57 protein-coding genes and 1 tRNA gene (1 of these 58 cut by a window edge) are annotated in these 57,253 nt (G+C 39.2%); 25 read left to right on the top strand and 33 right to left on the bottom strand.

Features of this window, described 5'->3' with window-relative positions; all coding sequences use genetic code 11:
- Both secF and AAEY62_RS05000 read left to right on the top strand, forming a co-directional pair.
- A protein-coding gene (secF, locus tag AAEY62_RS05005) for a protein translocase subunit SecF (RefSeq protein WP_024590595.1) crosses the window boundary here: on the top strand, positions 1-824 show its 3' portion. It extends 124 nt beyond the left edge of the window; 824 of the gene's 948 nt are visible here — the last part of the coding sequence; the start codon falls outside the window, past its left edge; it ends in the stop codon at positions 822-824.
- Between the two features lie 314 nt (positions 825-1,138).
- A complete protein-coding gene (locus tag AAEY62_RS05000) occupies positions 1,139-1,948 on the top strand; it encodes a substrate-binding periplasmic protein (RefSeq protein WP_024590596.1) in 810 nt (269 codons plus the stop codon).
- Between the two features lie 53 nt (positions 1,949-2,001).
- On the opposite strand, the gene suhB is transcribed toward AAEY62_RS05000, so the two are convergent.
- Complete coding sequence (gene suhB / locus AAEY62_RS04995) at positions 2,002-2,805, bottom strand: inositol-1-monophosphatase (RefSeq protein WP_002957826.1); 804 nt, start codon at positions 2,803-2,805, stop codon at positions 2,002-2,004.
- Positions 2,806-3,081: 276 nt separating this feature from the next.
- Between suhB and AAEY62_RS04990 the strand changes: the two genes are divergently transcribed.
- Complete coding sequence (locus AAEY62_RS04990; protein WP_101164315.1) at positions 3,082-3,498, top strand: VOC family protein; 417 nt, start codon at positions 3,082-3,084, stop codon at positions 3,496-3,498.
- Positions 3,499-3,542: 44 nt separating this feature from the next.
- Here the strand turns inward: AAEY62_RS04990 and AAEY62_RS04985 are convergent, their stop codons facing one another.
- Positions 3,543-4,205: a LiaF domain-containing protein gene (locus AAEY62_RS04985; protein WP_101164314.1), complete on the bottom strand. Its 663-nt coding sequence runs from the start codon at positions 4,203-4,205 to the stop codon at positions 3,543-3,545.
- 328 nt (positions 4,206-4,533) lie between these two features.
- Here AAEY62_RS04985 and AAEY62_RS04980 point away from each other — a divergent pair, with 328 nt between their 5' ends.
- The 4 genes from AAEY62_RS04980 (at position 4,534) to AAEY62_RS04965 (ending at position 6,541) form a co-directional block, all read left to right on the top strand.
- Positions 4,534-5,100 (top strand): BON domain-containing protein, encoded by a 567-nt coding sequence (locus AAEY62_RS04980; protein WP_101162740.1) that lies wholly within the window; start codon positions 4,534-4,536, stop codon positions 5,098-5,100.
- Positions 5,101-5,172: 72 nt separating this feature from the next.
- Positions 5,173-5,331, top strand: a complete 159-nt coding sequence (locus AAEY62_RS04975) for a YqaE/Pmp3 family membrane protein (RefSeq protein ID WP_002957822.1) — start codon at positions 5,173-5,175, stop codon at positions 5,329-5,331.
- A 379-nt stretch (positions 5,332-5,710) separates the two neighbouring features.
- Positions 5,711-6,217 carry a hypothetical protein gene (locus AAEY62_RS04970; RefSeq protein ID WP_101162741.1) on the top strand — a complete coding sequence of 169 codons (507 nt, stop codon included), beginning with the start codon at positions 5,711-5,713 and terminating at the stop codon, positions 6,215-6,217.
- Positions 6,218-6,464: 247 nt separating this feature from the next.
- Positions 6,465-6,541, top strand: a tRNA-Ile gene (locus AAEY62_RS04965).
- A 321-nt stretch (positions 6,542-6,862) separates the two neighbouring features.
- On the opposite strand, the gene AAEY62_RS04960 is transcribed toward AAEY62_RS04965, so the two are convergent.
- Positions 6,863-7,192 carry a 5-carboxymethyl-2-hydroxymuconate Delta-isomerase gene (locus AAEY62_RS04960; protein ID WP_024590599.1) on the bottom strand — a complete coding sequence of 110 codons (330 nt, stop codon included), beginning with the start codon at positions 7,190-7,192 and terminating at the stop codon, positions 6,863-6,865.
- Positions 7,193-7,399: 207 nt separating this feature from the next.
- On the opposite strand from AAEY62_RS04960, the gene AAEY62_RS04955 reads away from it, so the two are divergent.
- From AAEY62_RS04955 to AAEY62_RS04930, 6 genes are all read left to right on the top strand, one after another.
- Complete coding sequence (locus AAEY62_RS04955) at positions 7,400-7,885, top strand: CreA family protein (RefSeq protein WP_024590600.1); 486 nt, start codon at positions 7,400-7,402, stop codon at positions 7,883-7,885.
- A 29-nt stretch (positions 7,886-7,914) separates the two neighbouring features.
- Positions 7,915-8,688 (top strand): hypothetical protein, encoded by a 774-nt coding sequence (locus AAEY62_RS04950; protein WP_024590601.1) that lies wholly within the window; start codon positions 7,915-7,917, stop codon positions 8,686-8,688.
- 11 nt (positions 8,689-8,699) lie between these two features.
- Positions 8,700-9,338, top strand: coding sequence for a LysE family translocator (locus tag AAEY62_RS04945; RefSeq protein WP_024590602.1), 639 nt, complete (start codon positions 8,700-8,702; stop codon positions 9,336-9,338).
- Positions 9,339-9,364: 26 nt separating this feature from the next.
- Complete coding sequence (locus tag AAEY62_RS04940) at positions 9,365-9,859, top strand: gamma-glutamylcyclotransferase family protein (protein ID WP_007586500.1); 495 nt, start codon at positions 9,365-9,367, stop codon at positions 9,857-9,859.
- Positions 9,860-9,874: 15 nt separating this feature from the next.
- On the top strand, positions 9,875-11,416 hold the full coding sequence (locus AAEY62_RS04935) for a serine hydrolase (protein WP_024590603.1): 1,542 nt from the start codon (positions 9,875-9,877) through the stop codon (positions 11,414-11,416).
- A gap of 122 nt (positions 11,417-11,538) precedes the next feature.
- Positions 11,539-12,456, top strand: a complete 918-nt coding sequence (locus AAEY62_RS04930) for a histone deacetylase family protein (protein WP_024590604.1) — start codon at positions 11,539-11,541, stop codon at positions 12,454-12,456.
- Between the two features lie 13 nt (positions 12,457-12,469).
- On the opposite strand, the gene AAEY62_RS04925 is transcribed toward AAEY62_RS04930, so the two are convergent.
- From AAEY62_RS04925 to rsmD, 14 genes are all read right to left on the bottom strand, one after another.
- The gene (locus tag AAEY62_RS04925) at positions 12,470-12,763 is read right to left on the bottom strand and encodes a DUF4144 family protein (RefSeq protein ID WP_024590605.1); all 294 of its coding nucleotides are present in this window, start codon (positions 12,761-12,763) and stop codon (positions 12,470-12,472) included.
- Between the two features lie 6 nt (positions 12,764-12,769).
- Positions 12,770-13,579 carry a DUF2797 domain-containing protein gene (locus AAEY62_RS04920; RefSeq protein ID WP_010553372.1) on the bottom strand — a complete coding sequence of 270 codons (810 nt, stop codon included), beginning with the start codon at positions 13,577-13,579 and terminating at the stop codon, positions 12,770-12,772.
- Positions 13,580-13,601: 22 nt separating this feature from the next.
- Positions 13,602-16,142, bottom strand: coding sequence for an EAL domain-containing protein (locus AAEY62_RS04915; protein ID WP_350634676.1), 2,541 nt, complete (start codon positions 16,140-16,142; stop codon positions 13,602-13,604).
- A gap of 112 nt (positions 16,143-16,254) precedes the next feature.
- Positions 16,255-17,538, bottom strand: coding sequence for a phosphoribosylamine--glycine ligase (gene purD / locus AAEY62_RS04910; protein WP_024590607.1), 1,284 nt, complete (start codon positions 17,536-17,538; stop codon positions 16,255-16,257).
- A gap of 15 nt (positions 17,539-17,553) precedes the next feature.
- Entirely contained in the window at positions 17,554-18,375 is an 822-nt protein-coding gene (locus tag AAEY62_RS04905) for a class I SAM-dependent methyltransferase (protein ID WP_024590608.1), read from the bottom strand.
- Between the two features lie 106 nt (positions 18,376-18,481).
- Complete coding sequence (purH, locus tag AAEY62_RS04900) at positions 18,482-20,068, bottom strand: bifunctional phosphoribosylaminoimidazolecarboxamide formyltransferase/IMP cyclohydrolase (RefSeq protein WP_007586526.1); 1,587 nt, start codon at positions 20,066-20,068, stop codon at positions 18,482-18,484.
- Between the two features lie 191 nt (positions 20,069-20,259).
- Positions 20,260-20,550, bottom strand: a complete 291-nt coding sequence (gene fis / locus AAEY62_RS04895) for a DNA-binding transcriptional regulator Fis (protein ID WP_002957804.1) — start codon at positions 20,548-20,550, stop codon at positions 20,260-20,262.
- 19 nt (positions 20,551-20,569) lie between these two features.
- Positions 20,570-21,541 (bottom strand): tRNA dihydrouridine synthase DusB, encoded by a 972-nt coding sequence (gene dusB / locus AAEY62_RS04890; protein ID WP_010553368.1) that lies wholly within the window; start codon positions 21,539-21,541, stop codon positions 20,570-20,572.
- Positions 21,542-21,822: 281 nt separating this feature from the next.
- On the bottom strand, positions 21,823-22,704 hold the full coding sequence (gene prmA / locus AAEY62_RS04885) for a 50S ribosomal protein L11 methyltransferase (RefSeq protein ID WP_024590609.1): 882 nt from the start codon (positions 22,702-22,704) through the stop codon (positions 21,823-21,825).
- Positions 22,705-22,771: 67 nt separating this feature from the next.
- Positions 22,772-24,619, bottom strand: coding sequence for an RNA polymerase sigma factor RpoD (gene rpoD, locus AAEY62_RS04880; RefSeq protein ID WP_007586533.1), 1,848 nt, complete (start codon positions 24,617-24,619; stop codon positions 22,772-22,774).
- 124 nt (positions 24,620-24,743) lie between these two features.
- Positions 24,744-26,495, bottom strand: a complete 1,752-nt coding sequence (gene dnaG / locus AAEY62_RS04875; RefSeq protein WP_007586534.1) for a DNA primase — start codon at positions 26,493-26,495, stop codon at positions 24,744-24,746.
- 244 nt (positions 26,496-26,739) lie between these two features.
- Positions 26,740-27,186 (bottom strand): GatB/YqeY domain-containing protein, encoded by a 447-nt coding sequence (locus tag AAEY62_RS04870; protein ID WP_024590610.1) that lies wholly within the window; start codon positions 27,184-27,186, stop codon positions 26,740-26,742.
- A gap of 19 nt (positions 27,187-27,205) precedes the next feature.
- A complete protein-coding gene (rpsU, locus tag AAEY62_RS04865) occupies positions 27,206-27,421 on the bottom strand; it encodes a 30S ribosomal protein S21 (protein WP_002957797.1) in 216 nt (71 codons plus the stop codon).
- A 145-nt stretch (positions 27,422-27,566) separates the two neighbouring features.
- Complete coding sequence (gene rsmD, locus AAEY62_RS04860; RefSeq protein ID WP_007586536.1) at positions 27,567-28,172, bottom strand: 16S rRNA (guanine(966)-N(2))-methyltransferase RsmD; 606 nt, start codon at positions 28,170-28,172, stop codon at positions 27,567-27,569.
- A gap of 228 nt (positions 28,173-28,400) precedes the next feature.
- Between rsmD and ftsY the strand changes: the two genes are divergently transcribed.
- From ftsY to rpoH, 4 genes are all read left to right on the top strand, one after another.
- Entirely contained in the window at positions 28,401-30,755 is a 2,355-nt protein-coding gene (gene ftsY / locus AAEY62_RS04855; RefSeq protein WP_442960168.1) for a signal recognition particle-docking protein FtsY, read from the top strand.
- An 87-nt stretch (positions 30,756-30,842) separates the two neighbouring features.
- Positions 30,843-31,520: a cell division ATP-binding protein FtsE gene (ftsE, locus tag AAEY62_RS04850; protein ID WP_007582842.1), complete on the top strand. Its 678-nt coding sequence runs from the start codon at positions 30,843-30,845 to the stop codon at positions 31,518-31,520.
- Complete coding sequence (ftsX, locus tag AAEY62_RS04845; RefSeq protein ID WP_007582840.1) at positions 31,517-32,503, top strand: permease-like cell division protein FtsX; 987 nt, start codon at positions 31,517-31,519, stop codon at positions 32,501-32,503. The genes ftsE and ftsX overlap by 4 nt, the downstream gene beginning before the upstream one ends.
- Before the next feature lie 314 nt (positions 32,504-32,817).
- The gene (rpoH, locus tag AAEY62_RS04840; RefSeq protein WP_007582838.1) at positions 32,818-33,681 is read left to right on the top strand and encodes an RNA polymerase sigma factor RpoH; all 864 of its coding nucleotides are present in this window, start codon (positions 32,818-32,820) and stop codon (positions 33,679-33,681) included.
- A gap of 182 nt (positions 33,682-33,863) precedes the next feature.
- Here rpoH and AAEY62_RS04835 read toward each other — a convergent pair whose 3' ends face one another.
- Genes AAEY62_RS04835 through gpmM form a run of 4 tightly spaced genes read right to left on the bottom strand, consistent with a single transcriptional unit; the run spans position 33,864 to position 38,662 of the window.
- Positions 33,864-34,625: a divergent polysaccharide deacetylase family protein gene (locus AAEY62_RS04835; protein ID WP_101163301.1), complete on the bottom strand. Its 762-nt coding sequence runs from the start codon at positions 34,623-34,625 to the stop codon at positions 33,864-33,866.
- Positions 34,626-34,674: 49 nt separating this feature from the next.
- Positions 34,675-35,940 carry a S41 family peptidase gene (locus tag AAEY62_RS04830; protein ID WP_101163290.1) on the bottom strand — a complete coding sequence of 422 codons (1,266 nt, stop codon included), beginning with the start codon at positions 35,938-35,940 and terminating at the stop codon, positions 34,675-34,677.
- 34 nt (positions 35,941-35,974) lie between these two features.
- Positions 35,975-37,114, bottom strand: coding sequence for a murein hydrolase activator EnvC family protein (locus tag AAEY62_RS04825; protein WP_024606965.1), 1,140 nt, complete (start codon positions 37,112-37,114; stop codon positions 35,975-35,977).
- 3 nt (positions 37,115-37,117) lie between these two features.
- Positions 37,118-38,662, bottom strand: a complete 1,545-nt coding sequence (gpmM, locus tag AAEY62_RS04820) for a 2,3-bisphosphoglycerate-independent phosphoglycerate mutase (RefSeq protein WP_101163289.1) — start codon at positions 38,660-38,662, stop codon at positions 37,118-37,120.
- A gap of 603 nt (positions 38,663-39,265) precedes the next feature.
- Here gpmM and AAEY62_RS04815 point away from each other — a divergent pair.
- From AAEY62_RS04815 to gpsA, 4 genes are read left to right on the top strand one after another with little or no spacing between them, the layout of a single operon-like run.
- The gene (locus AAEY62_RS04815; protein WP_002957784.1) at positions 39,266-39,697 is read left to right on the top strand and encodes a rhodanese-like domain-containing protein; all 432 of its coding nucleotides are present in this window, start codon (positions 39,266-39,268) and stop codon (positions 39,695-39,697) included.
- A 31-nt stretch (positions 39,698-39,728) separates the two neighbouring features.
- A complete protein-coding gene (grxC, locus tag AAEY62_RS04810) occupies positions 39,729-39,986 on the top strand; it encodes a glutaredoxin 3 (protein WP_002957783.1) in 258 nt (85 codons plus the stop codon).
- 34 nt (positions 39,987-40,020) lie between these two features.
- Positions 40,021-40,506 (top strand): protein-export chaperone SecB, encoded by a 486-nt coding sequence (gene secB, locus AAEY62_RS04805; protein WP_007582825.1) that lies wholly within the window; start codon positions 40,021-40,023, stop codon positions 40,504-40,506.
- A 3-nt stretch (positions 40,507-40,509) separates the two neighbouring features.
- Positions 40,510-41,517 (top strand): NAD(P)H-dependent glycerol-3-phosphate dehydrogenase, encoded by a 1,008-nt coding sequence (gpsA, locus tag AAEY62_RS04800; protein WP_007582822.1) that lies wholly within the window; start codon positions 40,510-40,512, stop codon positions 41,515-41,517.
- Between the two features lie 69 nt (positions 41,518-41,586).
- Here the strand turns inward: gpsA and trmL are convergent, their stop codons facing one another.
- The gene (gene trmL / locus AAEY62_RS04795) at positions 41,587-42,051 is read right to left on the bottom strand and encodes a tRNA (uridine(34)/cytosine(34)/5-carboxymethylaminomethyluridine(34)-2'-O)-methyltransferase TrmL (protein WP_007582820.1); all 465 of its coding nucleotides are present in this window, start codon (positions 42,049-42,051) and stop codon (positions 41,587-41,589) included.
- A gap of 110 nt (positions 42,052-42,161) precedes the next feature.
- On the opposite strand from trmL, the gene AAEY62_RS04790 reads away from it, so the two are divergent.
- Positions 42,162-43,079, top strand: a complete 918-nt coding sequence (locus AAEY62_RS04790) for a cation diffusion facilitator family transporter (protein WP_480342925.1) — start codon at positions 42,162-42,164, stop codon at positions 43,077-43,079.
- Here the strand turns inward: AAEY62_RS04790 and AAEY62_RS04785 are convergent.
- Genes AAEY62_RS04785 through AAEY62_RS04775 form a run of 3 tightly spaced genes read right to left on the bottom strand, consistent with a single transcriptional unit; the run spans position 43,039 to position 46,072 of the window.
- The gene (locus AAEY62_RS04785) at positions 43,039-43,986 is read right to left on the bottom strand and encodes an alpha/beta fold hydrolase (RefSeq protein WP_350602905.1); all 948 of its coding nucleotides are present in this window, start codon (positions 43,984-43,986) and stop codon (positions 43,039-43,041) included. The two genes, AAEY62_RS04790 and AAEY62_RS04785, sit on opposite strands and share 41 nt — an antisense overlap.
- Positions 43,987-43,989: 3 nt before the next feature.
- On the bottom strand, positions 43,990-45,405 hold the full coding sequence (locus tag AAEY62_RS04780) for an ATP-binding protein (RefSeq protein WP_010553357.1): 1,416 nt from the start codon (positions 45,403-45,405) through the stop codon (positions 43,990-43,992).
- On the bottom strand, positions 45,383-46,072 hold the full coding sequence (locus tag AAEY62_RS04775) for a response regulator (protein WP_007586150.1): 690 nt from the start codon (positions 46,070-46,072) through the stop codon (positions 45,383-45,385). The genes AAEY62_RS04780 and AAEY62_RS04775 overlap by 23 nt, the downstream gene beginning before the upstream one ends.
- Positions 46,073-46,237: 165 nt before the next feature.
- On the opposite strand from AAEY62_RS04775, the gene AAEY62_RS04770 reads away from it, so the two are divergent.
- Positions 46,238-46,726 (top strand): Spy/CpxP family protein refolding chaperone, encoded by a 489-nt coding sequence (locus tag AAEY62_RS04770; protein WP_350634674.1) that lies wholly within the window; start codon positions 46,238-46,240, stop codon positions 46,724-46,726.
- 71 nt (positions 46,727-46,797) lie between these two features.
- On the opposite strand, the gene yacG is transcribed toward AAEY62_RS04770, so the two are convergent.
- The 8 genes from yacG to nadC form a co-directional block, all read right to left on the bottom strand.
- Positions 46,798-47,028, bottom strand: coding sequence for a DNA gyrase inhibitor YacG (gene yacG / locus AAEY62_RS04765; RefSeq protein WP_007586146.1), 231 nt, complete (start codon positions 47,026-47,028; stop codon positions 46,798-46,800).
- Between the two features lie 114 nt (positions 47,029-47,142).
- Positions 47,143-48,819 (bottom strand): type IV-A pilus assembly ATPase PilB, encoded by a 1,677-nt coding sequence (gene pilB, locus AAEY62_RS04760; protein WP_101217071.1) that lies wholly within the window; start codon positions 48,817-48,819, stop codon positions 47,143-47,145.
- Between the two features lie 126 nt (positions 48,820-48,945).
- Positions 48,946-49,587 (bottom strand): dephospho-CoA kinase, encoded by a 642-nt coding sequence (coaE, locus tag AAEY62_RS04755; protein ID WP_350634673.1) that lies wholly within the window; start codon positions 49,585-49,587, stop codon positions 48,946-48,948.
- Position 49,588: 1 nt separating this feature from the next.
- Positions 49,589-50,482: a prepilin peptidase gene (locus AAEY62_RS04750; RefSeq protein WP_350634672.1), complete on the bottom strand. Its 894-nt coding sequence runs from the start codon at positions 50,480-50,482 to the stop codon at positions 49,589-49,591.
- Between the two features lie 39 nt (positions 50,483-50,521).
- A complete protein-coding gene (locus AAEY62_RS04745; RefSeq protein WP_350634671.1) occupies positions 50,522-51,751 on the bottom strand; it encodes a type II secretion system F family protein in 1,230 nt (409 codons plus the stop codon).
- On the bottom strand, positions 51,751-53,676 hold the full coding sequence (locus AAEY62_RS04740; RefSeq protein WP_350634670.1) for a sulfatase-like hydrolase/transferase: 1,926 nt from the start codon (positions 53,674-53,676) through the stop codon (positions 51,751-51,753). The genes AAEY62_RS04745 and AAEY62_RS04740 overlap by 1 nt, the downstream gene beginning before the upstream one ends.
- Before the next feature lie 45 nt (positions 53,677-53,721).
- Positions 53,722-54,159, bottom strand: a complete 438-nt coding sequence (locus AAEY62_RS04735; protein ID WP_277344629.1) for a pilin — start codon at positions 54,157-54,159, stop codon at positions 53,722-53,724.
- Between the two features lie 484 nt (positions 54,160-54,643).
- The gene (gene nadC / locus AAEY62_RS04730; RefSeq protein ID WP_350634669.1) at positions 54,644-55,495 is read right to left on the bottom strand and encodes a carboxylating nicotinate-nucleotide diphosphorylase; all 852 of its coding nucleotides are present in this window, start codon (positions 55,493-55,495) and stop codon (positions 54,644-54,646) included.
- A gap of 237 nt (positions 55,496-55,732) precedes the next feature.
- On the opposite strand from nadC, the gene ampD reads away from it, so the two are divergent.
- The gene (ampD, locus tag AAEY62_RS04725; RefSeq protein ID WP_350634667.1) at positions 55,733-56,287 is read left to right on the top strand and encodes a 1,6-anhydro-N-acetylmuramyl-L-alanine amidase AmpD; all 555 of its coding nucleotides are present in this window, start codon (positions 55,733-55,735) and stop codon (positions 56,285-56,287) included.
- 13 nt (positions 56,288-56,300) lie between these two features.
- Positions 56,301-57,152, top strand: coding sequence for a beta-lactamase regulator AmpE (ampE, locus tag AAEY62_RS04720; protein WP_007586130.1), 852 nt, complete (start codon positions 56,301-56,303; stop codon positions 57,150-57,152).
- Positions 57,153-57,253 lie beyond the last annotated feature (101 nt).

Here is a 57,253-nt window from a genome sequence, read left to right as displayed (position 1 = left end):
TTGGTTTAGATTTTACCGGCGGTACGGCGGTAGAAGTGGGTTTTTCACAACCGGCTGATCTTAAAAAAGTACGTGATGCACTAGCTGATAATGGTTTTGCTGATGCATCAGTGCAGCTATTTGGTTCAAGCCAAGAGATTTTAGTTCGCTTAGCACCACGCGGTAGCGATGTAAAAGCTGAAGTGATTGGTAACCAAGTAATTGATGCGCTTAAAAAAGCAGACGACAGCGTAGTAATGCGCCGTATTGAGTTTGTGGGCCCAAGTGTAGGTGAAGACTTAAAAGAGCAGGGTGGCCTTGCCATGTTAACTGCACTTATTTGTATCTTAATCTACGTTGCATTTCGTTTTGAATGGCGCTTTGCTGTGGGTGCGGTAGGTGCACTACTACACGATGTTATTATTACTGTGGGTTTATTTTCGATATTAGGTTTAGAGTTTGATTTAACTATATTAGCGGCAATTCTTGCGGTAATAGGTTATTCACTTAACGATACGATTGTTGTATCTGACCGTATACGTGAAAACTTCCGCAAAGTGCGCATTGACGATACTGTAGAAATTATTGATATTTCACTTACGCAAACACTTAATCGTACACTTGTAACATCAATCACGACTATTTTAGTATTGATTGCTTTGTTTGCATGGGGCGGACAAACCATTCATGGCTTTGCAACTGCATTGCTATTTGGTGTGTTTATTGGTACTTATTCTTCGATTTATGTTGCGAGCTCTGTTGCTATAGCAATGGGCGTAAGCAAAGAAGACTTAATACCAGAAGTAATTGAAAAAGAAGGTGCAGACCTAGACGCAATGCCGTAATGGTTTTGTAACTACTTTAAAAAACCGCTCATTGAGCGGTTTTTTATTGCCTGTAATATATTTATGCTCACGATTGTTTTAGCTTTACTGTGCAAGTATGAATAAACAGTGCTAACTTTGTAGAGCACGCCATGAGTGTAACGTCGTACTATGTATTTAAAATAAGTATTAATAGCGCGGTTATTAATAAGTACAGTTACATAATATCGTCATCTTATATTTAGGCGCTGGAAGCTATTTAGCTTAAATAACGCGATAATTTAAACTATCAATAATAACTGTTAAAACTACCGATAATAACTAAGGTGATAATTATGTTGCCATTAAAGTATTTGATTAACGTAGTAAGTTTGTTTGTATGCAGCGCTTTAGCGAGTGAGGTAAATATCGTAAATGTAGCCCAGGAGCAGCGTGTGCAATATGCTCGTGACGACTACCTTAACGAGCTATTAGAAAAAGCATTGGTTAGCGCACAATACCCTGCAGAGATTAACCCCGTTTTAATTCATCCCCATCAACAACGTACTTTAATAGCACTAGATACAAAAAATTTAGATTTATACTGGAGTATGAGCAGTCCCGAAAGAGAGTCTTTAGCTATTGCGATTAAAATCCCATTATTTAAAGGCTACATAGGTAAAAGGGCACTATTAACAAGTAAGAACAGCATTGCTAGATTTAAAGGTATTACTAGCTTAGGGCAGTTAGGTAAGCTTTCTGCGGTGCAAGGTCATGATTGGCCAGATACAAAAATAATGGCATTTAATGGCTTGCATATAAGACCGTTTGCAAATTATCAGGCTATGTTTGCCTTAACAAGTGCAGGGCGTATTGATTACTTTCCACGTTCATTCATCGAGGTTAATTCAGAGCTAGCGGCAAATAAAGAAAGCAACCTAGTGATAGTACCTAACTTATATATAAGTTACCCAACAGGATTTTATTATTTTGTATCAAATAGTAAGCCAGAGCTTGCAGTGGCAATTGAAAAAGGGCTTAAAATAATGCAAAAAAATGGTGAGTTTGATACGTTGTTTGATGAATACTTTGCGAAGGATTTAAATACATTACCTTACGAAAAAGGTAAAACAGTAGAACTCAAGCTAGATAATCCTTATTTTTAGACACAAAAAAAGGAGCCTGAGCTCCTTTTTAGCATGCTATTAATAGCATCAAATTAGCGAAGTAACGACTCAGTTAGTACTGGACGAATTTCACGAATAATTGCTTGAGTCAATTTTGGTGAACCACAGATAATATTGCCGCTGTGGTTATAGTTATTACCACCAGCGAAATCTACAACCATACCGCCCGCTTCTTTAACCATAAGTTCGCCTGCAGCAGAGTTCCAAGGTTTTAAACCAATTTCAAAAAATCCATCAACACGACCAGCTGCAACGTATGCCATATCTAAAGCAGAACAACCTGCGCGGCGAATGTCTGCAGTGTGTACAAACAATGCTTTAAACGCTTCAGTGTATGCGTCCATGTGGTTTTTGTTTTTGAAAGGGAAGCCAGTAGCAAGTACAGTGCCTGCAAGGACCGTCGTTTTGCTAACACGTAGACGTTTGCTGTTTAACTGAGTGCCTTGTCCGCGAGACGCAGTGAAAAGCTCGCCACGAATTGGATCATAAATAACAGCTTGGTCTAAACGACCTTTAACTTTAAGTGCGATAGAAACCGCGTAATGAGGGATACCTTTGATGAAGTTAGTTGTTCCATCGATAGGATCTACAATCCATTGGTAATCATCATCCTTGCCTTTATGCTCACCTAATTCCTCACCAACAATAGAGTGAGTAGGGTAAGACTGTAAGATAGTGTCACGAATTACGGCTTCGGCTTCTTTATCAATGTTAGTTACTAAGTCGTTAGCGCCTTTTTGTTGCACTTCAACTTTTGATAAATCTTCACTTGCGCGAAGTAAAATTTTGCCTGCGTTGCGCGCAGCGCGAACCGCAATGTTTAACATTGGATGCATGGTATTACCTTTGGGTTGTAAAAGAACGTTTATATATTTCAGCCGGCGTATTTTAGCGACTTTTGACATAAAGTAAACAATAAACCCCAAATACTTATGTTTGTTTTTTATACAAGATTGAAATGTGTATATATTTTTAAAAAATAATAATGAGCAATTAATAAGTCATTATGTTCCTTTATGTGTTTATTAAATCGAATTAATTTTAAATAACGCTTTACCTAAAGTTAGCTTGAGGTTTTATCGTGCTCCTAACTTAATTGATAGGACAACATTATGCATTTAGAGCACGTAAACTTAGTCGCGAGTGATATAGGTAGCATGCTTAAATTTTATCGCGCTGTATTTCCACATTGGTCGATTAGAAGTGAGGGCAGAGGCGATTGGCATGGAAAACCAAGACGCTGGGTACACTTTGGAGATGACACGCATTACATTGCGATAAGCGATCATGGTGAGGGTGAAAACAGAAACTTATCGGGCCATCAAATTGGTTTTGCACACTTTGCTTATGTAACTAATAATTTAAGCGCAGTAGTAATGCGCTTAAATAAAGTGGGTTTTACTCTAAGCAAGCAAGGTAGCGAGAATCCTTTCAGAAAGAATGTCTACTTTATTGATCCCGCCGGGTTTGAGGTGGAATTTGTAGAGTATTTAAGTGACATACCAAGCGAGCGAAATAACGATTTATAATAAAATACCAAGCAGCACGCTAAAGTGCTGCTACTCAATTATAGTTAGCGGCTATTATTACCCGTGCCAAACTGGGTTTTTAGCTCATTTGCAAAGCTCATAAATTTTTCTTTAATTGTGCGCTTTATTTTTACTTCAACCGATCCCATAACTGCCTTTCCTTCAATATGAATAGTAGGACCTTGGCGTTTGTTAAGCGACACAGATTTATTTTCAAGACTACTTAAAATACAAAACATTTTAGACACTACATTTACATGCTCTGGTACGTAAATCTCATCGCTACCAAAAATACAGTTAACGTGAATAGTTACATTTTGATGCGCAAAAATGGCATCGGTAAAATCTAGCACCACCGATCCCATAAAGTTACTCAAATATATATTCTTTGGCACGACCCACTGACCGCTTCGCTCGTTAGAGCCTAAAATGCTGCGTAATGTAAAATCATCATCACTGTTTTGTTGTGCACTATAATGTGGTGTAAATTGCGATTGTTTTTCTGCTTTATATTGCTGATCAGTATTAAGTGTTAAATCTTCTACTAAGGCTAAAAGAGCTTCGTTATTAGGTGCATCCATCGCGTTATCTAAGCGTCTCTCAAATGCATCAACAGAAATAACCCCATGACTGTAATTATAAATTAATTGATCAATTACTTGTTCGCGTACTTGCTCTATTGGGCGGTCTTCGACTTTTACAGACATGGGGCATTCCTTATTATATTTACTATTAATACAGCTCTTGATGTTTATATGCAAAGCACGCACCAAATATAATAACCTTAATTATCAATGATTTAATTTTAAATGATGTTTTATGTTTTGTTATATTAACGATAGATTAACCAAAAATGCAATTATCTAGTTATTTTCACTATTTGAGAAAGTTTTACCGAGTAGCCTGTAAATAGTTACACAGCTATAGATAGTGCCTTATCCCAAAGTTACATCAAGTTATTGAAATATATATATAAATAAAGTTGGCCTAAAGCTCGCATTAGTTAAAGTGTCTTTAATCAAAAGGAGAAAGATTATGAAAACATTTAACAAATCTATTATCGCGGCTTTAGTTCTTGGTACTACGGCTATGGGTGCCCAAGCAAACAGCTGGGAAAACGAAAGTAAAGATGCTTGGATTGATGGTAAGGCAGAAACAGTTCTACTTATGAACACTAATCTAAACAACTTTGACATTAACACTGATGTAAAAAATGGCAAGGTAGTACTTACAGGTAAAGTTAATAGCGAGCTTGATAAAGAGCTAGCAGAAGAACTTGTACTTAGCCTAGATGGCGTATCTGATGTTGAAAACAGCCTTACCGTTGTTAAAAGCATGGACACAAAAGATAGAAGCAAAGACATGATGGACGATGATGATAACGACTTAACGGACGCTAAAATCACCACTGTAATCACAACTCGCTTCCTGTTTGATTCAGAAGTTGGTGGTACAGACATCGATGTTGATACCGACAATGGTATTGTAACTCTGAACGGTTCAGTAGAGTCTGAAGCTGAAAAACAACTAGCAGTTAAAATTGCTAAAAATGCTGAAGATGTTCGTGACGTAGTTGATAAACTAGCTATTGTTGCTGAATAATACAGTATAGTTAAGGCCCACTAACACTGGGCTTTACGTCTTTTTAATGCTTAATTTAAATGGAGTTTAGTCATGGATATTATTCGTATAATACTTTCGGTTTTATTACCGCCATTAGGTGTGTTTTTGCAAGTTGGCTTAGGTATGCATTTTTGGTTAAATATTTTATTAACACTGCTAGGTTATTTCCCAGGGTTAATACATGCAATCTACATTATTGCGAAAAAATAATGACAGATTATATATTGTGTAAGCCGACTACTGAGGTTTAGCTAAATAAAAACTTCAGTACTGATCGGCTCACAATATCAGTTTTTAAAGTAAATATTTTTTATCAAAATCTAATTTTTAATTGACTCAAACTAAGTGATTTATTTCTTGTAACTCACTCCCAACATTCCCTCAGCCACACCTATCGTTTACTTCAATTAAGCTTTCTAACTAACAGCAGTGTTCTGATTCTGTATTGATGCCATTTAGGAAGTCTTTAACATTAGTTTGTTTATATATCTACAATACGCGATTAATTACTCTATTATTAAGTGGCAATATTACCATCACTTCTAGTGTTATCATTAAACCAAGTTTTTACGCATATTGAGGTAGCTAATTGAATATTCGACTTATACTGTCAGGCGTTGTGTCATTCGTTTTTTATTTTAGTTGGGCCTACTGGGCAAATAGTTCGGCAGATATTGCTAAATCTGTCACGTTTCAAGCTGCATTAGTACAAGGTTTGTATAGTGGATTTGTAACGCTGTTTTTTACTTTTATTTTAGAAAAGGTCGTCAACAAGTATAAGTCTAGTTATGTAACGCTTGCGTTTGTAACTCCAATTATTTGTATGTTTCATTCTAAAACACCACAAAACGTAGCAATACGACAAAGCTTCAATAATGCAATTAACTCTAGCGCCTCGTATTTAGGTAACAAAAAAATAGCAGGTGTACTTTTTGCGCCTATTATTCCGATTACTGTTCAATCGAGCTTAGTGATTATGGTGAATGTAATTAATCAGACACCTAATTTGGCACTTACAGTAGCCCCAAGCATATTTTTTACAGCCTTGTATGCCTACACATATATGTTAGCTTTACTTAAAAAAGTAGAGCGTTAAATATAAAAGACTACATGTGGGGGGAAGGTTTTTATAATTTAATGCAGAAAATATCATGGGAAATATCTTACATTTTATGCTTATACCCACCTAAAAGATTACTATTTAAGCAGTTAGCTTACTGATTGTTAAAATAAAGGTGTTTGGTAGTGACAAGCACCTAAAAAGTTTTTATACTGCAACCCGCTTTAGTCGCTCTGTGACTGAACGCTTCAAAAATTAACTGCCTAGCAGTTATATAAAAGTTGGCCCCTTAGCTCAGTTGGTTAGAGCACACGACTCATAATCGTTAGGTCCCCAGTTCGAGTCTGGGAGGGGCCACCACTTTTACAAACTTTCCAAAAAAATACCTACTCAAATTATTTAATGCTACATGAATTTAATATCGTGTAATTTATTATTCTTTATTTACCCCTAATAATAAATATAATTTAAATAAAGTTAATCCATAGATTAAGCTAAGCTTTCTTAAATTTGAAAGAGTGCGAATGCACTATTAAATTCCAGCGTTAGATCGGACGCTATTCATGCTCTGTCTTGTAAATAATAATGAGCTGCATCTGATTTCAGAATACAAAAAAAGCCCCTATTGGGGCTTTTTACTTGCTAGTGTTTACTTCTATTGCTCAAAACTACAAGAGTTAACTAATTTTTACGGTATATCTCATGCTCAATATCGTAAATATTTACGCTTAGGCTGTCTGATGCTCTGCAGTATGTTTTTAAGCATGAAAGTAGCAGTTCGCTTAACATTTGTTTTTGCTCAATTGAGCGCCCAGCCAATATATGTACCGCGATATGTATAAACCCTGATTTTCCTGCGCCAAGTTGATATTGCTGATAAGCAATAGCGCGCGTTTTTATGGTTTCTAACTCAAATAAATCGCTTTCAAAGGCGGTATTGTGAATTTTTTCTACGAGAACTTGTGGTAATACAGGGAGGTCTTCTGAGTGTTCAATAATAATGTGCGGCATTTAGGCGTTTCCTATTATGAGTTACTGCATGAGCGAGAGTTAATTGTATCAAATACAACAGGGTTCGCTAAACCCTGAGCTATCTAAAATCTTTACTTTAAACTAATTTAGTCGTATTTATTTTTGATGTTAGTATAAAAACATACAGGTGAACCTTCGCTTAGTAACGTAGGTGCTAAGTTACTTATATATTAATTAAGGATAAGTATGAAATTACCACAAAAATTTAAACGTTTAGTTTTACTTGCAGGTGCTGTTGTTACATTAAGTGCTTGCTCTGATGATGTTGCGTCGGTAAGTCTTGGGTTATTTACAACTAAAGATGTTGTAGTTAATTCGCAGCAAGATCCAATCCTTGAAGGCGTTACTTGTCATATTAGTCATATAGAGGCTAATTTGGATTTTTCTGATCCCTCTGATATGTCTATAGCGTGTCGTCAAACGGGGCCTATTACAGCGCAGCAGCTACAAAAAATAGACCGCAGTAAATCAGGTGAAGTGATATTCAAATCATCTAAAAGTATATTATTTAAATCACTAAAAGTGCGCCGTATTTACGATGCTGAGAATCGTACTTTATTGTACTTATCGTACTCAACTAAAGAATCCAGTGGTAGCCACCACCATGCGCTATCAACAGTGCCGCTATACAATACTCAAGCGTGGGATTGGGCGCTTACACAGAAAGACTAAACTAGCACTAAAACTTATAAGAGCACCTTATGTTAGCTTTATTTAAATCGGCACCTTTATTGGAAGATCAAGAGCAGCAATGGCTTATTGATACATTTATTTGGGCTGTAGAAAATTTTGATGCTGAGTTTTTTACAAAGCAAACACAAATAATACTGCCAACGGCCACTTTTTTCCCTGATTCGGTATCGAGCATTGAGGAAATGGCGAGTAATGTTTTTACCCGCGTTACTAATTACGCGGGTATGGATGCATGGCCTATTCAATTAGTCGCACCTCAGCAGTTACAACCACAAGTTTTTCCGCACTTTGAATTTAGTGATGAAATACGTGGCGAAGGCAGCCACCTAATTGTGCCGCCAAGCCATAAGGTCAGTATCTCTTTTAACCCTAATCAGATTAATCAGCCACAAGATTTAGTGGCAAGTTATGCGGGTACTCTGGCCACCATACTTATCCATCACGTTGGGGTGCTACCGCCAGGCGGTAGGGAGTATTTACCACAAGCTGCCGATGCACTTGCTTGTTTTTTAGGATTTGGTGTGATGATGACCAACACGGTGTATCAGTTTAAAGGCGGTTGTGGCTCTTGTTATAATCCATACGCTAACCGTGAAGCTAAGTTAAGTGAAACACATACGGTATTTATGCATGCCCTGATTAGTTACTTTAAAAACGATAAAGTGTCTAAAAAACATTTAAAGCCGCATTTACGTGGTCAGTTCAAAAAAGCACAAAAAGAAATTAAAGCATTGGTAAATAACTCGGCTAACCCGCTGTTATTAGCTTATTCGCCAAACTAGCAAGGATCTGCGTGGAATACTTAGATGAATTTTTACTGATTGTTATTGCTCATTTTTTTGCAGTAGCAAGCCCAGGGCCTGACTTTGCCGTAGTACTTAAGCAAAGTGTGCAACAAGGAAGGCGCAATGCATTGTGGACAAGCGCCGGTGTTGGCGCTGCTATTTTACTGCACGTTGCCTATTGCGTTTTAGGTGTTGCGCTTATTTTAACGCAATCGCCTAGTTTATTTATGGCGCTTAAGTATCTTGCCGGTGCATATTTAGCTTATTTAGGCGTACAAGCACTCAGAGCTGCAAAACCTACAGCAAGTAATGAAGGCGAGGCTGCAAAAGATGTTGAAAACAAAACCGTTCAAGAGGAACCTGTTTGGCTTGCTTTTAGGCGCGGCTTTTTCACAAATGCATTAAACCCAAAAGCCACGTTATTTTTTATGTCGTTATTTACACTCGTGATTAGCCCAACAACACCGACTAGCGTACAGATCGGTTACGGTGTGTACATGGCACTGGCTACTTGGGCGTGGTTTTCAATGCTTTCAATAATACTTTCTAGAAATAATGTAAGGGGTTTTTTCCAACAACGCGGTTATTGGTTTGACCGTGGAATTGGCGTTATTTTAATTGCCCTTGCAGTACGTGTTGTTATTTAACTTATTTAAAAAGTACAGGAGATAAAATGCCGTTATATAATTTTTCGTTTGGCTCTAATATGTCATCTAATCGTTTGTTAGCGCGCTTACCTAATGTAAAGCGTGTAGGAACAGCGGTACTTAAAGGTTACGAGCTAACTTTTGATATGCTATTTAAAGATGGCTCTGGCAAATGTAGTATTTGCCCAAGCGATAAAGAAGGCGCGCTGGTTTACGGCGTTATTTATGAGCTTAATGAAGATGAAAAAGTTATTTTAGATGGTATTGAGGGCGTAGGTTACGACTGCGTAGATATAGCCCCAACGCTTCTAACGGGTGAGACTGTAACTGCACATTGTTATATAGCTAATACCCATGACAGCGATGTACTCCCATACGATTGGTACATAAAACACGTTCATCGCGGATCACTTGAAGCGGGCGTACCAAAAGAATACAGTGATGCGATATTAAATCGCGCACAAAAAAGCGATACCAATCAAGAGCGCGCAGCAATTGAATTTGCAGTTCATCAAAAATAATAAAATAGGATTGATATGAAATTAACCAAACTTGCCGCAATTGCACTACTAGCAGGCACTACGTTTAGCAGCTGGGCACAAGTTGATACCAACAAAATTGACGACGTTATTAAAGCCTCAATGGCGCGTTTTGACGTACCCGGCATGGCAGTCGCCATTGTTGAAAACGATAAAGTGATATTTGCTAAAGGCTTTGGTGTAACTAATCTCGATACCAGCAAAAAAGTAAACAAAGACACCTTGTTTGGTATTGCTTCAAACACGAAAGCGTTTACAACAGCAGCGCTTGCCAAGTTGGTTGATGAGGGGAAGTTAAGCTGGGATGACCGCGTAATTGATCATTTACCAGAGTTTAGATTATACGACTCATACGTAACACGCGAAATGCGTATTCGTGATTTATTAAGTCACCGCAGTGGGCTAGGGCTTGGGCAAGGCGATTTAATGATTTGGCCAAGTACCGACAAGTCAGTTGATGAAATTTTAGCGGGATTACAGTATTTAAAACCAGCGAGCAGTTTTCGTAGTAAGTACGCTTATAACAACCTGATGTTTGTTACCGCTGGTGAAGTGGTTGCACGTGTGTCGGGGATGAGCTGGAACGATTACATCGAAAAAAATATATTACAACCGCTACACATGGACAACTCACGCGCAGGCTTTTCACGTATTCCAAAAAGTAATAAAAACTGGGCGACAGGTCATATTCCTATGGATGGCACGCTTCATCCATTTTTTGTGAATTACCTAGAAGATTTTAGAGGCGCAGGTGCCATTGCTTCAAGTGTAAACGACATGAGCCAATGGCTTCGTACGCAATTAGCAGGCGGTAAAATGCCAAGTGGCGAGCAGCTGTTTAGCGAAAAGCAACAAGCGCAAATGTGGCACCCACATATTACGTCTATGGCGTCTAAAAGTGCGTTTGAATCGTATCATCAGCAGTTTAGAGGTTATGGATTAGGTTGGAGCATTGAAGACTACCACGGCTTTAAAAAGCTAGGTCATGGCGGTGGTATTTTAGGAATGGTATCGCAAGTTACTTTATTGCCTGAGAAAAAACTTGGTATTGTTATTTTATCTAATCAACAAGCTTTCGGTGCACTTTCGGCAGTAACCCATGAAGTACTTGAAGATGCGCTTGAGCTTGAAGATAAAGACTGGGTAGAGGATTTAGCTAAAAGTCATTTTGAAGGTAAACAACAGGCGTACGCTAATGCAAAACCAGAAGCCCCCGCTGACTACCAACCACAATTACCAAACATTAATTACACCGGTACATTACACGATGATTGGTATGGCGATGTAATTATTGAACAACTTGATAGTAAATTGCATATTGATTTTACGCATACTAAGCGCTTAAAAGGCACACTTGAGCATTACACTGGTAATACATTTATAGTTAAGTGGGATGAAAAGCTGCTTGAAGCGGATGCGTTTATTCGTTTTGAAATGAGCTCACAAAATCGTGTAAACAGCGCTAAAATGCGTGCAGTATCAACACAAGTTACCGACTTTAGCTTTGATTTTAGAAACCTGCATTTAAAAGCAAAATAGCTAATAATATTGATATTCAAGGTATCGATATTTAAAGTATCAATATAAACCAAAGTCGCAAAGCCACCCGTCGGTGGCTTTGTTATATTAAGCATTCAATTTACTTTGGCTAGGAGCATTTTATGCGTACTGCAGTTATTTCACACCCTCATTGCCGTAAACATAAAATGATAGACGACCATCCTGAGTGCCCAGAGCGCTTAGATGCAATTACCGACAGATTATTAGCCAGCGGTGTAGATGTTGGCTTAACACACCTGCAAGCACCTAAGGCCGAGCGTGAGCATTATTTACTTGCTCACGATGAAGCTTTAGTTAAGCACGTAGAAACTACACTACCAACAGAAGGGCTCGCTAATTTAGATGGCGATACGTGGCTGTGCCCCGATTCGTTTAAAGCGATTGAGCGGGCAGTAGGTGCCGGATTGTTAGCTGTTGACGAAATACTTGCTGATAAACTCGATGCTGCTTTTTGTTCTGTGCGCCCGCCAGGGCATCATGCTAATAAAGATTCATCATCTGGGTTTTGTGTGTTTAATAACTTAGCTATTGCCGTTAAGTACGCACAAAGCAAAGGGATTAAGCGGATTGCGATTGCTGACTTTGATGTACACCATGGGAATGGCACACAAGACATTTTTATTGATGACGAAAACGTACTGCTTTGTTCGTTATTTCAGTATCCGTTTTATCCTAATACAGCGGTTAAAAATAATAGTCATATAGTTAATTCACCTCTGCCAATTGCTAGTAATGGCGACGACCTAAAAGAGGTGTTTACTGGGCAATGGTTACCAAAATTAAAAGCGTTTAAGCCTGAATTACTTTTTATAAGCGCAGGGTTTGATGCACACCTAGAAGATGATATGGCGAGCTTAAAGTTTGTAGAGGATGACTACATTTGGCTTACCGAGCAACTATGTGGTGTTGCTAAAGAGGGCGGCTGCAAAGGTGTTATTTCGTATTTAGAAGGTGGCTATGCGCTATCAGCTTTAGGTCGCAGTGCTGTAGCGCATATAAAAGTGCTTACTGAGGTTTAAATAAAGAGAGTGTTTATAGCCCTAATAAATTAAACGCCTGCGCTGTGCTTAGGGTTTTGATTTTACCAAGGCAGCATTGTCCTTCATTTAATAAGTAAGCTGTAACAAGCTGTGCTAGTTGCTCGCCATTCAATTCAGGGCAAGCAGTGCCTTGTAAATTAAGGTAGTCACCTTGCTTATTAAGTACTCGCACATCGCTTAGTTCACTTTGCATAACGCTGTGTAAGCACTCTTGTTGCTCTTGTTGGTTATGGGCTATCTCAAGCTCATTATAAATAACCAATAACTGTGGGTAGCTGTTTAACATAGCCCGTTAGCCTACGGTTACTTCATAAGACGTAAATTTACGAATATTAATAACGCCTTTTTCAAAAATTAAGTACTGGCCTTTAATACCTTGTAAAACACCACTTACAACAGGGTCTTTATCAAAGTTAAATGAGCTGATTTTTGTTGGGTATTCGGTTACTGGAAAGTTTAAATCAACCACATCTTCATCAAGTTGTTCTATTGCTGTTGCGCCAAATAATTCACTGAGCTCGTTTAGCTTTTCACTAATTTGTGGGATCAGCTCGGCTGCAGCTGCTTTTAAGTCAATTGCTTCGTTTTGACCTTTTAGCATATTGCGCCAATTCGTTTTATCGGCAATAAATTCAGCCAATGCAACTTCCACTAAACCTGATTGCAGGCGGGTTTGCACTTTAAAAATAGGTAATGCCTGAGTAGCGCCTTGATCAACCCAACGAGTCGGTATTTGTGTGTGGCGGGTAATACCTACTTTTAAGCCAGAGGTGTTAGCGAGATATACATAGTGCGGAATCATGCAGTTTTCTTCGCCCCACTGTGGCTCTCGGCAAGTACCTTGATCGTAGTGGCAGGTTTCTGGTTTCATAATACACATATCGCAACTAGCGAGCTTGCGCATGCATACAAAACAGTGACCTTGAGAATAGCTTTTTTTGGTTTTTTTACCGCAGTTAGAACATAAAATAGTGCCACTAAAGGTAAGCGTAAGCTCCTTACCTATAAATGCATTTAAGTCTACTAGGTGTTCACCTACAGGTAAGTGATATTGTACTGGTTCGGTTAAGCTCGATTTTAATTTACGCAGTGTGCCTTGCATCTTTACTTGGCCCCTAAAGATGTTAAAAAGAGGAGTCTAACATTTCTAAGCTATATTGGCTTTTTAAGAAGTGTAAATAGTCGGTGTAAGGCAGTGCTTTTGCGTATAAATAACCTTGGGCGCAATCAGCATTCATATCTTTGAGCAAGTGATGGATTTCTTGGGTTTCTACCCCCTCAATTGTTATTGATAAATTGAGGTTATGCGCCATATCAATGGCTGTTTGTACAATAACCTGGTGAGTAGGGTTATTAGGTAAATCAAAAACAAATGACTTATCTATTTTAAGTTCACTAAAGTGATAATTGACTAAGTAGCTAAGTGACGCATAGCCTGTCCCAAAGTCATCCAGTACTACTTTAATACCTAATGCGGTTAGCTCATCAACTAACTTTATAAGTGCATCCTGGCTATCTACGAAGGCCGATTCGGTTAGTTCAAATTTAAGTAACTGTGCCGGCACTTGGTATTTAATTAAAATATTTTCTACTTTTTCGGCTAAGTTATTTATAGTTAAGTTTTTAGCGCTTAAATTTACGCTAATTGTGTGCTCGTTATAGCCATTTTTTGTAAGCTTGACTATGTCTTTACAGGCTTGCTCTATTACCCACAGTGTTAGCTCGTTAATAATGCCTGTGTGCTCAGCAAGTATTATTAGTTCTTCAATTGATAAGTTGCTGTAAGCTGGGTCGGGCCAACGTAATAAAGCTTCAGCACCACTTACGTGGTTACTTAATAAGTTTATTTGAGGTTGGTAATAAAGTGCCAGTTGATTTGTTTTGATGGCTTGTTGCAGCTTAGCGGCTAGAGCAACGTCCATCATTAGATTATTACCGTTTGACGATGACCCAACTTGATTAACGCTACCTTTTGCTTTTTTAAGCGCTAAATAACCACGCTTTAACCAATATTCAAAGTCGTTACTCTTACCTGCACTACTAATACCTATACTGTAACTAAGCTGCAGGTTTAGCCCTTTAATTTCATATTGTTTTGGTAGGCTGCTAATTATTTTAGTCAGTAGTGCTTCTAGCATTTCTTGGTTTTGTGTTTTAGTAGAAATACAGGCAAATACGCCACTGCTTAAATCGGCTAAGCGTGGGCTGGTGTTTAAATCTGTTTCGAGGTTTGTAAATTCGCGTTCATGGCTGAGTTCTAATTCAAGCTCTTTGGCTACATGCTTTATAAGTGTGTAGCCCTGAGAAGAGGTAATAATAGTATTGAGCGAATTAAAGTGACGTATTTTTATTAAACATAAAGTTGTTGAGCGGTTTTGGCTTTGTAGCGCCATAAATGCTTGTTTTAGCTTGGAGCTATTAAGTAACTTTGTTTGTTGTGTGTGCGTGGCATGGTAAAGCGCACGTTCGCGCTGATACCTTACTCGGTCAGCTAACGCCATTGCCATTAAAATAACTTCGCACAAAATAGCCATTAAAAAGGCATGGCGGGAGGTAAAGCTATAAGCCAAAAAGCCAGTGAGCTCCATAGGCTGTATTACCGCACCAAATATCAGCGGTATCCACGAAAGTACATAAAACTTAGCCCACCTAAAGCCGCTACGTAGCTTGTTATAAATTAAAATAATACAAACAACGTATAAAAGTGCCATTACACAAAAAAACAACGGGGCTGCAATGTACTCAGGAATAAATAGACTAGCTATAGCCATTACTGACATAAACAAAAGCAGTTTTACGCTCATTTTGTATCGCCAGCAATTGTCCTTGTGATAGCGTAAAAACATAGTACAAAAGGCGAGAGTGAAAAATGATATTGCGTAGTTAAAAAATATGACTTTTTCGTGAATATATAACTGCCATTGCACTGGCCATAAATAAAATCCAAAACCAAGCACTGCACCCAATAAGGTTAACGCACTAATGATATAGCCAATATAAATTAAATAAACACGGTCTTTTATGCCAAAATAAAGCACCAAGTTATAAAGCGCAGCCATCAATAGCACGCCTACAAAAATACCCCAGATCCCAGTTTGAGAGCGCACTAAGTCAATAAACTCTTTATCACGATATAAGTTTACAGGTGTTTTACTTATGCCGACTGTGTCTATTTTCATTACTAGGCGTTGTGATGATTTTCTTTCTACTAAAAAACGAATATGCGGTACGCTGTATTCAAACAAAGAGAGGGCTTCTTCTTTATCGCCGAGTTTGTATGTTTCAATTAGTTTGTTGTTTTTATCGAGGCGATAAATCGTAAGGTGATCGACCATAGGGTTGTCAAAATGTGCCACAACATTTTGCTTGTTAAGGCTTTTATTTTCTAAATCAAGAAACAACCAATAGTTTTGCTGGCTAAAACTCCATGGAACATCTGAAAATGGTTGATGAGTAAGTAACTCAGGTTGGTTAATAATGGTATCGAATGTTTTAGTTTTGGTTTCGTCAATATAGTAGGCGTAATCGAGGTACATTGGAGCCGTTTTATCAATTGTATATCGTGTAGGCACGACAAGGTTTGATGCCAATGTACTGATTATAAAAAATATAAATATCAGTATGGCAACAGCAATTGCATGGTAACGTAAAGTTCTTAGTTCCAACGTTAATTTACTTTTAAAAAACCTTTTAATTAGTGTAGCACTAAAAAAGCGCAGATAAACTGCGCTTTTGTAGTTAAATTAACTGGTTATACCAATGAATAGGTATTACAGGCTATTGCTCGCGTGCAATAGCACGGTAAGCTATATCAGTACGATATTCCATACCATCCCAGCTAATTTGTTTAACAAGCTCATAGGCGCGCTGCTGCGCTTGCGTAACGGTGTTACCAAGTGCTGTTGCGCATAATACGCGACCGCCTGCGGTTACAACGTCATTGCCACTTTGTTTAGTGCCTGCATGAAACACTTTTTCACCCGCAGGGTAATCAACTTTTAGCCCCGAAATTGCATCACCTTTAGGGTAATCACCAGGGTAACCTTTAGCTGCAAGTACAACACCAACGGCTGCGCGTGGGTCAAACTTAATCGTTGTTTTATCAAGTTCTACACGGTTAGCAGCTTCAATCAATTCAACTAGGTCTGATTGTAGACGTAGCATCATTGGTTGAGTTTCAGGGTCGCCAAAGCGACAGTTGTACTCAATTACTTTAGGGGTACCTGTTTCGTCAATCATCAAACCTGCGTATAAAAAACCGGTGTACGGATGGCCTTCGCTTGCCATCCCTTCTACCGTAGGGTAGATCACTTCGTTCATAATACGCTGGTGGATTTCATCCGTAACAACTGGCGCTGGTGAATATGCACCCATGCCACCCGTATTAGGACCTGCATCACCATTATATGCACGTTTATGATCTTGGCTTGTTGCAAAAGGTAATACGTTTTTGCCATCAACCATTACAATGAAAGACGCTTCTTCACCGTCTAAAAATTCTTCAATAACAACACGGCTTCCCGCATCGCCAAAAGCATTACCTGCAAGCATATCGCGAATAGCATCTTCGGCATCGGCTTCCGTCATTGCTACAATTACGCCTTTACCCGCAGCTAAACCATCAGCTTTTACAACAATTGGGGCGCCTTTTTCTTTTAAATAAGCAAGGGCTGGGTCAATTTGTTCAAACGTTTGATAATCGCCTGATGGAATATTGTGGCGTGCTAAAAAATCTTTAGTAAACGATTTAGAGCCTTCAAGCTGGGCTGCGCCTGCCGTTGGGCCAAAAATAGCCATGTTATGTTCACGAAACTTATCAACAACACCCAGTACTAACGGTATTTCTGGACCTACAATAGTAAGCTCTACATTGTTTTGCTGTGCAAAACTAAGTAAACCCTCTAAGTCGTCAACGTTTATTGCTACGTTTTCAAGTTTTGGTTCAAGTGCAGTACCTGCATTACCAGGGGCTACAAATACAGTATTTACTTTGGTGTTTTGAGCGGCTTTAAACGCAAGTGCGTGTTCGCGGCCGCCGCTGCCAATGACTAAAACATTCATGGCGAAAATTCCTATTTAAAGCGGTTTCTTAAATTTCAGCGTCATGCGGTCGCTTTCACCAATGGCTTTATATTTGTCAGCATCTTGTTCGCCGAGTCTTAAGCTTGGTGGTAGCGTCCATACACCTTTAGGGTGATCGGCTGTATCTTTTGGATTTGTATTTATTTCACTGCTTGCTACTAATTCAAACCCAGCTTGTTTAGCAAGGTCTACTACGTAGCTCTGCTTCATATAACCTGATGTTTTTTGATCTTCGTCAGCACGCTCTTCAGCTAAACGGTGTTCAACTAAACCTAATGTACCACCTGGTTTAAGGGCTTTATAAAAAGCTTGGAATGCACTTAATGCACCGCTTTTATCTTTGCCCATATACCAGTTATGTACATTACGGAAAGTTAAAACCATATCGGCACTGCCAGCTGGCGCAATATCTAAATGTGTTACAGGTGCAAACTCAGTAATTTTAACGCTACTAAAGCGCTCATCTTCAGCTACTTTTTGTTTAAAGCCCGCAAGAGAGCGTTGGTAGTAGCCAACTGATGAATCAGCAGGAAAGTGCGCGGCATAATAAGTGCCTTGCTCTTTTAGTGCTGGCGCTAAAATTTCACTATACCAACCACCGCCTGGCGCAATTTCAACAACTGTCATAGTTGGTTTAAAGCCAAAAAATGCTAGTGTTTGAGCCGGGTGACGATATTCGTCACGAACGCTGTTTTTAGCGCTACGTTCGCTTGATTGAAGTGCATGCTCGAGGCTCGATTCGTGGTTATGGCTAAGCGCCATAGTCGATGTCATCGTTAGTGTGGCTACAAGTAGCGATTTTAGCGCAAATTTCATTGTTTGTTCCTTCACATTATAATTTTAAATAGGTTATTGAATAATCAGAATACGTGAATTTATAGCAAACAAAAAGGGTTAAACCAACGTTTAACCCTTCGTGTGATTAGTGGCGGAAATGGCGCATACCAGTAAGTACCATTGCCATGCCAGCTTCATCAGCAGCTGCAATCACTTCTTCATCACGCATTGAGCCACCTGGCTGAATTACCGCAGTAATACCAGCGGCTGCTGCTGCGTCAATTCCATCACGGAATGGGAAGAATGCATCAGACGCCATAACTGAACCTTTAACTTCAAGGTTTTCGTCTGCAGCTTTTATGCCTGCAATTTTAGCTGAGTATACGCGGCTCATTTGGCCTGCGCCTACACCAATGGTCATACCGTCACGGGCATAAACAATTGCGTTTGATTTAACAAACTTAGCTACTTTCCAGCAAAATAGTAAATCTTTAAGCTCTTGCTCTGTAGGTTGACGTTTAGAAACAACTTTTAAATCGCCTTGCGTTACCATGCCTAAATCGCGGTCTTGAACTAAAATACCGCCGTTAACGCGTTTAATATCTTGGCCAGCGGCTTTACCTGTCCACTGTCCACATTCTAATAAACGAACGTTCTTTTTAGCTTCAACAATTTTTGCAGCGTCGCTCGAAATACTAGGTGCGATAATTACTTCAACAAACTGACGGTCAACAATTGCTTGTGCCGTTGCTGCATCTAGCTCTCGGTTAAAGGCAATAATGCCACCAAATGCTGATGTAGGGTCTGTTTTAAAAGCGCGCTCGTATGCTTGTAGAATATTGTCCCCAATTGAAACACCACACGGGTTAGCATGTTTTACAATTACGCACGCAGGTACGTCAAATTCTTTAACACATTCAAGTGCTGCATCGGTATCTGCAATGTTGTTAAACGAAAGGGCCTTACCTTGCAATTGAGTTGCTGTTGCAACTGATGCTTCAGCAATGTCACTTTCAACATAAAAAGCAGCATCTTGATGTGAGTTTTCACCGTAACGCATATCTTGCTTTTTAGTGAACTGCATATTGATAGTACGTGGGAATTTAGTCTCTACAGCAGCTTCCTCGGTGTAATCAGGAACCATTTTACCGAAGTAGTTAGCAATCATGCCATCGTATGCGGCAGTGTGCTCGTAAGCTGCAATCGCTAAGTCAAAACGTGTTTTATATGTAGTAGAGCCATTATTGTTTTGCATTTCACTAATAACACGGTCGTAGTCACTCGCGTTTACCACGATTGTTACGTCTTTGTGGTTTTTAGCGGCTGCACGAACCATTGTAGGGCCGCCAATATCAATATTTTCAATAGCATCTTCAAGGCTGCAGTTTTCTTGAGCGACTGTATTCGCAAAGGGGTATAAGTTAACTACAACTATGTCGATAGCAGAAATGTTGTTATCTGCCATTACGCTTTCATCTTGTCCGCGACGGGCTAATATGCCGCCGTGAATTTTTGGGTGAAGAGTTTTTACGCGACCATCCATGATTTCAGGGTGGCCTGTGTGATCTGATACTTCAGTCACTTTTATGCCGTTATCAGCAAGTAGTTTACATGTGCCGCCAGTTGATAATATATCAACGCCTTGCGCTTCTAGTGCGCGGGCAAATTCAACAATACCGGTTTTATCAGACACACTTAATAGTGCGCGACGAATGGGACGATGAGTATCCATTGTAGTTTGATTTCCTCAGTTAATGAGCTAGCTTAGAAGCGGGCATTTTAACTGATTACAACTCAAAAAACGACTTATAAAGCGCCGATGAGGGTGAGCATTTTGCAACTCGGCTATTAAACTACGGGCATAAAAAAAGCACCCTAGGGTGCTTTTTTAATAATTAGCTGTGATAAATCACAGCCAGCATATTAGTTCATGCCGTATTTTTTAAGCTTTTTACGTAAAGTACCACGGTTGATACCTAGTAAAATTGCTGCACGAGTTTGGTTACCACGTGTATATGTCATCACTTCTTCAAGTAATGGCGCTTCTAGCTCTGAAAGAACAAGGTCGTAAACGTCTTGCACATCTTGACCGTTAAGCTGCTTTAAATAGTGGTGAACAGCTTTTTTTACTGCATCACGCAATGGCTGCGGTTTCTCGTGTGACTGAACATGAGGGTTAGTGATAAATGGAGAAGTCACGTTTTGTTCGAACATTATTAAGTCTCTTTCTTTCTTAGTTAGCTGCTAGTGTTTTAAAGTATTGCTCTAATGCGACGACCTGTGCTTGTGGGTTGTCGAGCGCATTAAATACTCGCCTAAACTGACCATCACTGTCATGGGTTTGCAAATACCAAGATACATGTTTGCGAGCAATTCGCGCTCCCATTGGCTCACCGTAAAACAGATGGAGGTTTGTTAAATGCTCCATTAAAATACTGCGCACCTCTGCAATAGCAGGCGGCTGTAAGTGTTCCCCAGTTCGCAAATAGTGGTCTATCTCCCTAAATATCCAAGGGCGACCTTGGGCGGCTCGGCCAATCATAATGGCATCTGCACCCGTATAGTCTAAAACCTGTTTTGCTTTTTCTGGTGATGTAATATCACCATTTGCAACAACAGGAATCGACACTGAACGTTTTATATCCCTAATCGTGGCGTACTCAGCATCACCTTTGTACATACATGCGCGCGTACGCCCATGTACAGCAAGTGATGCAATGCCATAACGTTCAGCTATTCTCGCAATCTCTACACCATTACGGTTATCCGGATCCCATCCTGTACGGATTTTAAGTGTCACAGGTATATCAACAGCATTAACGACTGCATCAATAATCTCTTCCACAAGTTCAGGAAACTGTAATAAGGCAGAGCCTGCGAGTTTCTTGTTCACTTTTTTTGCTGGGCACCCCATATTGATATCTATGATCTGTGCACCGTTAGCAACATTGAATTGTGCGGCCTGCGCCATAAGCTCAGGATCTGCTCCTGCAATTTGCACAGCGCGTATACCCGACTCACCGCTGTGATCCATACGGTTCATCGACTTTTCCGTTTTCCAAACCTTAGGATTAGACGATAGCATTTCAGACACAGCAAGCCCCGCGCCTAAACGACGGCAAAGTTGTCTAAATGGTCTGTCTGTAATGCCAGCCATTGGCGCGACAATTACATTATTCTCAAGTTGGTATTTACCGATACGCACTATATTCAATAGGCCTCTTTTCAAGGGGCGCTAAGTTTACGGTTTTTTTCACAAAAATCAAAGGCTATAAATTGAACAAAAGTAACTTTTTTTTGCCCTTTTCGTATTGACATTTGATAACCACATGACAAGTAGGTTGATTTGTTTGAAATTTATACAAGTTTTATTTTTTACACAATAATCAGAAAACTTTTAATATGTAAAAAAATAGTAAAGCCTGTTAAATACAGGCTTTACATGCAGGTTTTGAGTTAATGCTCTAAATTTGGTTATGCAGTTTATTACGCTTTTTTAGTGCCACTTACTCGAGTCCAATCACCTTCAACGGCAATATCATCTAGTTCAATAAACGGTGCATAAATATCAGCAACTGATTGTGCTTGTTCTTCTAAAATACCCGACATGGCAATTTTGCCGCCAGGCTTTAATAAACCTAAAATTACACTGTGCAATTCACGAAGTGGCTGGGCTAATATATTTGCCACTACTATGTCGGCGGTAAACTCAGGTTGGTTTTCTGGAAGGTATACTTCAAGTTTGTCTGCAACGCCATTGCGGTTAGCATTATCGAGGCTTGCCTCAAGCGCTTGAGGATCAATATCAATCCCAATCATGCGCTCTGCGCCTAGTTTTATAGCTGCAATACCTAAAATGCCTGAGCCACAACCAAAATCAACAACCGTTTTACCTGTTAGATCTTGGCTTTCTAACCACTTAAGACACAAGGCCGTTGTTGCATGTGTGCCCGTACCAAAAGCAAGGCCAGGGTCAAGCAGTACATTTACTGCATCAGGATCTGGAATGTCGCGCCAGCTTGGACAAATCCATAGTCTTTCACCAAATTGAATAGGGTGGAAGTTATCCATCCATTCACGTTCCCAGTCTTTATCCTCAAGCTGCTCTATTTTGTATACTAAATTGTCTTTTAGTTCATCATGGCGTTTCAATAACGCAACGACTGCATTCATATCGTGATTAGCTTCAAACAAGCCAATTACTGTTGTATCAGCCCAAAATACAACGGTGCCAATTTTGGGTTCGTAAATAGGGGTGTCTTTTGCGTCAATAAAGGTTACTGAAGCACTACCCGCTTCCATTAATAGGTCACTTACTGCATCTGCTGTTGCAGCATTGGCGTTAATACGAATTTGGATCCAAGCCATGATTATTTCCTTCAAATAGAAAAAAGGCCGCTATAGCGGCCTTTTTAGTTTATATAGTAGCGCTAAATTATTTAGCGTCTAAAAAGCTTTTCAGTAAATCTGAGCGAGAAGGGTGGCGTAATTTACGCAGCGCTTTCGCTTCTATTTGACGAATACGTTCACGTGTTACGTCAAACTGTTTACCTACTTCTTCTAAGGTGTGGTCGGTATTCATATCAATACCAAAACGCATACGTAGTACTTTAGCTTCACGGGCTGTTAGGCCTGCAAGTACATCGTTAGTTGCGCCACGAAGAGACTCCATTGTTGCCGAATCAATTGGCGAATCAATAGTTGTATCTTCGATAAAGTCACCTAAGTGAGAATCTTCATCATCACCGATTGGTGTTTCCATTGAAATTGGCTCTTTAGCAATCTTAAGTACCTTACGGATTTTATCCTCAGGCATCATCATGCGTTCTGCTAATTCTTCTGGATTTGGCTCACGACCCATTTCTTGTAACATTTGACGAGAAATACGGTTAAGTTTATTAATCGTTTCAATCATATGTACTGGAATACGGATTGTTCTTGCTTGGTCAGCAATAGAGCGAGTGATTGCTTGACGTATCCACCACGTAGCATAAGTAGAGAACTTATAACCACGGCGATATTCAAACTTATCAACTGCTTTCATCAGACCAATGTTACCTTCTTGAATTAAATCCAAGAATTGTAAGCCACGGTTTGTATATTTTTTAGCTATTGAGATTACAAGACGTAAGTTAGCTTCAACCATTTCTTTTTTTGCACGGCGTGCTTTCGCTTCACCAATGCTCATTCGACGGTTAATGTCTTTAATACGCTCAATGCTTAAACCTGTTGTTTGTTCAATAACAGATAGTTTATTAATGCTACGAATGATTTCTGGCTTAACTTCTTCAAGTTTAGCTGAATACTTTTCGTTACCTGAAATTTCTAAATCTACCCATGAAGCGTCAGTTTCGTTGTTAGCAAAATGCTTAACGAATGTTTTCTTCGGTAATTTAGCAATTTGTACAGCTTGTTTCATGATTAGACGTTCTTGAACGCGAACACGATCCATCATTTCACGCATGTTATTTACCATGCGGTCAAACTGTTTAGGTATTAATTTAAAGGTTCTGAAAAGCTCACCAATTTCAAAAATGGCGGCTTGTGATTCAGGATGCGAACGACCTTTAGCTTCAAACGTATCACGTGCTTTATTGTATAAATCACGTAAATTTTCAAAATGAATGCGCGCTTCTTCAGGATCTGGCCCTGTGTCTACTTCTTCTTCATCTTCGTCATCGCTATCAGCATCATCTTTGTCATCTTTATCGTCATCAAGTTGCTTAGCACTTAATTCTGAACCGATATTAGTTGCTGAAATTGGCGCTGTATCTTCATTAGGATCGATAAATCCAACGATGATATCGCTTAAACGCATTTCTTCAGCTTCAAACTTATCCCACTGCTCTAGCAGGTAAGTGATTGCTTCAGGGTACTCTGCAACAGAAATCTGTACTTGGTTAATGCCTTCTTCGATACGTTTAGCGATTACAATTTCGCCTTCACGTGTAAGAAGTTCAACAGTACCCATTTCACGCATGTACATGCGAACCGGATCCGTTGTACGGCCGATTTCTTTTTCTACAGTCGCAAGGGCTGCAGCGGCAGCTTCAGCTGCGTCTTCGTCTGTCGTTGTTTCTTGCATCATTAATTCATCAGCATCAGGCGCGTTTTCGCTAACCTTGATACCCATATCATTAATCATGCTTATGATATCTTCTACTTGATCTGAGTCTATAATGTCTTGTGGAAGGTGATCATTTACTTCTGCAAAAGTTAAGTAGCCTTGCTCTTTACCTTTTTGAATCAGAAGTTTTAATTGTGACTGAGGAGTTGGATCCATAGAGATTGTTTCTTCCACTCTGATAAGTTGATACAACAGGCGCCATCATGTAGTTTGCATTAAAGCCAACTAGAATAATGTGACGCAGTGAATAGCACAGTATAACAGTTTAAATCAATTTTGACTAGCTGTTAGTGGCTTTTAACGCTGTCATTAACAAATGACACTCAAGTCTTTCGTCGCTACTAAGGCCTTGTGTCTTGTCCTTTATTAATAGGGTCTCGAGTCGATAATTTAAACACTGATCTTCAATAAACTTGAAAGTATTTTTAAAAACCGTCTCTAAACGCTCTTCATTTATGTCGTGTTGCCACGTTGCAAGCTTGATTAAGGGCTCGTAATCTTCAGTTCCTCTAAAAAATTCGAGTAGTTGCGCTGTGGTAATGCTTTCTTTTTCTAAAGCTTGCTCTTGTAAGCGTAATAATAGCCCTATACCAGCAATATTCATTTGTGCGAGTTCAGGCAAATATGGCACATTTTTAGCCAAATTAGGATGTTGAATTAAAATACCAATCGCTTGACGCATTGGTGTTATTTTAAACTTACGTTCAATCGAATGCTGTTGCTTTGGCGTTTTTAAACGGTTATTTAATTGCTCACGCGTTCTTCCGATTAAACGCCCTAACTGTTCAAGAATGTTTTCTTGATAAAATTCACTTGGGATTTTTTCAATGAGTGGAAGTGCTGCACTGAGTAATTTAGCTTTTCCTGAGTCGAGTGTTAAATCAACTTCTTGGCTTAATTTATTAAACAATACTTTGGTAAAGTCATCTGCTTGGCTTAGGCGCAATTCGAATTGCTCCTTACCTTCTTTTTGTACAAGAGAGTCAGGGTCTTCGCCATCGGGTAAAAAAGTAAATTGCAGTGCTTTACCGTCATTTAAATAAGGAAGTGCGTTTTCAAGCGCCCTCCAAGCTGCATCACGGCCAGCTCTGTCGCCATCGTAACAACAGATTACTTTATCTGTTGTTCTAAACAGCGTATGCATGTGCTCGCTTGTTGTTGCGGTACCTAGTGATGCAACGGCATATTCAATCCCTTGCTCGGCTAAGGCAACAACATCCATGTAACCTTCCACAACCATTACATGCTCAAGTTTTTTATGGGCTTGCTTTGCTTCATAAAGTCCGTAAAGCTCAAAGCCTTTATGAAAAATTCGGGTCTCCGGCGAGTTTAAATATTTTGGCCCTTGGTCGGCTTGCATTACACGCCCACCAAATGCAATAACGCGTCCGCGTTTATCGCGAATAGGGAACATTAATCGGTCGCGGAAAAAATCAAATTGTCTGCCTGGTGTTTTTTCTGAAGCTAGCTTTAATTCAACTAATTGCTCTTTTTGTTCTTTATTACGGCCAAGCTGAAGACATAATCCATCCCATTCGCTGGGGGCGTAGCCAATCATAAACTTTTTAACTGTTTCACCACTTAAACCACGACCTTTTACATATTCAATAACGGCGGCAGAATTACTGTGGTGTTTTAATTGGTGCTGATAAAAGCGCGCAGTATGAAGCATTAAATCGTAATCAGAGCGCTTTTGCGCAGCAGTACGTTCTGGTGCTGAGTTTGTGCCTTGTTCTCGAGGTACTTCTAAGTTAAGCATGCTTGCTATTTCTTCAATAGCATCTACAAACTCAAGCTTTTCATACTCCATTACAAACGAAATAGCATTACCATTAGCACCACAACCAAAGCAATGATAAAACTGTTTGTCTTGCGATACGGTAAATGAGGGCGATTTTTCGTTATGAAATGGGCAGCAAGCTTGATAATCCTTACCTGCTTTTTTTAGACCTACTTTTGAGTCTATCAGGTCGACAATATCGGTTCTGGCAAGTAAATCGTCTATAAAGTTACGTGGGATCTTTCCAGCCATTAGTAAAATACAGTCCTGAAATAATAAGAAGAATAACGAATATGAAATTTACTTTTTTATACTTGCTTGATGCAAAGTATAGCGTGCTTTAACTTACCAAAATGATAGCAAAATAAATAGGGAAGCTATAAAAAATTTCATTTTAAAGTAACCTAGTAGGTGTACTTTTTATTAAAGTTAAAAACAAAGAAACCGAGCGCAAGGCTCGGTTCACTTCAATCATACTTTAATGTATGTGGGAGTATTAGGCAGTTAATCGTTGCTTAATTAAACCAGAGATTTTGCCCATATCGGCACGACCTTCGGCTTTGCTTTTGATTATACCCATTACTTTACCCATGTCTTGCATACCTGCTGCGTTAGTATCAGCAATAGCCGCATCAATGAGAGCAATGATTTCTTCTTCACTCAATTTTTGAGGTAAGAAAGTTTCAAGTGCTACTATTTCATTGGCTTCAATATCAGCTAAATCATCACGCCCAGCATCTTTGTACTGAGTGTAAGAGTCACGACGTTGTTTAACAAGCTTCACTATAACGGAGGTAATACCTGCGTCGTCTAGTTCTATGCGCTCGTCAATTTCACGTTGCTTGATTGCAGCAAGTACCATACGAATAGGGTTAAGACGTAATTTGTCTTTAGCTCTCATCGCATCTTTTTGCGCATCTTTTAGCGTTATTAAAAGGCTCATTTATACAAGACCTAATATATTAGTATAATTTAACGCGACGTGCGTTATCACGAGAAAGTTTTTTCATGTGACGTTTTACTGCAGCAGCTTTTTTACGCTTACGCTCAGCTGTTGGTTTTTCATAGTGCTCGCGACGACGAACTTCTGAAAGGATTCCTGCTTTTTCACATGAACGCTTGAAGCGACGAAGTGCTACGTCAAACGGTTCGTTCTCTCTTACTTTAATTACTGGCATTAAAAATTCACCTACCTAAATTATGAGCGTTGCTCAAGTTGATCAAACATTGATCAAGTGGTTCAAAAATGGTGCGGTATTGTAATCCGAAGCAACACCACATGTAAAGGACAATATTAACAGAAACGCATCATGTAAAACAGTATTAATTTGCTTGGCGCTGGTAGAGTTTGCAAAACACTTGGCCTGCCTTTTTTTCTTTAATTAACAACCAGTTGCTCGGGTTCTTGAAGGTGGTTAACTCTGTTTCTACTTCAACATAAATTAATGCATCATCGCTTAACCATTGGTTTTTTTCTAATAAATCGCAGGTTGTTTGCGCTAAATCTTTACGAAATGGTGGGTCAACAAATACAAGATTAAACGCTTCGTTTGTGTTTTTTTGCTCTAAAAAGGAGAGTGAATTAGTATGTTTAACGTATGCGTTGTCGAGCTTTAAAGTGCTAATGTTTTGTTCTAATTGCTTGGCAGCTGACGAGTCGAGCTCGATAAATGTGGCGTTTTTAGCAAATCGAGATAGCGCTTCAAATCCTAACCCACCAGAACCTGCAAAACAATCAAGTACATTTGTGTCACGCGTATCTTGCATTAGCCAATTAAATACAGTTTCTTTAATTCGATCGGTAGTAGGTCTTAAGCCTTCTACATTTTTAACAGGGAGTTTTCGGCCTCGAAATTGGCCACTAATCACTCTAATAAAGCCATCACTGGGCTTGTTAGTAGCTTTATTTTGCGTTGTTTTTTTTCTCATTTAGCTCACTAAAAAATGGTATATGGTATCTAGCTCAGATAATATTATGGGTGATTACGTGTAGCTTCATTTTTCAACCGTATTAAAAGTGTTACTATTGAACACTTACGTTTTGAATGGTTGTATTTATTAGCAACTATTGCTGGGCATTGCCAAGCTATTTCAAATTTTAGTTTATCAGATTTTTATAAGTGGTTATTAGCAAGTATGACAAAAAAAAGTAAATTCATGTCGTGGCTCGGTTTTGGCAAGTCAGATAAAAAAGAAGCAGAGCAAAAAGCAGCCGCTGATAAACAACAAGCATTAGCGCAAGAAGAAGCGCAGAAGCTAGAGCAAGAAAAACTTGCACAGCAGGCTGAAACTGAACGTTTACAAGCAGAAGCCGAAACAGAGCGCTTAGAGCAGGAGCGTATTGCTGCTGAACAAATTGAAGCTAAACGTTTAGAGCAAGAAACGCTAGCACAGGAGCAAGCTGAAGCTGAACGTTTAAAAGCAGAGGCCGAAACAGAGCGCTTAGAGCAGGAGCGTATTGCTGCTGAACAAATTGAAGCTAAACGTTTAGAGCAAGAAAAGCTAGCACAGGAGCAAGCTGAAGTTGAACGTTTACAAGCAGAAGCCGAAACAGAGCGCTTAGAGCAGGAGCGTATTGCTGCTGAACAAATTGAAGCTAAACGTTTAGAGCAAGAAAAGCTAGCACAGGAGCAAGCTGAAGCTGAACGTTTAAAAGCAGAAGCCGAAACAGAGCGCTTAGAGCAGGAGCGTATTGCTTCTGAACAAATTGAAGCAAAACGTTTAGAGCAAGAAAAGCTAGCACAGGAGCAAGCTGAAGCTGAACGCTTAAAAGCAGAGGCCGAAACAGAGCGCTTAGAGCTGGAGCGTATTGCTTCTGAACAAATTGAAGCAAAACGTTTAGAGCAAGAGCGTGCTGAAAACGCGGAAAAGATTGCCATTGAGCAGGCCAATGCTGAATTACTTGCAAAACAACAAGCTGATGCAGAAGCGCAAAGACAAGAACATGCACAACGTTTAGCCGATCAAGAAACGCAGATGCTGTTAGAGCAAGAGCGATTGGCTGCAGAAAAAATAGAGGCTGAGCGACTAGAGCAAATACGCCTTGAAAAAAAGGATGAAGCTGTAAAGGCTGAAAAGCTTGCAATAGAGCAAGCGAATGCTGAGTTATTAGCAAAAGAACAAGCAGATGCTGAAGCACAAAGACAAGATCAAGCAAAACGTTTAGCAGAACAAGAAGCACAAATGCTTTTAGAGCAAGAGCGTATTACTGCTGACAAAGTTGAAAATGAACGTTTAGAACAAGAACGTATTGCGGCTGAGAAAGCTCAGAACGAGCGTTTAGAGCAAGAGCGCATTGCGGCTGAAAAAGCAGAAAATGAACGTTTAGAGCAAGAACGCATTGCTGCTGAAAAAGCAGAAAATGAACGTTTAGAGCAAAAGCGCATTGCGGCTGAAAAAGCAGAAAATGAACGTTTAGAGCAAGAGCGCATTGCAGCGGAAAAAGCAGAAAACGAGCGTTTAGAGCAAGAACGCATTGCTGCTGAAAAAGCAGAAAATGAGCGTTTAGAACAAGAACGTATCACAGCAGAACTTGCAATTGAAGAAGCTAAAGAAGCTAAAAAAGCAGAAAAGCCGAAAAAAGAAGGGTTTTTCTCTCGTCTTAAAAAGGGCTTGTTAAAAACTCGCGTTAATATAGGTTCTGGCTTTGCATCTATTTTTAGTGGTAAAAAAATAGATGACGAATTATTTGAAGATCTTGAAACACAGCTACTCACCGCCGATTTAGGCGTTGATACCACCATGAAGTTGATTGATAGCTTAACTGATGCTGCAAACCGTAAGCAGTTAAAAGATGGTGATGCGCTTTATGAGTTAATGAAACAAGAAATGGCGGCGATGCTAAAAACGGCTGAACAGCCTTTAGTAATTACCAAAGATAAGAAGCCATTTGTTATTTTAATGGTGGGCGTAAATGGCGTTGGTAAAACAACGACTATTGGTAAGATGGCTAAGCAATTTCAAAGCGAAGGTAAGTCGGTTATGCTGGCTGCTGGCGATACGTTTAGAGCGGCTGCTGTTGAGCAACTTCAGGTTTGGGGTGAACGTAACAGCATTCCTGTTATTGCACAGCATACGGGTGCAGATAGTGCATCGGTTGTTTTTGATGCATTCCAAGCTGCAAAAGCACGTAATATAGATGTGTTAATTGCAGATACAGCGGGTCGCTTGCAAAATAAAGATAACTTAATGCAGGAGCTTGAAAAAATAGCTCGTGTTATGAAAAAAATTGATCCTGATGCGCCGCACGAAGTGATGCTAACCATTGATGCTGGCACAGGTCAAAATGCAATTAGCCAAGTGAACTTATTTAATCAATGCGTTGGCTTAACTGGTATTACGCTTTCAAAACTTGATGGAACTGCAAAGGGTGGTGTTATTTTTGCGGTTGCAGATAAGTTTAATATTCCAATTCGTTACATTGGTGTTGGCGAAGGTATTGATGATTTACGCGCTTTTAAAAGCGATGACTTTATTGATGCGTTATTTAGCCAAGATGAGGACGACGTTTAATTTACCAAAAGAGGGAGCTTGCTCCCTTTTTAATTGCGAGGAATACCAATTTTATTAGTAAACTAATTGAATTGGCATAATAAAAAGATGATAAATTTTCAGCAAGTAAGTAAGACTTATCCTGGAGGGCACCGCGCCCTCGAAAAAGTTAATTTTCATGTTAAACCGGGTGAACTTGCCTTTTTAACCGGCCACAGTGGTGCGGGTAAAAGTACGTTGCTTAAGTTAATTAGCTTAATGGAACGTCCATCGGCAGGCAGTGTATTTATCAACGGTGTTGATTTAAATAAAGTAAACTCGCGTCAAATTCCTTATGCTCGCCGTGATATAGGTATTATTTTTCAAAACCACCGTTTACTAGAGCGCTATACTATTTTTGATAACGTGGCACTGCCTCTTATTATTGAGGGTACTCACCATAAGCAAATAGCTAAACGTGTTCATGGTGCGCTTGATAAAGTAGGCCTGATAGACAAAATAAAATGTCATCCGTCTATGCTCTCTGGAGGCGAGCAGCAACGTGTTGGTATTGCCAGAGCAATCGTAAATTCCCCGCCAATTCTGTTAGCCGATGAGCCTACAGGTAACCTAGACCCTGAGCTTTCAATGGAAATCCTAAAGCTGTTTGAGGACTTTAATAAACACGGCACCACTGTTCTTATAGCGACGCATGACTTAGGTTTGGTTGCACGTATGAAGTACCGCAGTCTAACCTTAAAAGATGGCCGCATGCTTCAAGATCCGCTCGCTGAGGGAGCACTATGAGTTTACTTTTTAAAAGTCGTCAAAATAGTAACGACAAGCAAAAAAAATCAGTATTAGCTGGCGGTTATTTTTTCATTATTAATATTTTTCGCCAAGGTGTTCATAGCTTAGGTGAAATGTGGCGTACGCCGCTTGCATCTATGATGACTATTGCTGTACTTGGTTTGAGCCTAACGTTACCTGCAACACTTTATCTCGTTGTTAAAAACGTACAGCAAGTAAGTAGTGGTTTTGAAGAAGCGAGTGAAATATCGTTGTTTGTAAAAGAAAGTATGAACGAGCAAGAAACGCAAACATTAGTAAAGCGTTTAGCACTTTATCCAGAAGTGGAAAGCGTTGAATTTATATCAAAGCAAAAAGCACTAACAGAATTTAAAGACGTATCTGGCTTTGGGCAAGCTTTAGAGTACTTAGATAAAAACCCATTACCTGATGTGGTACTTGTTACTCCTACAAAACGTCACAGACACCCAAATGCGGCTAAAGTACTGCTAACTAAATTAGAAAGTGAACGTGAAGTTGATTTTGGTAAGCTCGATATAGCGTGGCTAGAGCGTTTAAATGCATTACTAGATTTACTGAAAGAAAGTGTAATAACCATCGCATTATTACTGCTTACCTCAGTGACGCTTATTATTGGTAACACCATCCGTTTGTCGATCATGGATAAAAAAGAAGAAATACAAGTAATGAAGCTAGTCGGCGCAACTAACACCTTTATACATGCCCCATTTTTGTGGACCGGTATTTGGTATGGTGTAATAGGTGGTTTATTTGCCTTTATATGCGTAGGACTAATGATGTGGTGGCTTTCAAGCGCTGTGAGCAGTGTAGCGGGGGTGTATCAAACAAGCTTCTCGTTAATTGGATTATCGCTTAATGAGCTCGGCTTTTTAGTGTTACTTGCAACAAGCTTAGGATTTGTAGGCTCGTACCTTTCTGTAAATCGATATATTAAAGAAATAGAACCCGATAAAGTATAAACAATCCTGCAAACTATAAGTGAACCAACCCAGCTTGATATGCGTATCGTACCGAACTGGGTTGTACCTCCTGTTATTAAAACTGTCATATTTATGTACTATCCTCCCATGAAGTAATGAGTTGTAAATAAGGTGATGCAGCGAGGTTAACCTGCTGCAGCCCCTCAATTCATCACTTATTCAGTCGCTTGTAGTAGACTAAACACATACTAAAAACTGCTTGATTTATACTTTAAAAAAGTTTTAAATTGGGGTTAGCACTCTTAAAGAAAGAGTGCTAAGATAGTTTCAAATGTTTATCACCGAGGTGAAAAATGAGTAAAGATTTATACGCAATGGCACTTACAGTCGGACAACAAAGCGCAAGCATGGACGGTTACCTTCAAGCGGTAAGCACTATTCCTATGCTTAAAGTTGAACAAGAGCAAGAACTTGCTAAAAAGCTTCAGGAAGAAGGCGATCTTAGTGCTGCCAAGCAACTCATTATGTCGCATTTACGCTTTGTAGCACATATTGCTAAAGGCTACTCGGGATACGGCTTACCACAAGCTGACCTTATTCAAGAAGGTAATATAGGCCTGATGAAAGCGGTTAAACGTTTTGACCCTACAGTCGGTGTACGTTTAGTATCGTTTGCAGTGCATTGGATTAAAGCCGAAATTCATGAGTTTGTGCTTAAAAATTGGCGCATAGTTAAAGTTGCAACCACTAAAGCGCAACGTAAATTGTTTTTTAATCTCCGTAAAAACAAAAAGCGTTTAGGTTGGTTTAATCAAGCTGAGGTTAGCACCGTTGCTAGCGAGCTAGGTGTGAGTGAAAAAGAAGTACGTGAAATGGAATCGCGCATGAGCGGCCAAGACATGGGCTTTGACCTAACGGGCGACGATAACGACGACGCACCAACAAGCACGTACTCTCCAGTACAATATTTAACAGATGGCGCAGCTGATTTAGCTGACGACGTTGAACAAGAGCAGTGGAAAGAGCAAGCGCATACTCGTTTATTTAGCGCACTTAAAACACTAGACGAACGTTCACAAGATATTGTTAGCGCACGTTGGTTGTCGGATGATAAAGCGACTCTTCAAGAGCTTGCACAAAAGTACAGTGTATCTGCTGAACGTGTTCGCCAGCTTGAAAAAACAGCGATGAAAAAATTACAAAGCGCTATGAGCTAAACACAGTTCAAGCTGCAAAATTTAAAAAGCCCTGCATGAAAATGCGGGGCTTTTTGCTTTCGCGTCAGTTGGTTTGAGAGAAGCGAAACCCAACGATAAAATATCCTATCAAGTAATACCGATACTCTGCATTATTGAATAGTTAGTTTATCATTCGGATATAGCTTTATTTAAAGCTTATATCACCTAGCACTAATCTCTTTTCCCTCAGCTTGCGCTAACTGAATGTATTTACGCTCAACCAGCTGTGAAACCGGCACAAGCTCAAAACCTTGCTTAGTTAGCTCGGGTAAGGCACGGCGTAAAAACTCGATGGTTTCTGGGTAGGGATGAGCAATTGCAATAGCGGAATTATGAGTGATGGCTAGTTGTTTTAATTCTTCCAGCCTTAGCTGGAGTTGTTCTGGTGTAGTTATATTGTCTAAGAACACTTGGCGACTAATATTGGCAACACCTAAAAAGTTAGCAGCACTTTGTGCTTGGCTTAAATCGGTTGTGCGGCTATCTAAAAAATATAAATGGCGCTTTTTAAGTACTTCCATTGTCCACTTCATAGCTTGGCTTTTTTGCGTAAGCGCTGAGCCCATGTGGTTATTAACGCCTTTAACTTGCGGTAAACTAGCGAGAGCTGTTCCAAGAGTTTGCTGAAGCTGCTCTTTATTCATATTTAAAGTAAGCGCGCCAGGTCCGAGTTCTTTACCGTTAAGTGCCTGCATAGGTACATGAAGTAATAACTCTTTGTTTGATTGACTAGCAAGCGTTGCAAAAATTTGCGAATAAGGAGTATGGGGCAAAATTGAATACGACAATTGCCCTGGTAAGGAAAGGAACTCTAAGTCCCGTTGATGATAGCCTATATCGTCTATCACTATTGCTATTTGTTTAGCGCTAATTGTTGCTGAGCTAAAACAAATAGCTAATATTAGCCATTTTATTATTTTCACGTTTATAGTTTTTATTATCTTTTTAGCTTTGTTTAACAGCTTATACAAGCTATTGCATGCTGAGTAATTGTTTTGCTTTAACTAACTGTAAGTCGGCTAAGTTACCAGTAAGTAATTGCGTGTTACTGTTAGTGTGTTCATTTTTTATTATAACGGCTTTATTACTTTGTGAAAGGTTTGTTTGATTAACCGCCACATCTGGAGTTATTCCTATTCCATCAATCGACTTACCTAGCGGCGTAAAGTATTTAGCTGTGGTGAGCTTTAATGCAGTGTTGCCGTCACCTAGCGGAATGAGCGATTGTACAGAACCCTTCCCAAAAGACTGACTGCCAACAACGGTTGCTCGTTTATTATCTTTAAGTGCTGCTGCAAGTATTTCGGCTGCAGAGGCTGAATTTTCATTTATAAGCACAACAATGGGGGCATTTTTTAGAATGTCTCCACGCTTTGCATAAAATGCCTGGTTGGCATCGTAAAAACGTCCTTTAGTCGTCACTATAGTACCACTTTGTAAAAATAGGTCTGATACCGCTACTGCGCTTTGTAATGTACCCCCTGGGTTATCACGTAAATCAATTACTAAGCCTTTAAGTGGGTAACCAAAGTGGCTTTGCAGGGCAGCAACTTGCAGAGCAACCTCATGTAATGTGTGGTTAGAAAAATTATTGATAGCTATATAACCAGTACCAAAATCTAGAAGTTCACTTGTTACGCTTTCGAGGTTTATTTGGCGGCGTGCTACATGAAACGTGAGTGGGTTTTTATTGTTATCACGATTTATAATTAGGTCTATATTTGAAAATTTACTGTCTCTTATTAGTGTTGCTACTTCATCGATTGTAAGGTTTTGGGCTGCTTGGTTGTTTACACTTACAATAATATCACCTTGCAAAATACCCGCTGCTTTTGCGGGGGAGTTATTAACCACATTAACAATAGTCATATTCTCGTCGATATTTTTAACCTCAATACCAATACCGGTGTAACGTCCATTTGTGTTATCAAATAATGAGGTTAGTTCGTGCTCATTTAAGTACTTAGAGTAAGAGTCGAGCTTTGAATATAAACGCTCAAACTGTTGGCTATTATATTTAATGTGGTGGCTATTTTGTAAGGTGAGATCTTCAACGTAGTAGGCATGGATGTTAAAGAGTATTTCGTCTATTTGTTGTCTTTTAAGATCTTTAATCGAGCTTGCTAGTACGTTACTAGAAAAAGCGATTAAGGTTAGTAATACAAGTAAATACAGACTTATATAAAAGCCTGTATTTTTTTGAACAATGGTAATTACTGCAGTTTTTTTAGTTGTCATCAGCTGCTCCAGAGCGGTGCAGCGATTTATTTAATTAAATGCGTTTGCACCATTTTACAGGATTTACTGCGCGTCCTTTGTGGCGTATTTCAAAGTATAGACCAGAACTAGCTTGTCCGCCGCTTTGGCCAACTAAAGCAAGGGTTTCGCCTTCGCGTACCATGTCGCCTACATCTCTTAGCAGTGTTTGGGCATGACCATATAGGCTCATAAAACCTTCACCATGGTCTACAACAATTACCCAACCATAGCCCTTTAGCCAATCGGCAAATACAACTTGGCCGTTATGTACGCTATTAATATTAGTGCCTTCTTTTGCACCAATTAATACGCCTTTCCAATCAATACCACCATGTTTACGTTGGCCGAATGTGTGCTCTAACTTGCCTTTGCTCGGCCAGTCTAATTTGCCTTTGTTTTTATTTAGGCCCAGTAATTCAATTTTCTGTGTTTTTTCTTTTTCGAGTTCTTCAATTGTTGCTACTAAAGTTTGTTGGTTTTCTTTTAAATAGTTTATTGAACTTTTGGTGCTGTTGAGCTGAGCTTGTAAATTTTTAAGATTAGCTTGGCGTTCACTTTGTGCATTAAGCAATGCAGTTTGACGTCTTTTTTGCTCATCAAATAAAAGCGCTAGTTTTTCTTGTGTTTTAACAAGCTCTTCTTGGTTTTGTACTATTTGCTGTTGAAGGTCTTTTAGATCTTCAATTTGTTCAATACGGGCTTTATTTAAGTAGTTGTAATAACTAAGTGTGCGCTCAAATTTTGCAGTGTCTTCTTGATTTAACAGCATTTTAGAGTAGTCGTCGCCACCGGCCATATAGGCGCTTTTAAGTTGCGCGGCTAAAATTTTCTGAAATTGAGTGTGCTTTTTATCGAGCTCATCGGCTTTATTTTGTAGCTCTTTTTGCTGTGTTTTAGTTTCTTTTACTGATTGTTCTGCCATGTTAAGTGCTTTAGCATTTTTAGCTATATCGAGTTCATGGCTTTTTAGGTTTTTTTGTAGCGACGCTATTTTTTTTCTTTGGGCGTTATACTCAGCTTGGCTTTGCTCAAGTGCATTTTGAACTTCTGATAAGTCTTTTTTAGTACGATCCTCATTAGCAACTGCAGATGCAGTCACTAATGAAGTTAGTATTAAACCGCACTTAATTAACCGGTTAATACGTCTATTCATGTGTCATTTCAACATCATGATAGGCGTACCAGTCATTTCGCTTGGTTGCTCCATGCCCATTAAGTGAAGCATTGTAGGGGCTACATCGCTTAATGCCTTACCTTGCATAGGCTCTGCATCGCGACCAACATAAATAAAATGTACCGGTTCACTAGTATGGGCAGTATGCGCTTGGCCTGTTTTAAGATCAGCCATTTGCTCAGCATTACCATGATCGGCTGTTATTAGTGCTTCACCACCAAACTCTTCAAGTGCATCAACAACACGTCCGATACAGCTATCTACAGCTTCACAAGCTTTAACAGCGGCTTCAAATACGCCTGAGTGACCAACCATATCGCCGTTAGGGTAGTTACAAATAATAGCATCGTATTTACCGCTTTTAATTGCTGCTACTAGCTTGTCGGTTAGCATTTCTGAGTTCATTTCAGGTTGTAAGTCGTAGGTTGCAACTTGCGGCGAAGGAATTAGCTCGCGTGTTTCGCCTTCAAATTCACTTTCGCGTCCGCCACTAAAGAAAAACGTAACGTGTGCGTATTTTTCGGTTTCTGAAATGCGAAGCTGTGTTTTGTTATTTTTTTCAAACCACTCACCAAGTACGTTTACTAACGGTGTTGAACCAAAGGCAATAGGTGCATCTATATCGGCTGCATACTCTGTCATCATTACAAATGCACTAAGCTCTGGCGTTCTTTTTCTTGCGAATCCATCAAAATCAGGCTCAACAAAAGCGCGAGTAATTTCGCGGGCTCTATCTGCTCTAAAGTTGGCAAAAATTAGCGTGTCGCCATCGTTTATTGAAGCAGGAGCGGCGCCTGTTGGTGTAATGGTTGTAGCGGCCACAAATTCGTCGTTTTCGTCGCGCTCGTACGCTGCATTAAGTGCCTCTACGCCGTTATCAAAATTAAAGTCACCTTCAGCTAATGCAATTACGTTGTAAGCTTTTTCTACGCGGTTCCAACGGTTGTCTCTGTCCATTGCGTAGTAGCGGCCAATAAGTGACGCCAAACGACCGCATTTAAGTTCGCTAAATAACGCTTCAATACGTTCGATTGACGCTTTAGCACTACGTGGAGGTGTATCGCGGCCATCTAAAAAGCCATGAAAGTAAACTTCTTTAGCGCCACGTTTTGCAGCAAGTTTTATGCTAGCAACTATGTGGTCTTCATGGCTATGCACACCACCTGGGCTTAAAAGACCCATTATGTGGACTGCTTTTCCTGCACTTATCGCTTTATCTATGTTTTCAACTAAGGCTGGGGTTGAATCAAATTCGCCATCGTTAATTGCTTTAGTGATACGGGTAAAATCTTGATAAACAATGCGACCAGCACCTAAGTTCACATGGCCAACTTCTGAGTTACCCATTTGACCATCAGGAAGACCAACATCTAAACCCGAAGCTGATATTAATGTGTGTGGCCGTGTGGCCCATAAATTGTCTAATACCGGTGTGTTAGCTGCAAGAATAGCATTACTTTGCGTATCTTCGCGGTATCCCCAACCGTCTAAAATCATTAATACCAGTGGTTTTTTATGCTCTGTCATAATAGCTCCTGAAAATTAGTATCTGTTGATGGATACTGTGCACCTAAAAGGTTTATTAGCGTGGTTTTAGCATACCGTGTTTTTAAGCTAGGATCAGCATTGAAAACAAGATATTAAATTTTTTCACTTATACCTCATTGACTAACCTGAACTCTGCTTGAGATAGATTTATTATCCAGAGTTCTTGTTAACTATATATGGGGGGCTTTATCGTTTTTTAAACGTCTCTAAGTGCTCCTAAACTCGCATTTTAGGTTGGTTTGGGTATACTTGCGTGGCTAAAGTACAAAATCCTTAAAATATTAGGGCGTGTTGCACTTTGGTGGTTGAATTTGCAGCAGTATGTTTGGTTTTTAGGCAAGGCAGAGCCTATGAAGTGTGGTTACTCCCCATAAATAGGCGATAACGTAGCATAAATACCAAACATACGCTGCCCGTTGGGTTCTTTCTAGGGACTATTACCTCTTTGTTGCTCGGTTTTTACTTAGCCCACTAGGTTACAAATCTCGCGCCGCGATTTAATCGCCCCTAGATTGAACAAATTTCAATCCACAAAGGCCAACACGCCCTAGGTTTAAAACATAATTTCATAGTGGAAGTAGAATGGATCAATATATTGAATTTATTACAAATCATCCCATTTTAAGCCTTGCTTGGGTTGGTATTGTTTTCCTTATTGTTAGTGGCTGGATAAAGAGTAAGCTTTCAGCTGTTCGTCAAATAAATCCTCAGCAGCTTACGTTACTTATTAACCGTGATGACGGTCAAGTAATCGATATACGTGCGCAAAAAGAGTTTAATGCAGGGCGTATTTCTGGTGCTGAGCACTTAAGCCCAGAGAATGCGAAAAAATCTGACTTTTCAAGCCTTGAAAAGTACAAGACTAAACCCATTATAGTTGTATGTACTACAGGTATGACTGCCCAAGGTACTGCAGCCGCTATGAGTAAAGCTGGTTTTGAACGAGTTTACTTATTAGCAGGTGGCATGGGTGCGTGGCAATCTGCCAGCTTACCAACTACAACAGGTCGCTAATCAGTTTAGCTAGGCCGATAGAGGATTTATTATGAGTAATGTTGTTTTATACACCAAGGCGTATTGTCCATTTTGTCAGCGTGCTCTTTCGCTTTTAAACAGCAAAGGCGTTGAATACACAAATTATGATATTGGTGTACAGCCTGAGCTACGCGATGAAATGATTGCCAAAGCAGGTGGTGCAAGCACAGTACCGCAAATTTTTATTAATGATGAACATATCGGTGGCTGCGACGACATGATGGCTATTGAAGCGCAAGGTAAACTTGACGCTAAGCTAAACGCTTAATTTAATTATAATAACGAACAAGTTAGGAATAACAATGAACGAAGAAAATCAAAACGTAGCAGCTGCACAAGACGGCGCACAATTTACTATTCAACGTATTTACACTAAAGATGTATCGTTTGAAACGCCAAACTCTCCGGCCATTTTTCAAAAAGAATGGACGCCAGAAGTTAAGCTAGACCTAGATACACGCTCTAACAAACTAGACGAAGGTGTATTTGAAGTTGTTTTAGCGCTAACTGTAACCGCTTCTCTTGGTGAAGAAACTGCGTTCTTATGTGAAATTCAACAAGCAGGTATTTTCACCATTGCTGAAGTTGAAGAAGTGCAACTTGCGCACATGCTAGGTGCATTTTGTCCTAACGTGTTGTTCCCATATGCACGTGAAGCTGTTTCAAACCTTGTTAACCGTGGTACTTTCCCACAGCTTAACCTTGCGCCAGTTAATTTTGATGCGTTATTTGCACAATACATGCAACAACGTACTGCGCAAGCTGACCAGGCTTCAGCAGACGCATAACTTATGAGTACAGCAACTACAGCTGTTACTGTATTAGGGGCGGGGTCTTACGGCACCGCCCTTGCTATTTGTTTAGCCCGAAATGGTCACCACGTGACACTTTGGGGAAGAAATAGCGACGACGTTGCCACGCTTGCAGCTGAGCGGAAAAATCAACGTTACTTACCTGATGCTCCTTTTCCAGATACTCTTACTCTTGAAGCTAACTTACAACATGCCGTTGCTAGCAGCGCTATTGTACTTGTTGTTGTGCCAAGCCATGCTTTTGGCGACACACTTGCGCAGATCAAACCTGCATTGCAAGACGGTGCTAAAGTAGCGTGGGCAACTAAAGGGCTTGAGCCTAATACTGGACGTTTGTTACAAGAAGTGGCTTTGCAAGAATTGGGTGATGACATTCCACTTGCGGTACTGTCGGGTCCTACGTTTGCAAAAGAAATGGCGATGGGGTCACCTACAGCTATTTCAGTGTCTTCTACGTCGCCTGAATTTGCTCAGCAGCTCGCTGATTTACTTCATTGTGGTCGCTCATTCCGTGTGTATAACAATGATGATTTCATTGGTATTCAGCTCGGTGGTGCGGTTAAGAATGTAATTGCCATTGGTGCCGGTATTTCGGACGGTGTTGGTTTTGGCGCTAATGCGCGTACCGCACTTATCACCCGAGGCCTTGCAGAGCTTACTCGTTTAGGTTGCGCTCTTGGTGCTAAGCCAGAAACCTTTATGGGAATGGCAGGCCTTGGCGATTTAATACTAACGTGTACAGATAACCAATCACGTAATCGTCGATTTGGTTTAGCCCTGGGTAAAGGCGAAAGCGTCGATGCTGCTATTGAGTCAATTGGTCAAGTAGTGGAAGGCTTTAGAAATACCAAAGAAGTGTATTTATTAGCGCAGCGTAGCGGTGTAGAAATGCCGATTACCGAGCAAATTTATAAAGTGCTTTATGAAAATAAAGATATGAAAGAAGCTGCAATGGCGCTATTAGGCCGAGAGCAACGTTCTGAATAATTTTATAAGCGTTTATAAAACTAAAAAACCGACGTTATGTCGGTTTTTTGTTGTTTAGCTCAAAGCTATTTACTGCGCGTTAGGAAAACCCAACTGGCGCCACGACTCGTAAACAAACACAGCTACTGCGTTTGACAAGTTCATGCTGCGGCTATTGGCTTGCATAGGAATACGCACACGCTGCTCTTTTGGCAGTGCTTGGATCATATCGTCAGGCAAGCCGCGAGTCTCTGGGCCAAATACCAAGCAGTCACCCGCTTCGTAACTTGCTTCATGGTGAAACTGACTACCTTTGGTTGTACATGCATATATTTTTTTTGGTTTACATTTTTCAAGGTAATCTTCAAATGAGGCATGGCGTTGAACATGACTAAATTCATGATAATCAAGTCCTGCACGTTTCACGCGCTTATCGTCCCACTCAAAACCTAACGGCTCAATTAAATGTAATGCATAGCCGGTATTGGCACATAGGCGAATAATATTACCAGTGTTAGGCGGTATTTCAGGTTGGTATAAAACAATATCCAGCATAATGAGCCTTATAAAATAATCTGTAGTTTGACGAAGGGCAGTATACACGAAACCTTTTAAAAAAATGATATACTCATACTATTGAGTACTCCTAATTATCGGATTAAAACGTGCATAACCGTAGCTACGAATTTTGGGTTAAAACTTCAAGCATTGTTACCATGGTAATGGTTAGTTTAATGATTGGCGCAAAAACATGGGCATGGCTGGCTTCTGGATCGGCTTCAATGCTTGGCTCGTTAACTGATTCGTTAATGGACATTACTGCCACCGCCATGAGTTTTTTAGTGTTAGGTTACGCACTGCGCCCAGCAGATGATGACCATAGGTTTGGGCACGGTAAAGCTGAAGCACTTGCTGGACTTGGGCAAGCCGCGTTTATTGCAGGCTCAGGTTGCCTACTTGCTTTTCATGGTATTGAGCGTTTATTTAATCCTATACAGTTAAGCCATTCTTTATTAGGTGTGTGGGTAAGTATTTTTGCTATTGCGTGTACGCTCGTCATTGTATTTGTGCAAAATAAAGTAGTTAAATACACCGATTCAATTGCTATAAAAGCCGACTCAGTACATTACAAAGGTGATTTAATATTAAATGCCGCTGTGCTATTAGCTATTTTGTTAGCTTATTATGGTGTGTTGTATGCCGATCCTGTTTTTGCGATAGGTGTAGCGGGTTACTTACTTTATAACAGCTGGGATATTGCTCGCGATAGTGCCGATCATTTAATGGATAAAGAACTGCCAGATGATGAAAAGCAAAGCATATTTGATATAGCCAGAGCCCATGCTGATGTACATGGTGTACATGATATTCGTACGCGCCAAGGCGGAAAAGTTAAGTTTATCCAAATGCACTTAGAGCTTGATGATCATTTAAGTTTGATTCGCGCACATAATGTGGCTGATGAAGTAGAGGCAATGCTTAAAGAACGCTTTGAGTCTGAGGTAGATATACTGATCCACCTCGACCCTTTGTCGGTACTTGTTAAGCCGTCACCGACTCACAAAACTGATACAAGCTCTTAAGCAATGGCTGGCGTATTTCATCACGTTCAAAAAACAGCTCGTGTTTAGCGCCTTCAAAGCTTTTAAGTACAGTGTTTACGTGCCTGTTTGCTAATTTATATTGGGCATTGTTATCAACCACTTCGTCGTTTTGCGCACTGGCAATATAAAGTGGAATAGTCACGCTTAAGTTATCCACAGAAGTTATAAATGCAAACGTCGCATTTAGCCAGCCGTAAGTAACACCGCCGAGCTGTAGTAATGGCTCTTCTTGATATGTTTGCCTAAATAGCTCGTAACGCACTGGGCTGCTGGTTAATACATTTGTAGCAAACTCATCGGGTATGTAATCGGTTTGCCCTAGTGCGTAATTGTCTTTTTGACCCAAAAGGGTTGCAGTACTTGCTATTAATTTAGCTAAAGGCTTTGGTGTATTTTTTGTATAAATATCAAGCATAGGCGCTGATAAAAACGCGCCACTAAAATTGTGTTCGAAATGCGCAAGATAGTCAAATGCTACGGCGCCGCCCATTGAATGACTCACTAACACCTTTTTACCTTGCCAATGAGTATCCACTATTTGTGTATTAAATAAGTTTAGGTCTGCGCTGTAATCTTTAAATTGATTAACATGGCCTTTGTGCTTATTTAGTAGGTGGCGATAAGAGCGGCCTTGTCCTTGGTGATCGGCTATGAATATGGCAAAATTATTGTTATACAGCTCCCATAACAACTCTTTATATTTATCTAACCCTTCAAGGCGCCCAGAGCTTATTACAATGGCATTTTTGGCTTTATCTGGTACGGCATAAGCATAAAATAGTTGCCCGTTAGGTGTATCTAAATAAGCTTTAATTAGCGTGTTTTTATAAAAGTTATTAATTGTTATTTGATTACTCTTAAGCTCACGCTCACTACTATAAAACATGCTTTACTCTTTTATTAATGGCAAGGTTATATTAGCACACAAGCCACCTTGTTCTTTATTTGATAATACTAAACTGCCGCCATGTGCAGTAATAGCATTTTTAGCAATCGCCAGCCCTAAACCCGTGCCACCACTTACGCGATCCCGCGCATCTGATTGCCTAAAAAAGGGCTCGCAAAGCTTGCTCAGTTGGTCATCTGGCACACCAGAGCCATCATCACATATTTCTATATAAATGGCATCAGCATGCTTTAGAGTAATGCTAATCGTATTATTTGCGTATTTAATGGCGTTGCGAAGTAGGTTTTCAAGCGCACTGGCAATAAGGCCTTCGTCGCAATTAATGTTTACGTCTACAGCGCCCACTATATTTAGCTGCTTATTATTTTGTTTTGCTTCAAACTGCGCATCGTTAATAACGTGATCTACAATTATTTGCAGTGATTGTTTTTGCAGTGAAAGTGCTTGGCTTTTTGCTTCTAAGCGAGAAACTTGCAGCACGTCGGCAATCATCTTATCAAGTTGGTTTGCTTCTTTTTCTATGCGTAATAAATACGATTGGCTAGCGTCGTTAGCTTGCATTTGTGCAAGCCCGGTAGCCATTTTTAAACGCGTAAGAGGCGATCGTAATTCATGTGATATGTCGGCTAATAAGCGTTTTTGTGAGCTGATTAAAAGCTCTAACTGATTAGCCATGCTGTTAAAATCTCGCCCTAGTATTCCTAGCTCATCTTTTCGGTTTACAGAAATGTCGGCTCTTGCGCTTAGGTTACCCGCTGATAGTTTAATTGCCGCTTTTTTAAGGCTATTTATAGGGGCTATTAAGTTACGGCTAAATACAAAGCTTAAAATGAGAGATGCAACAATTGCGATGACTATTTTCATCCAATTAGGCATAAGCTTAAAGCGCATTATTAGCGGTGGTTGATGGTTAATATCTATTTCGTAAAGATAAAAACTCCCTTCAGGCACGTTTATATTAACAGGGCCAAAGGCTTGATATTTTTCAGTGAAAATAATTTGCGGTGACATATTTTGAGTGAAGTTTAATAAACTTAAATCGATGCTCTCTGGCACCTCTTTACTACTAAGAGAGTCCTCGCTTTGAGCTGCGCTTAAGTATAAAAGTTTACGCTTTGATAGGCGAGGGTGTACTAATACTTCGCTTAGGCTGCGCTTATGTTTAATAGCAGTGCGCTCAATACTTTTGGCGGTGTATATTAGGTTTTTTTTCATCGGGCCATAAAGTGGCTCGTTAGATACCGCATTAATAGCGGTTATATTACTTAAAAATATAAGCGCTGCTACGGTGCCGATTATAGTTAACCAAAACCAAATAAATACTTTAAAAAACAGGTAGTGCCCAGGATGTTTTAACCAAGCAAAGTAAGTGCTTTTATTCGCCTTGGATAAAGACATAACCCGTACCTCGCATTGTTTTAATTCGCTCACCTGGAATATGCTCAGCTATTTTTTTACGGATATTACTTACATGCATATCGATAGAGCGATCAAAAGAAGCTAAGCGCCTGCCTAGCACTTCTTCGCTAATTTGCTCTTTACTAACAACTTCGCCTGCATTTTTACACAATAGCGTGAGTATTTCGTACTCTGTACCGGTAAGGGTTAGTGTAGAGCCGTCGATTGAGGCCTCTCGCGCTGCAAGGTTAACAGTAATACCATTAACGAGTAACTTACTCGTGGTAGCTGCATTTAAGCTATTAATGTGCTCAATACGGCGTGTTATTGCTTTTACGCGGGCTAGTAATTCACGATGATTAAAAGGCTTTGGTATGTAATCGTCAGCGCCTAGCTCTAGACCAAAAATACGGTCAAAGTCTTCACCTTTTGCAGTAAGCATTATTACCGGTGTGAGTTTTGTTTGCCTAAGCTGTTTAAGCACTTCAAAACCATCAAGCGTTGGTAACATTACATCTAGCAATATAAGGGCGTAGTCATTTGCTTGTGCTAGTTTAAGGCCCTGCTCACCGTCGTGTACGCTTTGTATTTCAAACCCTTGGGCAGTTAAATACTCACTTAATAGCTCACAAAGGCCAGTGTCGTCATCAATCATTAATAGTTTCATTTACAAACCCTTAGAGTTGTTTATAGCGTTATTTTACCCGCTAAATAGTGCAAAGGTGAATCTTTACACAACCTTTACACTGCTTTGCGTTACTTTGCATTGAGTTAGGTATAGTTAACTCACTGGCTTAGCAGCCACAACCAACCCAATATTAAGGTAATGATTATGACTAAATTAAACACACTTTCAAAATTAGTACTTATCTGTGGCTTAGCAACAGCAACTCTTGGTGCTGGTAGCGTATTAGCTAAAGGCGACGGACATAAACAAGGCCATTCTCAAGCTCGCTTTTTACTTTCTGAGCGCAGCGTTGAAAAATTAAGCTTAACAGATGAGCAGCAAACTAAGCTAAAGGCTATTTTTGAAGCGCAAAAAGCACAAATGAAAGCGTTGCGTGGCGATGATAAAGAAGCCCGTAAAGCGATGCGTGAAGCGCACAAAGCTAAAATGGATGCATTACTTTCGGCGGCAACATTTGACGAAAATGCAGCAAAAGAGCTATTAAACGAACGCCGCGAAAAAGGTGAGCAATTTGGTTTAATTAAACTAAAAACGCAACACCAAGTAATGCAAGTACTTAACGCTGTGCAAAAAGAGAAATTTGCTAAAATGCAAAAGCGTATGAATAAAAAGCACAGTAAACAAAAAAGTTAATTATACTTTTTGTAAATACTAAAAAACCAGCTTAATGCTGGTTTTCGTATTTAGGGCATAATGAAGATAAATTACTTAAAAAAGTCATCTTCATTTTTAGCCAGCATAGCTTCAATATCTTCAATCATGTCTTGGCTAAACTCTTCAGCGGACGTGATTGGTGCAGAAATTCTGTTATTTTCAAACGACCATTCACCTAAATCAATTAGCTGACAGCGTTTTGAGCAAAAAGGACGAAATGGGCTTTGCTCTGACCATTCAACTTTAGTTTTACAGGTTGGGCAGTTTACAATAGTAGGCATAATTTACTCTTTACAATCTTTTTCTGCATTTTACATTACTTAGATATGAGTCTCTAGGTATAAGTAAGGCTCTGAATTTAGTGTTCAGAACCTTGTAGCTTTTACTATGAACCTTTAAAAATTAGTCACGCGATTAATTTCACCAAGGGATGTAAGGCCATCGGCTGCTTTGCGTAAACCAGATAAACGTAAATTATTAAATCCGGCTTTAAGTGAAACGTCAGCTATTTCAAGCGAGTTACCACCGCGCATAATAATTTGGGCAATTTCAGGGGTAATTTGCATTACTTCGTAAATACCCACTCGGCCTTTATAACCATCGGTACAGCTATCACACCCTTTAGGCGTATATAACGTCATTTCTTCAATTTGCTTGGCGCTAAATCCTTGGCGAGCCAGTTCTTCACTCGGAAGTTGTTCTGGCGTTTTACATTTAGGGCACAAACGACGTGCTAAACGCTGGGCTATAATTAAGCTGATCGAACTAGCTACGTTATAAGCCGGCACACCCATATTTAATAAACGGGTGATTGTTTCCGGTGCTGAGTTTGTATGCAATGTTGATAAAACCAAGTGACCTGTTTGCGCCGCTTTTATTGATATTTCTGCGGTTTCTAGGTCACGTATTTCACCTACCATAACTACATCAGGATCTTGACGTAAAAATGCACGCAGTGCGTTGGCAAAAGTCATGTCGGCTTTAATATTAATTTGTACTTGGTTTACACCTTCAAGGTTAATCTCAACCGGATCTTCCGCAGTACTAATATTACGCTCTGGCTGGTTTAATATATTTAAACCTGTGTATAGCGATACTGTTTTACCAGAACCGGTTGGCCCTGTTACAAGTATCATCCCTTGAGGCTGGGCAAGCGCATCCATGTAGAGCTTTTTCTGCTCAGGCTCATAGCCTAATACATCAATGCCTAACATAGCGCTTGATGAATCAAGGATACGCATTACTATTTTTTCGCCCCACAAGGTAGGCATGGTACTTACACGAAAGTCGATACTTTTGCGTTCAGTGATTTTTAGTTTTATACGACCATCTTGTGGTTTGCGTTTTTCGGCAATATCGAGTCGCGACATTACTTTAATACGCGCAGAAAGCTTGGTTGCTAATGTATTAGGTGGGCTTGCCACTTCATGCAAAATGCCATCAATACGAAAGCGAATACGGTACTTGTGCTCATACGGTTCAAAGTGTAAATCAGAGGCGCCTTTTTTAATGGCATCCATTAAAATTTTGTTGATGTATACGATGATAGGCGCATCATCTTTATCGTCATCTTGTGGTGCTGTATCTCTTTGGCTTTCTGAGTCTAAATCAGCAAATTCCTGAAACTCGTCATCAGTTAAATTTAGGCTGCCAGTGGCATCTAGTAATTGCTCAATTTTGGTATCGAGTTGAATATAATCAACAACAACAATTTCGCATGAAAGACCGGTACTAAACTCAAAGTTTTCGAATGCGCCGTAATCTGTTGGGTCTGATGCTGCTATATAAACTTTTCGATCTTTTTGAACAAGCGGCAAAATGTGATGTTTACGTATGAGTTTTTCTTTTACGAGATCGGCCGGGATTTTTGTAGGATCAAAATCTTTTAAATCAAAATAAGGTACGCGAAACAAATCAATACATTGTTCAGCTAAATCTTTACTATCGATTTTTCCACATTTAGAAATAAGCTCAGCTGTTGAGGCAAATTCATTTTGTTTGTTTTTAACCGTGTCGGCATCAATGCGGCCAAGGGTTATAAATTTTCTCAATAACGGTGAGTTAATATTCATTGCGCACCTGTTTTATTCCTTCAATAGTAAGCAATTTATCAGAAAAAAGAAGGTGATTACATCACCTTTCATTCTTTGTTGTGATTTTACTAACTAAAATACGAGTTTGTGTGAGTTTGGACAGTGTTAATGTGAGTTAGTTTTGTTGTGTAATGCATATTGTAGGTACTTTTTATGAAGATCAACAAGTTCTATATGCACTAGGTTTAAACTACGGTCGTTATTTAAAATATCATCCGCTTTTTGCTGTTTATCGGCGCGTGACATTTGCGAGGCAATAATACTTTTAACTTGCTCACTACTTGTGTTGTCACGTTTTGCCGTACGCGCTATTTGTACTGAGGTTGGTACGTCAATAAGTAGGGTATGGTCGCAATATTTATCAAGGTTGTTTTCAAATAATAAAGGCGCTACTAAAACAACATAAGGGCTGGTTGCATTATTTAAATCGTTTAGTATTTTTATCCGTATAATAGGGTGCAATAACGCATTAAGCCATTCTTTTTCATTGTTGTTAGTAAATATTTTTGCGCGCAATTCTGCTCTATTTATTGTGCCATCAGGCAATAAAATATCTTTGCCAAAGTGGGCTGTAATCGCTTTTAGCCCTTTGCTATTTGGGAGTACTACTTCACGCGCAATTATATCGGCATCAACTATTGTAATACCAAGTTCTTCAAACATATTGCTTACGGCTGTTTTACCACAGCCAATACCACCTGTTAAACCTAATACCCAGCTGTTTACTTTAGTTATTTGTTCACTCATTTTAATAACCAATTAAATTAAAATAAGCGCCTTGAATTTGGTTGCCCCAAAGCATTGCAATCCAGCCAGCTATCGCTAAATAAGGCCCAAAAGGGATAGGGGTCGCTTTGTCTTTACCTTGTATACTTAACAATGCAATACCTATAATGGCACCCACTACGCTCGAAAGCAGAATAATAGTAAGTAATGACTGCCAGCCAAGTAATGCCCCAAATACAGCGAGTAGTTTAAAGTCGCCGTAGCCCATACCTTCTTTACCGGTTAGTAACTTAAATAACCAAAACACGCTCCACAAACTTAAATAACCGCAAGCCGCACCAATAATGGCATCGGTTGGTGTAATTGTGTAACCCATTACAGAGGCAATAAGTGCAAGCCATACAAGCGGAAGTGTAAGTTGATCTGGCAGCAGCATGTGGTCAATATCAATAAAGGTTAGTGCAACTAAAATCCACGTTACAAAAATATATAAAAGAGCTTGCTCGGTCGTACCAAAACTATAGGCAACAATTAAACTTAATAGGGCAGTAATTAGCTCTACAGCAGGGTATCGGGCCGAAATAGGATTACTGCAACTTGCGCATTTACCTTTAAGTGCTAACCAACTAATAATAGGAATATTCTGCCAAGGCTTAATGGCAGTTTTACATTTAGGGCAGGTAGAGTTGGGTTTTACTAAGTTAAAAGGCTCGTTGATATTGGCTTGTTTAGGTTTATTCCCTGTAAGTTCATCTTCTAACAGTAGTCTGCATTCGCTTTGCCACTCACGTTGCATCATTAGCGGTAAGCGATAAATAACTACATTTAAAAAACTACCAATACATAAACTAATTAAGCCAATAGTGGTTAAATAAAACCACAGTTGGCTTTGCATTACTTCAATAATACTTTGCATATAACGACCAAATAATTAAATAGCGTATTTAAATAAAAATTAAACAACAGAGCCCAATTCGAAAATAGGTAAGTACATAGCAATAATTAGACCACCTACTAGTACGCCTAAAACAGCCATTATTAATGGCTCTAGTAAGCTAGATAAGGCATCTACAGCATCATCCACTTCTTGCTCGTAAATGTTGGCTACCTTTTCAAGCATGCCATCTAAGGAGCCTGACTCCTCACCAATCGCGACCATTTGTATTACCATATCAGGGAATATTTTTGAGTTACGCATTGCCCAGTTCATTTGATTACCAGAGCTAACCTCTGCTTTAATATCTAAAATAGCGTAACGATAAACAGCATTACCTGAAGCGCCTGCGGCAGAATCAAGTGCATCAACCAATGGAACACCTGCAGCAAAAGTGGTCGAAAGAGTACGTGCATAGCGAGCAACGGCTGCCTTATTTAAAATCATGCCAATAACAGGAAGTTTAAGTACTGTTCTGTCAGTTGCGTCCCTAAGCTTTAGACTCCTGAGCTTTGCTTCTTTAAAAGCCCAACCCATAGCTACAACAGAAATTAATGCAACCCACCAATATTCCTGCATAAATTCAGATATGCCAATTACAAATAAGGTAAATGCAGGGAGTTCTGCGCCAAAACCATTAAATATATCTTGGAATTGCGGAACAACAAAAATAAGTAATATGGAGGTAACGATTACAGCAACGACTAATACTGCAATTGGATAAAACATCGCCTTTTTAATTTTTGACTTTAATGCTTCAGATTTTTCTTTATAAATAGCGACACGATCAAATATTTTATCAAGCGCACCTGATTGCTCGCCCGATGCTACTAGGTCACAGTATAAATCATCGAAGTAACGAGGGTGCTTTCTAAGTGATGAAGACAAGGTCTGTCCAGCTTTAACTTCATCACCAATAGTCATCATCAACTTGGCAACACTTTTGTTAGTAGATCCTGAGCCGATCATCTCGATTGATTGTATTAGCGGAACGCCCGCCATCAGCATAGTTGCAATTTGGCGAGTTACAAGCGCAATATCTTTTGGGGTTATCTTTTGAACACTTTGAATGCCAAATAATGGTTTTGCTTTACGCTTTACTTTTGAAGGCGTAATACCTTGCTTTCGAAGCTGTGCTTTAACCAATGCAATGCTATTCCCAGCGATCTCCCCTTCAAGACGTTTCCCTCTAGCACTAACTCCGATCCATTGGAAAGTATCTAAACTTTTTTTATTTGCTTGCTTAGCCATTATAGTGCCTTTATGGATTGATTATACACATAGCTTAAATTACTACATGGTTTTATCTGCGCAACTATCACTTCATCAAGATAGAGGCTACACAGTTTATCTAATAGTTCTTCCTTTAACCTTACGTTTGGAAAATCAATGTCTTTATATAAAATATTATTTTCTAAGTCAGTTATGTAAATCTGATTAGCATGTTCGGGATAAATAGATAACTGCCATTTATCAAAAATAATACCTCTTTGTTTCGAGTTTACTGCTTTTTGATATAGGCTCTTCTTAATAATGACCTTTCCTAAAGCATCTATTTCGAATAAGTTAGCATTTTGCTTAATAGTTCCATTTACATCAACTGTTCCTTTGCTATTGAACATTGGTTGTAAAGAGCTTTCTAAGGGTATGACTCTTTGATTTTTAACTTTAAAGATGCTTTTTCCATCAAACTCTTTTTCTACATCTAACTTTAAGATATCAATAATTGTTGGCGTGATATCAGACAATGCATAATTGAGATTAGTATCAACTGTGCCCAAGTCATAAAGATTATTGTTTTTTAAATACTTAAAGCTGAATAAGGTTTTATACTGAGAGCCCGAAACTATTGATGTCCCATGTCCGGTTAAATTTATTATTTCTGAATATTCATCGTGGCTAGGGGTATCTATATCCCTAGAAAAACTTTCACCATGGTCTGAAACTATAAAAATTAAAGCGTTTTCTAGCAACCCTTTATTTTTTAAATTAGATATATATTTAGAAACTTGGCCATCAACCATTCTTATAGATTCTAGATATTTTTGATAGCTACCTTTTAAATGATTAGCTTTATTATTTGTTTTGTAAGGCCAGTGGGGTAAAGTGAAGTGGCTAGCTGCAAATATTGGTTTTTTAGAAGATTGTAAGCCCAAGTCTATTTTTTTGTTAAACCTTTTTGGGTCGTAAGTAACCCATACAGCTCTATTATTCTGTAAGTGAGGCATAAAGTAGTTAAAAAAATTCAGTCTTGATGTTAGAGCAAGTAAAGGCAGATCTACAAATTTAGATAAGATGAACTCTGCAGCAGTGGCTGGCGGACCTATTATTTTATCGAAAAAAAATCTTTCATCAATATTATTAAAACGTCTTTCATCTTGAATGTAATAATTAATATAACCAGCATTTTTTAAATAATAAGGTAATGTTTTAGTTAAATCTATTTGATTGAAATTAGTTAGGTTTAAACGGGCCTTATTAGTTAAAGGGTAGTCGCCAGTTAAAATACTTACCCATGAAGGGAATGTTCTTGCAACATGTGTATAAGTGTTCGGTAGATATTTTGATTCATCTAAGAAGCCTTGTAAGAAAGGTGTTTGTTTTTCATTTATTTCATCTTGATTTAAAGAATCGATACCGATAATGAATATGTTTGGCTTATCAGTGAGTTGAACACTCGTTACGTTAAAAGAATTAAATTTAGGGATAAGTAAGATTAAAAATATAAATAAAGTCATCTTTATATTTTTAGAAATAAAGAAAGATGATAATAGTAATATAGAAAAAAATAATATCACGATTGTTAATAGTGTTTTATTTGCCAAGTTAGTATGGCTGAAGAATAGGTCAGGATATAAGTAACTGGATAAACTTAGTATAGCTGTTGGTAAAAATAGCCACGTTAAAATTAAACAAAATAAAATAGATAACCTATCTTTCGATATTTTTCTTAAATTACCCGATACAACATTCGCGATTAAACTTATAAAAATTATAGAAATTAAGACCCCAACAGTGAATGTAAATACCTCATATAAAAAAGGGCCATTTGATAGTGCATTAGAAAGTTTTTTTTCTACAGATTTAATTCCTAGGTTTTGTGAACCTAAATGAATATACCAATTAAATAACGTAAAAAAGAAAAATAGGAAGGAAATTAGTAGGTTAATAAGCATAGGATGTATTTCAAGCGTAGCTTAAAGCTACGCTTGATAATTATATTAACGGCAATTAGCTGGTTTGAATTTACCGTCTACAGAACCAGTATTACATGTCCAAGTTATTGAACCACCGCCAGAAGCAATAGATGGCGCGAAAATTATAGTTGCATCATCAGTAACTTTGTCATTGTAAGTAACTGTGATATTACCATTAGCATTTCCGATAGCTACGCTTTTAACTGCGTTGCCAGTGATTGCAGTAGCATCTGGTAGGCCAGCAGTTGTATTGTTTGTAGGCCAAGCAGCTTGTGATACATAGTATTCAGTAACTGCAGCTTTTGCTGATGCGGCTAGAGTTATACCTTCACTTACGTGAGCTCGCTTTGTGTAATCTTGATACGCAGGTAGTGCTACTGCAGCAAGAATACCGATGATTGCTACTACAATCATTAATTCAATTAGGGTGAACCCCTGTTGTTTTTGAGTCATTGTTTTCATGTTTCCTCTCCTAAAGGATAGATTTTTGTAAGTTAAATCACTTAAGCGGCAAGAATGCCTCACTTAATTTAACTGATTTACTTTACAGTTTTACTTAAAATTAATTTTATTACACTTTAGCTTTAGAGTATGAAACACAAAAGCCGTATGTGAATTCATTATGTTTAGTACTAACTATAAAAGTTTACTAAGAGCGCTACATGTTGTAGTAACAAATAATATAGGCATAAAGTAAGTAGTTTAGTACCTTTAGTTTTTAATTATGTCTTTAAAAACTAAAGGTACTAGTTATTTATGACTACCTTTTAAAATAAAATAGTACAACAGAATTAGTCTACCATTTTATTTTAGTATTTAGCACGTATCTTCTTATAAAAAAGCGATTTTATTTAACAAAATGTTACAAAGTAAGCCTTTCGGGTTATTTAATGCTTTTTTACTTAACTTGTCAATCGATTAGCGGTATTAATTGGCAGTTGTTGCTTTAAAATTGTTCAAAACGCATCGATAAATCGATTGATTGTAAGTTTTTTGTTAACGCTCCGCTTGATATAAAATCGACGCCGGCTTGTGAATAAGTTTTGAGCGTTTCTAGGGTCATATTGCCTGAAACCTCTAGTTTTGCACGTTTGTTGGTCAAAATTACAGCTTGTTTAATTTGCTCTACGCTAAAATTGTCGAGCATGATTATGTCGGCACCAGCCTCAATCGCTTGCTTAAGTTCAGGGAGTGATTCTACTTCGACTTCGACAGGTTTGTTCGGGTGGTTTTGTTTAGCTTGAGCTACGGCTTTGTTTATTGTGCCACAAGCCGCTATATGATTTTCTTTAATTAAAAAAGCGTCAAATAACCCAATACGATGGTTTGCACCCCCGCCACATTTTACTGCGTATTTTTGAAGAGCGCGCAGACCAGGTATGGTTTTGCGTGTATCGAGTAGTTGCGTAGTTGTACCACTTAACTCTTTTACGTAATGCGCTGTAGTAGTTGCAGTGCCTGATAACGTTTGCACAAAGTTAAGGGCAGTTCGTTCGGCAGTTAATATTGAACGAGCCGAGCCAATAGCGGTAAATAATGTGCTGTTTGCTTTAACTGCGTCGCCGTCGTTTATTAGTACATTAACCTTAACGCTTGGGTCTACTTGTTTGAATACTTCAAGGATGATGTCTTTTCCGCAAAAAATGCAGTCTTCGCGAGTGATTACTTTGGCGTTGGCTTGCTCGCTCTGAGAGATAAGCTGCGCGGTAATATCTCCGTCTTGAGCTGTTTGATAATTTAGATCTTCGTCGAGTGCAAGAGTGACAAGTTGGCTAACTAAAGAGTGCGGGATAGACATAATAAAAGCTCATAAGCGTTAATAAATTAAGCAAATTTTACTATGTTTATAAAAGAAAGAGAAGCGATTGCCTTTTCGCCAATATAAAGATAAGCGCTTGTAGTAAATTCGCATCTACGTATGGGTTTGAATTATTTGTAGGTGAGGTTTTATACCTCGCTTGTTACTATCATTTTTTTAATAAATCCATTAGCATCAGTGCTATGTATATCTTGATATTTATATAATAAACGTATCATGAAAATAGATTTAGACGGTGTTTTAAGTACGGTAGCACAGCGGCCTTGTTCGCATTTTGATGAGCGCCCTGATGAGGCTGATATTTCTTTATTGGTTATTCACAATATATCATTGCCAGCAGGGCAGTTTGGTACACCTTTCGTTGATGAGTTATTTATGGGGTGCATTGATTGCAATGCTCATCCGAGTTTTAGTGACTTAAAGAATTTACGTGTATCGGCCCATTGCTTTATAAAGCGCACCGGTGAGGCTATACAATACGTACCTTTTGAAAAGCGTGCTTGGCATGCAGGCCAATCTGAGTATGAGGACGCGCCTGCGTGTAATAACTTTAGTATTGGTATTGAACTTGAAGGTACCGACACCGCACCATATTCTTTAGAACAGTACAAAACATTAACTATAATTAGTAAATCTATAATGCAACGCTATCCAAAAATTACCCCTTCGCGTATTGTTGGGCATTGCGATATTGCTCCAGGGCGTAAAACCGATCCTGGTAGTAGCTTTAATTGGCCATTGTTTTTTAATATGCTTGAACAGCTAAGTTAAGAGAGTTATTCCCATGATTTTAGTTTCTATAATAATTGCATTAATACTAGAGCGCTTAGGGGCTCGGTCTAATTACTGGCAGATAAGTTATTACGCAAATGGTTATTTAAATCGCTCTAATAAATTACTTGGTGATAAGGGCTTATTTAGCTCAGCACCGGGCTTTTTAATTTGGCTTTTACTTCCAGTGATTGCGATGGCACTAATTTATTGTTTATCTGATTTTGTTTTGTGGCAGTTGGGCATTAATATCGCGGTGCTTTTGGTTTGCTTTGGTTGTGCTAAGCAGCGTGCTTTATATAAGTCGTATTTAAATGCGTTAACGCGAGATGACGGTACTGCTGCATCTTTATATGCGTTGCAAATAGGTCAAAAGCGTACTGATGATCAAGATGGTGGCGAAACCTTTGGGCAAACATTGGCGTGGGTAAACTTTAGATTTTACTGTGCGGTTATTTTTTGGTTCGTTGTTTTAGGCGCGCCAGGTGCGGTTTTATATGCACTGGTACGTACTTTAGCTGATTTAGTACGAGAAGATCATAAAGTAATATTTGCTAAGCGTTTTAAACTTATACATAAATTATTGTTTTGGCTCGACTGGTTACCTGCACGTATTACCAGCTTTGGTTATTTAGTAATAGGTAACTTTAATAAAGGCACAAGCTGTTGGCTACGTTACGTACTTAACTTTAAATCTCCAAACCGAGAAGTAGTAACATGTACTGCGCTGGCTGCAGAGCAAGTTGAAAAGCGTTATTACGGCTGTACCTACGAGGCCACTTGTATGATTAAGCTTGTTAAGCGCAATGTATTATTTTACTTAGTACTTATAGCACTACTTACATTATTTGGTGGACTATCGTAGTCGCGATTTTACATCGCGCATCGTTTTTTCGTTTGGGAGATTAGTTGCCAAATGTCGCGGGGTAAACCCGCTGCTACGATATTGCGTAGTCGCGATTTTAT

Origin of the sequence: Pseudoalteromonas sp. GW168-MNA-CIBAN-0100 (genome assembly GCF_040309225.1) — a bacterium.
In the GTDB taxonomy this organism is placed as follows: Bacteria; Pseudomonadota; Gammaproteobacteria; order Enterobacterales; family Alteromonadaceae; genus Pseudoalteromonas; species Pseudoalteromonas arctica.
This window is presented reverse-complemented; position numbering and strand designations above follow the sequence as displayed.

Excerpts from the sequence above, each read along its gene's own strand:
- AAEY62_RS05000 (WP_024590596.1), top strand. The coding sequence starts at position 1,139 with ATGTTGCCATTAAAGTATTTGATTAACGTAGTAAGTTTGTTTGTATGC.
- suhB (WP_002957826.1), bottom strand. The coding sequence starts at position 2,805 with ATGCATCCAATGTTAAACATTGCGGTTCGCGCTGCGCGCAACGCAGGC.
- AAEY62_RS04990 (WP_101164315.1), top strand. The coding sequence starts at position 3,082 with ATGCATTTAGAGCACGTAAACTTAGTCGCGAGTGATATAGGTAGCATG.
- AAEY62_RS04985 (WP_101164314.1), bottom strand. The coding sequence starts at position 4,205 with ATGTCTGTAAAAGTCGAAGACCGCCCAATAGAGCAAGTACGCGAACAA.
- AAEY62_RS04980 (WP_101162740.1), top strand. The coding sequence starts at position 4,534 with ATGAAAACATTTAACAAATCTATTATCGCGGCTTTAGTTCTTGGTACT.
- AAEY62_RS04975 (WP_002957822.1), top strand. The coding sequence starts at position 5,173 with ATGGATATTATTCGTATAATACTTTCGGTTTTATTACCGCCATTAGGT.
- AAEY62_RS04960 (WP_024590599.1), bottom strand. The coding sequence starts at position 7,192 with ATGCCGCACATTATTATTGAACACTCAGAAGACCTCCCTGTATTACCA.
- AAEY62_RS04955 (WP_024590600.1), top strand. The coding sequence starts at position 7,400 with ATGAAATTACCACAAAAATTTAAACGTTTAGTTTTACTTGCAGGTGCT.
- AAEY62_RS04950 (WP_024590601.1), top strand. The coding sequence starts at position 7,915 with ATGTTAGCTTTATTTAAATCGGCACCTTTATTGGAAGATCAAGAGCAG.
- AAEY62_RS04940 (WP_007586500.1), top strand. The coding sequence starts at position 9,365 with ATGCCGTTATATAATTTTTCGTTTGGCTCTAATATGTCATCTAATCGT.
- AAEY62_RS04935 (WP_024590603.1), top strand. The coding sequence starts at position 9,875 with ATGAAATTAACCAAACTTGCCGCAATTGCACTACTAGCAGGCACTACG.
- AAEY62_RS04930 (WP_024590604.1), top strand. The coding sequence starts at position 11,539 with ATGCGTACTGCAGTTATTTCACACCCTCATTGCCGTAAACATAAAATG.
- AAEY62_RS04925 (WP_024590605.1), bottom strand. The coding sequence starts at position 12,763 with ATGTTAAACAGCTACCCACAGTTATTGGTTATTTATAATGAGCTTGAG.
- AAEY62_RS04920 (WP_010553372.1), bottom strand. The coding sequence starts at position 13,579 with ATGCAAGGCACACTGCGTAAATTAAAATCGAGCTTAACCGAACCAGTA.
- purD (WP_024590607.1), bottom strand. The coding sequence starts at position 17,538 with ATGAATGTTTTAGTCATTGGCAGCGGCGGCCGCGAACACGCACTTGCG.
- AAEY62_RS04905 (WP_024590608.1), bottom strand. The coding sequence starts at position 18,375 with ATGAAATTTGCGCTAAAATCGCTACTTGTAGCCACACTAACGATGACA.
- purH (WP_007586526.1), bottom strand. The coding sequence starts at position 20,068 with ATGGATACTCATCGTCCCATTCGTCGCGCACTATTAAGTGTGTCTGAT.
- fis (WP_002957804.1), bottom strand. The coding sequence starts at position 20,550 with ATGTTCGAACAAAACGTGACTTCTCCATTTATCACTAACCCTCATGTT.
- prmA (WP_024590609.1), bottom strand. The coding sequence starts at position 22,704 with ATGGCTTGGATCCAAATTCGTATTAACGCCAATGCTGCAACAGCAGAT.
- rpoD (WP_007586533.1), bottom strand. The coding sequence starts at position 24,619 with ATGGATCCAACTCCTCAGTCACAATTAAAACTTCTGATTCAAAAAGGT.
- dnaG (WP_007586534.1), bottom strand. The coding sequence starts at position 26,495 with ATGGCTGGAAAGATCCCACGTAACTTTATAGACGATTTACTTGCCAGA.
- AAEY62_RS04870 (WP_024590610.1), bottom strand. The coding sequence starts at position 27,186 with ATGAGCCTTTTAATAACGCTAAAAGATGCGCAAAAAGATGCGATGAGA.
- rpsU (WP_002957797.1), bottom strand. The coding sequence starts at position 27,421 with ATGCCAGTAATTAAAGTAAGAGAGAACGAACCGTTTGACGTAGCACTT.
- rsmD (WP_007586536.1), bottom strand. The coding sequence starts at position 28,172 with ATGAGAAAAAAAACAACGCAAAATAAAGCTACTAACAAGCCCAGTGAT.
- ftsY (WP_442960168.1), top strand. The coding sequence starts at position 28,401 with ATGTCGTGGCTCGGTTTTGGCAAGTCAGATAAAAAAGAAGCAGAGCAA.
- ftsE (WP_007582842.1), top strand. The coding sequence starts at position 30,843 with ATGATAAATTTTCAGCAAGTAAGTAAGACTTATCCTGGAGGGCACCGC.
- ftsX (WP_007582840.1), top strand. The coding sequence starts at position 31,517 with ATGAGTTTACTTTTTAAAAGTCGTCAAAATAGTAACGACAAGCAAAAA.
- rpoH (WP_007582838.1), top strand. The coding sequence starts at position 32,818 with ATGAGTAAAGATTTATACGCAATGGCACTTACAGTCGGACAACAAAGC.
- AAEY62_RS04830 (WP_101163290.1), bottom strand. The coding sequence starts at position 35,940 with ATGACAACTAAAAAAACTGCAGTAATTACCATTGTTCAAAAAAATACA.
- AAEY62_RS04825 (WP_024606965.1), bottom strand. The coding sequence starts at position 37,114 with ATGAATAGACGTATTAACCGGTTAATTAAGTGCGGTTTAATACTAACT.
- gpmM (WP_101163289.1), bottom strand. The coding sequence starts at position 38,662 with ATGACAGAGCATAAAAAACCACTGGTATTAATGATTTTAGACGGTTGG.
- AAEY62_RS04815 (WP_002957784.1), top strand. The coding sequence starts at position 39,266 with ATGGATCAATATATTGAATTTATTACAAATCATCCCATTTTAAGCCTT.
- grxC (WP_002957783.1), top strand. The coding sequence starts at position 39,729 with ATGAGTAATGTTGTTTTATACACCAAGGCGTATTGTCCATTTTGTCAG.
- secB (WP_007582825.1), top strand. The coding sequence starts at position 40,021 with ATGAACGAAGAAAATCAAAACGTAGCAGCTGCACAAGACGGCGCACAA.
- gpsA (WP_007582822.1), top strand. The coding sequence starts at position 40,510 with ATGAGTACAGCAACTACAGCTGTTACTGTATTAGGGGCGGGGTCTTAC.
- trmL (WP_007582820.1), bottom strand. The coding sequence starts at position 42,051 with ATGCTGGATATTGTTTTATACCAACCTGAAATACCGCCTAACACTGGT.
- AAEY62_RS04785 (WP_350602905.1), bottom strand. The coding sequence starts at position 43,986 with ATGTTTTATAGTAGTGAGCGTGAGCTTAAGAGTAATCAAATAACAATT.
- AAEY62_RS04780 (WP_010553357.1), bottom strand. The coding sequence starts at position 45,405 with ATGTCTTTATCCAAGGCGAATAAAAGCACTTACTTTGCTTGGTTAAAA.
- AAEY62_RS04775 (WP_007586150.1), bottom strand. The coding sequence starts at position 46,072 with ATGAAACTATTAATGATTGATGACGACACTGGCCTTTGTGAGCTATTA.
- AAEY62_RS04770 (WP_350634674.1), top strand. The coding sequence starts at position 46,238 with ATGACTAAATTAAACACACTTTCAAAATTAGTACTTATCTGTGGCTTA.
- yacG (WP_007586146.1), bottom strand. The coding sequence starts at position 47,028 with ATGCCTACTATTGTAAACTGCCCAACCTGTAAAACTAAAGTTGAATGG.
- pilB (WP_101217071.1), bottom strand. The coding sequence starts at position 48,819 with ATGAATATTAACTCACCGTTATTGAGAAAATTTATAACCCTTGGCCGC.
- coaE (WP_350634673.1), bottom strand. The coding sequence starts at position 49,587 with ATGAGTGAACAAATAACTAAAGTAAACAGCTGGGTATTAGGTTTAACA.
- AAEY62_RS04750 (WP_350634672.1), bottom strand. The coding sequence starts at position 50,482 with ATGCAAAGTATTATTGAAGTAATGCAAAGCCAACTGTGGTTTTATTTA.
- AAEY62_RS04745 (WP_350634671.1), bottom strand. The coding sequence starts at position 51,751 with ATGGCTAAGCAAGCAAATAAAAAAAGTTTAGATACTTTCCAATGGATC.
- AAEY62_RS04740 (WP_350634670.1), bottom strand. The coding sequence starts at position 53,676 with ATGCTTATTAACCTACTAATTTCCTTCCTATTTTTCTTTTTTACGTTA.
- AAEY62_RS04735 (WP_277344629.1), bottom strand. The coding sequence starts at position 54,159 with ATGAAAACAATGACTCAAAAACAACAGGGGTTCACCCTAATTGAATTA.
- nadC (WP_350634669.1), bottom strand. The coding sequence starts at position 55,495 with ATGTCTATCCCGCACTCTTTAGTTAGCCAACTTGTCACTCTTGCACTC.
- ampD (WP_350634667.1), top strand. The coding sequence starts at position 55,733 with ATGAAAATAGATTTAGACGGTGTTTTAAGTACGGTAGCACAGCGGCCT.
- ampE (WP_007586130.1), top strand. The coding sequence starts at position 56,301 with ATGATTTTAGTTTCTATAATAATTGCATTAATACTAGAGCGCTTAGGG.